Raw genomic sequence first — 57,671 nt, forward strand, 5'->3', positions numbered from 1 at the left:
AACCTTAATTTCAAAGTCCAAGAAATGGGATGCAGTTCAGAGAGGGCCTGACCCCATATCGTTGGGGCCAGGCCCGATTTTGCCTCTTGACAATGTCCTGCTCATATTAAAAGGAACGTCCCTAACTGCCGCATCCGGAGTAAGACAACGCCGCAGGTAGAGGACGGACAGCGAGCGGGCCGCATTTGAGACAAGGTGACGTGAAACGAAAGGGCGCTGACCTTCTGGTCGCGCCCTTGAAGTTGAACGTCAGATTGTCCAAATGCGGCCCGCGTAACTAAACCCGCTCTGCGATCTCGTGGATGAGGTAGTCGGTCTTTTCCCAGCCCAGACACGGGTCGGTGATCGACTTACCAAAGACACCGCCATCGACCGGCTGGTTGCCGTCCTCAAGGTAAGACTCGATCATAAAGCCCTTGACCAGCTTGGAGATGGACTCGTTGCGGCGGCAGCTGTCGAGCACCTCCTTGCAAATGCGGTACTGCTCCAGCGGGCGCTTGCCCGAGTTGTCGTGGTTGCAGTCGATGACCGCCGCCGGGTTGGCGTAACCGGCATGCTCGGTGTAGCGCTCGGCCAGGCGCTCCAGGTGCTCGTAGTGGTAATTGGGGTAGGTACGACCGTCGAGACCGATGTAGCCACGCATAACGGCGTGCGCGAGCGGGTTGCCGTCGCACTCGACCTCCCAGTTGCGGAAGATAAAGCTCTGATGTGCCTGGGCGGCGTAGATGGAGTTGAGCATAACGGTGGTGGAACCGGCGGTGGGGTTTTTCATGCCCACGGGCACCGAAATGCCGCTCGACACCAGACGATGCTCCTGGTTCTCGACCGAGCGCGCGCCCACGGCGACGTAGCTCAGCAGGTCGACGAGGTACTGGTAGTTGGACGGGTAGAGCATCTCGTCGGCGGTAAAGAAGCCAGTCTCCTCGATGACGCGCAGGTGCATGTGGCGGATGGCCTTAACGCCTTCAAGCAGGTCATCGGGCGCCTCGGGGTCGGGGTTGTGCAGCAGCCCCTTGTAGCCGGTGCCCTTGGTGCGCGGCTTGTTGGTGTAGACACGCGGAATGATGATGAGCTTGTCCTTGACCTCTTCGGCGACCTTGGCCAGTCGGTTCATGTACTCAAGCACCGAGTCCTCGCGGTCGGCAGAGCACGGGCCGATGATGAGCACCTTGCGTGCGTCCTCGCCGGTAAAGACCTTGGCGACCTCGGCGTCGAATGCCTGCTTTTTGGCGGTAAGCTCGGCGGAAAGCGGCATTTCCTCGCGGATCTCCATGGGGATCGGCAGCCTGCGCTTGAATTCCATGGCCATATGGGGCCTCCTTTATCAATTAACGGCAACAATTGGCGAATTCTCGAATGCTCGGCATTATCCGCTGTCGCACGCTAAAGTGCAAGTGAAACCTGCCGAAAAGGGACAGGTTTATTTTGGTCGGTTTTATCTGGGGAAATGTCGGCGCTCGCCGGAAGGGGAGGGCCAACGTACGGCACGCTGGAGCAAGTTGGATCTTCTGCGGCATACCCTGTGGTCAAAAAATGGCAAATATGAGTACTGTTGCTAGCGTAGTATCATATCGATCTTACAAGATAATAGACACAACAGTAAATATGTTCATTAACGTTGGCACACAGAAGCATGCTACCGGGCATTTTGATCAATTTGAAGGCATATCTAGGCCGCAATGAGGTCGTTTGGGGCAGTTTTGGCTGTTACTAAAAAGGTGACAGTACTCATATTTGCCATTTTTTGTCCACGGGGCCTTGAGAGAGGGCGTCAATCAGGTCCCAGGGGAGGCGGTTCGAGGGCCGCAGAACAAAAAACGGGGGTGCAGTTCATCCTGCGCCCCCGTTCTCGGGCGTTATTCGTTCCCTGCGGCAGAATTTACGCCGCTTCGTCGAACTGCGAATTGTACAGGTCGGCGTAGAAGCCGCCTTGGGCGAGCAGCTCGTCGTGCGTGCCCTTCTCGACGATGTCGCCGTCGCGAATCACCAAGATCACGTCGGCGTTGCGGATCGTGGACAGGCGATGCGCGATGACAAAGCTCGTGCGGCCCTGCATCAGCGCATCCATGGCGCGCTGAATAAGCTCCTCGGTACGGGTATCGACGTTGGAAGTCGCCTCGTCCAAAATCAGCGCCGGACGGTCGGCCAAAATGGCGCGGGCGATGGTCACGAGTTGGCGCTGGCCCTGTGAGAGGTTGGTGCCCTCCTCATTGATCATAAAGTCGTAGCCGCCGGCGAGCGTATGGATAAAGTGGTCGCAGCGTGCGGCGCGTGCGGCGGCCTCGACCTCGGCGTCGGTCGCATCGGGGCGTCCGTAGCGGATGTTCTCGCGGATGGTGCCGTTAAACAGCCAGGTGTCCTGCAGCACCATGGCAAACTCGCCGCGCAGCGCCGCGCGGTCCCAGTCGCGCACGTCGACGCCTTCGACGCGCAGCGAACCGCCGTCCACGTCGTAAAAGCGCTGCAGCAGCTTAATGAGCGTGGTCTTGCCGGCGCCGGTGGGGCCGACGATGGCAATGGTTTGGCCGGGCTGCGCCTCGCAGCTAAAGTCGTGGATGATGGTCTTGTCGGGCGTGTAGCCAAACTTGACATGGTCAAACTCCACGTGGCCGGGGCGCTTCTCGGGAATCTGGGCGTCGGCCTTCTGCTCCTCCTCGGGCGCGGCGAGGAACTCAAAGACGCGCTCGGTGGCAGCGGCCATCGACTGCATCGTGTTGCTCACGTTGCCCAGCTGCTGCACCGGCTGCGTAAAGTTGCGCACGTACTGGATAAAGCTCTGGATGTCGCCGGGCGTGGCGTTGCCGGTCAGCGCGAGCTGCGCACCCACCACGACGACGCCCACGTAGCCCATGTTGCCCACCAGACTCATAAGCGGCATCATCAGGCCCGACAGGAACTGCGAGCGCCAGCCGCTAATAAAGAGGCGGTCGTTTTGACGGTCGAACTCCTCGATTGAGGCCTCGGCGCGGTCGAACACCTGAATGACATTCTGGCCGGCAAAGTCCTCCTCGATAATGCCGTTGACGGCGCCCAGGACTTGCTGTTGCTCGCGGAAGTACGGCTGCGAGAAGTGAATCATCACGGTCAGGATAATCGCGGCTGCCGGCAGCGTGAGCACGGTGACGCCGGTGAGCGGCAGACTGATCGACAGCATCATGACGAGCACGCCGATAATCTGCGTGACAGACGTGATGAGCTGCGTCACGCTCTGGTTGAGCGACTGGCCGAGCGTATCGACGTCGTTGGTGATGCGACTGAGTACGTCGCCCTTGCTGTGGCCGTTGAAGTAACTCATCGGAACGACGGCGATCTTGGCGGCGATCTCCTTGCGCATGCGATAACAAATCTTTTGCGTGACGCCGGTCATGAGCCAGCCTTGGATCAGGCTGCAGGCAGAGCTCGCCAGATACAGACAGAGCAAAAAGCCGAGCGTCTTGGCGATCCAGGCAAAGTCGACATCGCCGGTACCGTTGACCTTGGCAACCAGGCCCTCGAACAGCTTGGTCGTAACCTGGCCGAGCACCTTGGGCCCCACAATGTTAAAGATGACCGAGCATACGGCAAAGGCGACGGCGGCAAACACGGCAATCTTGTGCTGGCCGATATAGCCGAGCAGCTGCCTCATGGTGCCCTTAAAGTCCTTGGCCTTTTCGCCGCGGCCCATACCACCCATGCGGCCCATGGGACCGCGCCGGCGGGTGGGCTTGGGAATCTGAGTCTTGGTCTCGTCTGCCATTAGCGCTCGCCTCCTTCCATGACGGCTTCAATCTCTTCTTGGGTAAGCCCCAACTCCTCGGCGGAAAGCTGCGACTGTGCGATCTCCAGGTATGCCGGGCAGTTGTGCAGCAGTTCCTCGTGCGTGCCGGTGCCCACTACGTGGCCGTCGTCGAGCACGATGATCTGATCGGCGTGCATGATGGTCGCGATGCGCTGGGCCACGACCACGAGCGCGGCGTCGGTAACGTTTTTGGCAAGCTCCTCGCGCAGGCGCGCGTCGGTCTTGTAGTCGAGGGCGCTAAACGAGTCATCGAACACCACGACCTCGGGCTTTTTGGCCAACGCGCGGGCGATGGCCAGGCGCTGGCGCTGACCGCCCGAGACATTGGAGCCGCCCTGGCTGATGGGGGAGTCGTAGCCGCCCTCGCGCTCGGCGATAAAGTCCTCGGCCTGTGCGATGCGTGCCGCCTGGCGCATGTCATCATCGCTCACCATGTCGCCGGCAAATTTGAGGTTGCTCTCGACAGTGCCCGAGAACAGACGCCCCTGCTGCGGGATATAGCCAATGCGGCGGCGAAGCTCGGAAAGGGTCATATCGCGCACGTCGATGCCGTCGAGCGAAATGCTGCCGCCGGTGACGTCGTACAGGCGCGGGATGAGCTGCACAAGCGTGGACTTGCCCGAACCCGTGGAGCCGATGATGCCGAGCATCTGGCCGGCGTGCGTGGTGAAGTTCACACCGCTGATGACATCGGCGTGGGCATCGGGATACTGGAAGCTCACGTCGTGGAAGGCGAGCTCACCGCGCGGCGCGTTGGCCGCGGGCAGTTTGGGCGAGACGGGGTCGTTGATGCTCGTGGGACAGGTGATGACCTCTTCCACGCGCTCGGCTGCGACCTCGGCGCGGGGCAGGATGACCGAAACCATGGTGAGGATCATAAACGCCATGACGATCTGCATGGTGTAGGAGATAAACGCCATCATGTTGCCGACCTGCATCACGCCGTCGGACACGCCCTGCGCACCAAACCAGACGATAAGCACGGTGATGCAGTTCATGACGAGCATCATGAGCGGCATCATAAAGCTCATGGCGCGGTTGGTGTAGAGCTGCGTGGTCATCAGGTCGAGGGACGCCTGGTCAAAGCGCTCGAGCTCATGCTCCTCGCGGTTAAACGAGCGGATGGGCATAAGGCCGTCGAGCAGCTCGCGGGCGGTAAGGTTCACGCGGTCCACAAAGCTCTGCATCTTTTTGAACTTGGGCATGGTGAGGCCCATAAGCACGCCGACGACGGCCGAGACCGCGATGATGGCCACGGCGATGGTCCACTCCAGGCCGGTGTGGTTGGCCAGGACGCGCATGACGGCGACGATGCCCATGACGGGCGCCATGAGGCACATGCGGATAAACAGGGTTGCGGCCATCTGAATCTGCTGAATGTCGTTGGTGCAGCGGGTGATGAGCGAGGCCTGGCTAAACTTGCCCACCTCGGCCGGCGAGAAGTGCATAACCTTGTTGAAGGTCTCGCGGCGCAGGTCGCGGGCGATGGAGCAGGCGGTGCGCGAAGCCACGGCACCGGTCAGGATGGTGGCGACCAGCGACACCAGACACAGACCAAACATCGTGGTCGCCATGCGGCCCAGGTAGGCGTTCTGCACGTCGGCGGGGTCGATACCCTGTGCCTTGTACTCGTCCTGCACATAGCTCACGGCGCGTTGGGTCACGATGGAGCCCGACATGGAGCCCATTTTGTCCGCCATACCGTTGGCGCCCTCGACGAGCTTGCCTTGGTCGATTAGGCCGCCTTCAACGCCTAGACGCAGGCTCTTCATGGTGATCTTGCCGCCGTCGGCATCAATCTGCTTTTGCATATTCTGCGCCGCTGCGGCCTTTTGCTGCATCTCGGCGAGCTGCTCGGGCGTCATCGCTGCCATCTGCTCGGGGGAGGGCATGGCCTGGGCGGCGCTGCTGTCTTGGTCGCTGGACGTGCCCATCATATCGCCCATGGAGCTGGCGTCGATGCCCTGGTTGAGAGAAAGGACGACGGTCTCGGGCAGGCTCATAATGTCGGCAATCTTGCCGCCATCGGCACGCCCTTCCTCGGTGCCCTTGTACGTTCGAATGCCGTTTTTGTCAGCCTTGCTAAACACGGCCTCCACAGCTTTGGCGTCCTTGGTGTTCATAAAGAGTTCGAGGTCGTCGAGCGATTCGGCACGAATGGTGTCGGGTACGGGCGAGGCGATGCCGCCTTGCTGCACGCCCACGTCGACGATGTCGCTCATATACGTAGGTAGCGCGAGGTCGGCATTGCAGCTGATCACGATGAGCACGATAGCTGTAAGCAGTGCCAGGATATGCTTTTTAAAGAGCTTGAGAATCCTCACTCGGCATCTCTCCTTTCTTGATTGCGATCGATAATTTCGTTGGCACGCCTTAGGAGGCGCACCATCTCTTGGGTATCTGTTTCGCCGAGCTGCTCGAGGAAGGCCGCGGTGCGTTTCTCGAATTCCCGACGTTTGATTTCGAGATCTTGTCGGCCTTTGTCGGTCACCGTGACGTGTACGCGACGACGGTCGGTCTTTGAGTGCTCGCGCTCGACCCAGCCCTTGGTTTCGAGGGCGCGTAGGATGTTGGCGATGCGGGCGCTCGAAACCCAGGCGCGATCAGCGAGTTCGCTCGGCGTGAGCGAACCGCCGGCGAGCATGAGGGCGCGCATGACGGCCATCTCACCACTGAGGGCTTTGTCCACAAAGCGCGAAATGCGCTGATGCATGCTGCCAAACTCAGTTAAGAGCTGACGTCCAAGCTCATGGAAATCGGTATCTTCCACCGAAAACCCCTAACACTAGAAACTATTTTCGGTGAAAGATGATACCCCTGTATGCACGCCTCATACAGTAGATTTTTGGGACATGCCTAGAAATCTACCTTCGTGGGCATTTCATGCCACCGCCTCCGTCGCGGCGAAAAAGTAGATTTTTAGGCAGGTCCCAAAAATCTATCGGTGGGTACTTTACCCTGCTAAAGCTGGCATAACAGCTAGAGTGAAGGACGTATAAAGGCAAGGGGAAGTATCAAATAATTCGGTGAACGGTAGCTGATGGCGGGCGCGTTTCCTGCGGATTTGTTGAAAACGCTCTAATGACACAAAAAAAGGAACATATAACAGCCCTGATGAAGGGGGTGGCTATGTTATCCTTCACTAACGGGTGAAATCTTGGGTTTAGGGTTGCAAGACCAAGGTGAATAAACGTTTTTCCCTGCGCTAACGCGCGACGGAAGGCGAATGAAGCCGGTGGTGCAAGCCGAACATTCAAGAATTCAATAAGCAGCGGTGTGAGAGAGCGCCGCATTACACGTAACTAGGAGCGTGGTTACACAATGCAGGAGGCATGGGAAGGCTTCAAGGAAGGCATCTGGACGGGAGAGGTTGACGTCCGAGACTTCATCCAGAAGAACTACACCCCCTACGAGGGCGACGAGTCGTTCCTCGCCGGCCCGACCGAGCGTACCAAGGAGCTGTGGGGCGAGGTTCTCGACCTGCTGCTTAAGGAGCGCGAGCAGGGCGGTGTCCTCGATATGGACACCAAGACCGTCACGGGTATCGTGAGCCACCCCGCTGGCTACATCGATAACGCCCACCGCGAGAAGGAGACCATCGTCGGCCTCCAGACCGACAAGCCGCTCAAGCGCGCTCTGCACGTCAACGGTGGTATCCGCATCGCTTGCCAGGCCGCCAGCCAGCACGGCTACAAGGTCGACGAGAACGTTGTCGAGCGCTACACCTTCGAGCGCAAGACCCACAACGCCGGCGTCTTCGATGTCTACACCCCCGAGATGCGCGCCTGCCGTTCGGCTCACATCATCACCGGTCTGCCCGATGGCTATGGCCGCGGCCGCATCATCGGCGACTACCGTCGTGTCGCCCTGTACGGCGTTGACTACCTGATCAAGGACAAGGAGGCCCAGAAGGCTTCCACCCCGACGGTCATGACCGCCGACAACATCCGCGACCGTGAGGAGCTGCAGGAGCAGATCCGCGCCCTCGGCGAGCTCAAGATGATGGCCGAGACCTATGGTTTCGATATTTCCAACCCTGCTACCAACACGCAGGAGGCCATCCAGTGGATGTACTTCGCCTACCTCGCTGCCGTCAAGGAGCAGAATGGCGCCGCTATGTCCATCGGCCGTACCTCTACGTTCATCGACATCTACGCTGAGCGCGACCTTGCCAACGGTACCTTCACCGAGGAGCAGATCCAGGAGTTCGTGGATCACTTCATCATGAAGCTCCGCATGGTCAAGTTTGCCCGTACCCCCGAGTACCAGGCCCTGTTCACCGGTGATCCGCAGTGGGTCACCGAGTCCATCGGCGGCATGGGTGTTGACGGCCGTACGCTCGTTACCAAGATGAGCTACCGCTACCTGCACACGCTCGAGAACATGGGCACCAGCCCCGAGCCCAACATGACCGTTCTGTGGTCGACCCGTCTGCCCGAGAACTTCAAGAAGTTCTGCGCCAAGACTTCTGTCGCCAGCTCCTCGATCCAGTACGAGAACGACGACCTCATGCGCGTTTACCATGGCGACGACTACGGCATCGCCTGCTGCGTGTCCTCCATGCGCATCGGCAAGGAGATGCAGTTCTTCGGCGCCCGCGCCAACCTGGCCAAGTGCCTGCTGTACGCACTCAACGGCGGTGTTGACGAGGTCTCCAAGAAGCAGGTCGGCCCCAAGTATCGCGCCGTCGAGGGCGATACGCTCGATTACGACGACGTTGTGGCCAAGTACAACGACATGATGAAGTGGCTCGCTGGCGTGTACGTCAACTCGCTGAACATCATTCACTACATGCACGACAAGTATTGCTACGAGCGCATCCAGATGGCTCTGCACGACAAGCACGTGCACCGCTGGTTCGCTACGGGCATCGCTGGCCTTTCCGTCGTGGCTGACTCCCTGTCCGCCATCAAGTACGCCAAGGTCCACCCCGTCCGTGATGAGAACGGCATCATCGTCGACTTCGAGACCGAGGGCGAGTTCCCCAAGTACGGTAACGACGACGACCGCGTCGACCAGATCGCTCACGACGTTGTGCACCAGTTCATGGAGTACATCCGCATGAACGACACCTACCGCAACTCCGTGCCCACGACCTCGGTTCTGACCATTACCTCCAACGTCGTGTACGGTAAGAAGACCGGTTCCACGCCCGACGGCCGCAAGGCCGGCCAGCCGTTCGCCCCGGGTGCTAACCCCATGCACAAGCGCGATAGCCACGGCGCCATCGCTTCGCTGTCTTCGGTTTCCAAGCTCCCGTTCCGCGATGCTCAGGACGGCATCTCCAACACCTTCTCCATCATCCCGGGTGCGCTCGGCAAGGAGGACCAGGTGTTCTTTGGCGATATCGACCTTGATCAGCTGGGCGAGTAACTATTGTTAGTGCTATACTAACAATAACGATTACTGATTAGCGCGCCGGTTTCGGCCGGCGCCTATCGATCGAAGGAGACACATTATGAAGGTTTCTGAAGTTTCCGAGACTCAGGCCGATAACCTGGTCCACATGCTCGACGCTTACGCCGAGAAGGGTGGCCATCACCTGAACATCAACGTCTTCAACCGTGAGACGTTGCTCGATGCTCAGGCTCACCCCGAGAAGTACCCGCAGCTGACCATCCGCGTTTCCGGCTATGCCGTGAACTTCCACACGCTCACCAAGGAGCAGCAGGACGAGGTCATTTCGCGTACCTTCCACGACAAGTTCTAAAGGGGTTTAACTCCCGCAGGATCGCCGGGCCGCTTTGGGTTACTTTCCAAAACGTCCTCGGACATGCAAAGGGCTCCGCTGCGCGCTTCGCGCGGCGGAGCCCTTTGCGTCCTGCGGAAATGTTTTGGAAAGTAACCCAAAGCGGCCCGGCGGGGGTCCTGTGTAGTCACCCTTTAGGCGGAACTCTCCTAATTATTTGGATGAGTCGTCTACTTACTTGTGCCGTTACCGTCTTCCCGCTGTTGTTGGGGTATGCTTTGTTCGTATGTAAACGTATGACATGTTGATGGGGGAGGGTGCTATGGCTCGCGAGGGCGCTCGTTCTAAGGATTCTGCTAAGCCTGGCATCAAGGAAGTTGCAGCGGTGGCGGGGGTTTCGCCTACTACGGTATCTCGCGTGCTTAATAATCGCGGCTATATTAGCCAAGAGACCCGCGATAAGGTCCATGCCGCGATGGAGCGCATCAACTATACGCCCAACGATATCGCCCGTGCCATGCTCAACGGCCGTCTGAACCTTATCGGCATGATCGTTCCCTTTGTGAGCAGCCCGTTCCATGCTCAGGTTGTGCAGGCGGTCGAGCGCACGTTAGCGGAAAACGGCTTTAAGATGTTGCTGTGCAACAGTGCCAATCGACCCGATCTTGAGCGTTCCTATATTGACATGCTCCGCCGCAATATGGTCGACGGCGTCATCGTCAACTCCCTCAATATCGGTGCCGAGGCATATGCCGAGATGGGCTTGAGCCTGGTTGGCATCGACTGCGATCTTGGCGAGGGCTCTGTCCAGATTGCAAGTGACAGCTATGGCATTGGCGAGCTCGCCACGCGCCGTCTGATTGATGACGGCTGCAGGCGTATCCTGTGCCTGCGCAGCAATAGCCGCATGCGCATGCCCGCCAATAAGCGTACCGATGCCTACCTCGATGTTGTTGAGCAGGCCGGTTTGTCCGCGCTTGTCCGTGAGGTTGAGTTCGTTAAGCCCGACGACGAAAAGGGCGCGGTCGTTGCGAAGATCCTCGATGAGAACCCCGATATTGACGGCATCTTTGCGGGAGACGATACGATGGCGGCCATCTGTCTCAACGTGATGAAGCAGCGCGGCTTGAGCGCTCCAGACGATATTAAGGTCGTGGGCGCGGATGGTGCCCGCCGAACTATGACGTTTATGCCTGACTTAACAACCGTACGTCAAGATATCGATCGCATCGGAGAGCTCGCGGCGCAATCCATCATCGCTCTTATTAACGGCGATAATCCCGAATCGAATATCAAGCTCCCCGTTGAACTCATTGAGGGCAAAACCGCGTAGTTCATCCTGTGCCAAAAGAATTCCTCAAACGCCTCCGATGACCGTTCGCCGGCATATGTCAACCGTTTACCGACGACTGGAACTGCGAAAAGACGTATTGATATGAAAACGTTTGACATATGAAAACGATTGACATATCTTGCCATTGTACCGAGTTAGTATGTCGTGGAAAGGAAGTCTCGGATGCACAAGGTGTATTACCAGCCTGAGGGAATTTGGGTAGGCGACATCATGCCGTACGGCGAGGACGGCACGTTCTATCTCTATCATCAGCGTGACACGCGTAACCCCGAACCTTTCGGAGAGCCGTTTGGCTGGGCACTCGCTACGACCAAGGATTTCGTCAACTACAAGGACTTTGGCGAGAGCCTTGAGCGCGGCGGCGACGAGGAAGTCGACCAGTACATTTATGCCGGCACGGTGTTTAAGGTGGGCGACAAGTACCATGCGCTCTACACTGGTTGCAATCGCGATAAGGTCCGCGCACGTTTGATGAAGCAGGTTCTTCTTCACGCAACGAGCGACGACGCCGTCAAGTGGGAGAAGAACATCGCCGAGACGCTGCTTCCGCCCCAGGAGGGTTACGATGACCGCAACTGGCGCGATCCCTTTGTGCTTTGGGATGAGGAGAACGAAGAGTACATGCTCATCCTCGGCACGCGTGTGGGCGAGGACAAGCGTCTGATGACCGGCCGCCTGGTCAAGTTCACCTCCAAGGATCTGACCAACTGGGAGTTCCAGGGCGACTGGTGGAACCCAGGCCTGTACACCATGTTTGAGATGCCTGATCTCTTTAAGATGGGCGACTGGTGGTACCTCGTCTTTTCCGAGTACAGCGACGGCAACAAGACCCGTTACCGCATGTCCAAGTCCATCAACGGTCCTTGGATTACCCCCGCTGACGACTCCTTCGACGGCCGCGCGTACTACGCCGCTCGCACCGCATTCGATGGCGAGCGTCGCGTTCTCTTTGGTTGGGTTCCTACGCGTGACGAGGGCGACGACCCCAGCTCTTACCTGTGGGGTGGTACCTTCATGCCCCTCGAGATCGTTCAGCGTGCCGACGGAACGCTCGGCACCAAGCTTCCCGACAGCATGCTCGGCGCCTTTGGCGAGGGCAAGGCTGTCGAAGCCTTCGAGCTCTCCTGCGAGTCGGGCAAGGTCGAGCAGGTTTTGTCTGCAGACGCCGGCTCCACCTACTTGCTCGATACCGACATTGAGCTCGGCGGTAACGCTGCCGGCTTCTCGGTCAAGTTCGCCGAGGACGCCGAGACCGGTCTTGCCTATGAGTTCCGCGCCAACCTGCGCGAGGGCAAGCTCGAGTTCACGCCGGCTCCCCAGTACCCGTGGTTCCAGGTCAACAACATGGGCCTCGAGCGTCCGTTGTTCTTTAAGGGCGAGGGCACTCATCATGTGCGCCTGGTCGTTGACGACGATATCGCGACCATCTTTGTCGATGATGTTGCGCTCAACGCTCGCTTCTGCAACAAGCAGGGCCAAGGTGTGGCGCTTACCGTCACCGACGGTGCGCTCAAGTGCGCAAACGCAACGATCGCGTCTCTGTAGCGGCAACGAACCGTTTTATGATTTAGAAAAGGAATGGAGAGGAACATGGACTACAAGGCAGTGTCCCAGCAAGTCGTCGACAACGTCGGCGGACTGGAGAACATCGAGGGCGCCACGCATTGCGTGACCCGTCTGCGTCTGGTGCTCAAGGATACGAGCAAATACAACAAGGCCGAGCTCGAGAACATCGATGGCGTCAAGGGCGTGCTGTACAACAGCGGCCAGCTCATGATCATCTTCGGTACCGGTACCGTCAACAAGGTTTACGATAAGTTTATGGCTCTGACGGGCGTTAAGGAGATCAGCGCTTCCGAGGTCAAGGGCGCCGAGGCGGACAAGAAGGGCAAGTTCTTCTCGGTCCTCAAGGTATTCTCGGACATCTTTATCCCCATCATTCCCGCCTTCGTCGGCGCTGCAATCATCATCGGCCTTAAGTCGCTGATCGTTGCCAACGGCCTCTTCGGCATGGAGGGCAGCCTCGCCGATCACAGCGAGTTCCTCAAGAACCTCGCAAGCTTCTTTGCCATTATCGCCACCACCTTTGACTACCTGCCTGTCCTGGTTATGTATAGCGCGGTCAAGCGTTTTGGCGGCAACCCGATCCTGGGCATCCTCGTCGGTATCGTCATGGTTCACCCGAGTCTTATGAACCGTAACACGTTCGTTATGGACCCGACGGGTGCTGAGTACTGGAACTTCGGTCCGCTCTCCATCCCCATGGTTGCTTTCCAGGGCGGCGTGTTCCCTGCAATCCTGACTGCCTGGTTTATGGCCAAGGTCGAAAAGATTGCCCAGAAGTACATCCCCGAGGTCGTCTCGTTTGTCTTTGTCCCGACCGTTACCCTGATTCTTGCTAACGTTGCCCTGTTCACCGTGTTCGGCCCGCTCGGCAACCTGATCGGCGACGTCCTCGCTGGCGTAATCGATGTCCTGTACAACAGGATGGGCGTCTTTGGTGCCTTTGTCTTCGCCGCGTTCCTGCAGCCGCTCGTCGTTACCGGTACGCATCAGTTCATCCAGGGTATCGAGGCAAACCTCGTTGCCACGACTGGCTTCAACTACATCCAGGCCATCTGGTCGGTCTCCATCATCGCCCAGGGCGGCGGCGCCATCGGCATGTACCTCATTCACAAGAAGCACTCCAAAGAGCGCAACATCTGCATGTCGTCCTTTATTCCGACGCTGGTCGGTATCTCCGAGCCCGCTATCTTCGCTGCAAACATGCGCTATTCGATCATTCCGTTCATCTGCGCATGCATCGGTGCAGGCTGCGGCGGTGCCTTCGTGAAGTTCTTTGAGGTGCGCGCCATCGGTCAGGGTCTGACCGGTGTGCTTGGCCTGCTCATCGTTACGCCCGAGACTCTCGTGTGGTATGTGGCTGGTAATCTCATCGCCTTTATCGTGCCGATCGTCTTGATCTTTGCCTACAACAAGGCAAAGGGCGTTCCGACCACCGATGAAGAGGGCGCTGGTGCTGGCTTCGATGTCAGCTTCTAGTTGAGCCGTTCAGCGTAATGTGCGGATAAGTCCATTTGAGGAAGGGCGCTCGGCTCGTGCGAGTCGAGCGTCCTTCCCTATAGACGAGAAAGTCAATGGCGATGTTTAATCAAAAAAATAAGGTGACACGCGCGGACTATGAGCAGTGGCGTGCCGGACAGGATGAGACGGCTGGTCGCATCGCGTCCGACCCCGATAGGCTCCTGTTCCATGTGGAGCCTGAGCTTGGCTGGCTCAACGACCCCAACGGTTTGGTTCAGATTGGTGATACGTATCACATCTATCATCAATACGATCCGTTCGATGCTGCGCATGGCGGTCCAGTGCTTTGGAACCATCTGACGACAAAGGATTTTGTGACGTACGAGAATCATGGCTCCGTGCTGTTCCCCGATTCCGATTTGGATTCGAACGGAGCGTATTCTGGTTCTGCCTTTGTACGCGATGGCAAGATTCACTACTTCTATACCGGCAACGTCAAGCATTTTGACCGCGATGATTACGACTACGTGTTGACGGGTCGTGAGCAAAACCAGATTCATATGGTTGCCGAGAATCCCGACGAATTGGGCGAGAAGTGCATAGCTGTTGGACCGGTCGATTACCCCGACGATATCGGTACGCACGTGCGCGACCCCAAGATCCTTGAGCACGACGGTATCTACTACATGGTTCTGGGCGCTCGTACGAAAGACGATCGCGGCTGCGTGCTTGTCTATACCTCGCGCGATCTAGAGGACTGGAACTATGCGACGCGTATTGAGCTGGGCGAGAAGTTTGGCTTTATGTGGGAGTGCCCCGATCTGTTCGAGCTCGATGGTGAGCTTATTCTCGTTTGCTGTCCGCAGGGTGTGCCTGCCGATGGATGGCGTTACCGCAATCCGCATCAGTGCGTGTGGTTCTCCATCGAGGCCGATTGGGAGGCGCCGAGCTTTAAAATCGTCGGGCAGGGCATGCCCCCGATGGTCGATGCCGGTTTTGATTTCTATGCTCCGCAGTCCTTTGAGGATGCTGCAGGCCGGCGTTTGATGATCGGATGGTCGGGTTGCCCCGACGCGACGGCAGAAAACCCGACGGTGGCGCGCGGGTGGCAGTGCGCGTTGACGGTGCCGCGAGAGCTGAGCATGCGCGATGGTAAGCTCTGCCAGCAGCCGGCGCACGAGATTGAGAGGATGCGCGGCGACTGCGTTCGCGCGACAGGCGGTGAAACCGTTGAGGAGCCGGGCCGCCTGTTTGATGTTGTGGTTTCCTGTGAGGGCGCCAAGATGGTCGAGCTCGAAATCCGCAAGGGTGTCTTTGTGCGCTATGCAGACGGGATGCTTACCCTCGACATGGGTGACGAAGGCTATGGGCGCGACCAGAGGTCGATCGAGCTCAGCGAGCTTCGCGACCTGCGCGTGCTTTCGGACACTACGATGGTCGAGATTTTTGCAAATGGCGGCGAGGCGGCACTTACGAGCCGTACCTATTCGCCGGCGGTTCCGGCGATGGGGTTGCATGCCGAGAGTGCGGCGTCGATGGATTTCTACCGCCTCGCGCATTAACCATGCGTGAGGCACGATTGGACTTGCTGGGCGGAATGTGTTGCAGTTGCCGCAGCGAACTACCGTTTATCGCGTATAGCTACCGTTTGCGGGATAAGTAACACTCATTTATAAACCGTGTAAAATCTCAGCCAAGCACGGAGTTTTCCAGGGAGACGCTGTCCTTTGTTATGTGCAAGGGACGGCGTCTCTTTGGCGCTTGGGCGCCGTTGTGCAACAGTGCGGCGGCGCGTGCCATGTATTGAAAAACCAATGTCGAGATGGGTCGTGATAAGAATGGGCAAGTACGTAATCGTGGTTGAATCTGGTTCGGATGTGACGCCAGAGCTCTGCGAACGCTACGGCATCGTGCGCGTGCCCATGCATGTCACGATTGGTGACGAGACCGTCGAGGACGGCTCGATCGATCCGCTCGAGATTTATTCGCGCTGCAACGAGTTTGGCGTGATGCCCAAGACCAGTGGCTGCGCACCGGCAGATTTCTCCCGTGTGTACGACCGCATTCACGCCGAGCAGCCCGACGCGACTATTCTGCATCTCGCGTATTCCGAGGCCACGACCTGCTCGCATCAGTCCTCAAAGATTGCGGCCCAGGGGCGCGACTACGTGTTCTCCATGGACACGCGCTTTGTCTCGGTGGGCCAGTCGCTCGTTGTCGTCGAGACCGCCAAATACATCGAGGCTCACCCCGATGCCACCGTCGACGAGATCTTTGCATTTACGAACTCCGTCATGGACCGCGTGCTGTTGGGCTTTGTTCCTACGGACCTTGCCTTCCTTAAGGCGGGCGGTCGCTTGTCCAACGTCGCGTTCCTAGGCGCCCATCTGCTCAAGATTAAGCCCTGCATTGAGGTGACGGGCGGCAAGTTCGTGGCGACTAAGAAGTTCCGCGGCTCTATGCTCAAGTGCGCCCGCGCCTTTATTGACCACATGGTTGCCAAGGGCGAGATCGACTACTCGCACATTGGCCTGGCGTATTCGGTGGGCCTTTCCCAGGAGCTGCGCGACGACATGGAGGTCTATGCGCATGACCTGGGCTTTAAGGATATTACCTGGACTCAGGTTGGCGGTGTCATCTCGAGCCATTGCGGCCCGACCGCCTTCGGTGCGGTGCTCACGCTTAAGGCGTAAGGCCTGGCGTCTATCGATTTCTATTGCCTCGGCGACGGGCGGGTTGTGACAACCTTCCCGCCGCTTTTGCGTGAAGTAAAATAGGACGACCTAATTGACCCCTAAACCGTTTTGCCATCATGCGTATGGGCTAGAATGGCTCTGACATTTATGTAACTAAAACCAATGAGAGGCAAGGTAGCGGGAATGGCTGAGATGACGCTCGAGGGTGTGGACGCTCGTCCCGAGGACTCTGCGTTTGCCCTGGGCCGCGTGCATTCGATTGAGACGATGGGTACGGTCGACGGTCCCGGCATCCGCTTTGTGGTGTTTGTTCAGGGCTGTCCCATGCGCTGCGCGTATTGCCACAATCCCGATACCTGGTCTGTTAACGGTGGCACGATGGTGACCGTCGAGCATCTCATGGACGAGTTCCAGAGCAACCATGAGTTCTACCGTAGCGGCGGCATTACCGTTTCGGGCGGCGAACCGCTCCTGCAGCCCGAGTTTTTGGCCGACCTGTTCCGTGTGATGCACAACAACCCCGATGGCCGCGTACACACCTGCCTAGACAGCTGTGGCTATGCATTTGATCCCAAGCATCCGGAGAAGTTCGATGCTGTTCTCAACGAGACCGATATGGTGCTGCTCGACATCAAGCATGCCGATCCGGTTGAGCATAAAAAGCTGACCGGTTGCGATCCTGCGCGCATCCTGGCGTTTGGCGATGAGCTTGCCCGTCGCAAGATTAAGGTTGTTATTCGCCATGTGGTGGTGCCGGGTATCACCGACACGGCGGAGGAATGCGAGAAGCTCGGTCGCCTGATCGCTCCATGGCACAACGTGGTGGGCCTGGAAATGCTGCCGTATCACACGATGGGTGTCGTCAAGTACGAGCAACTGGGTATTCCCTATAAGCTCGAGGGCGTGCCCCAGATGGATACCGCGCGCATGCCCGAGCTGCGCAACGCCGTCATGGCCGGCATGAAAAAGCGCCGTGCGGAACTCAAAAACGCCATCGGCTAGCAGCACTCATTGGGGACAGACTTAAATGAGTGCCCCGGGCACATAGTTGATCGCTAAAGAGCCCCGTCAAGTTGCGGTGGAATAGTTCTTGTGTATCGGCCTATGCCGTCCAAACAGGAACTATTTCACCGCAACTGCGTTTTGGGCAGAGATGCGCAACAGAATCGTGCCATTTGGATAAATACGCCTGTGGTTTCTTTAAAGACGCCTTAAACGGTGTCAAACAATTTGGGAAAGAAATGGCTGCTCAGTATTATGCTGCTCGTATATGAACGGGCACAATCAGGAGACCACGTGCGAAAGGGCAAATCGCGGGACGAGTATGTGCCGCAGCATGGCAGCAGATATGAGACGAAGGGCATGTCTTCGCGCGGCCTTGCCGACGCTCGCTTTCGCGGGGCGAAGATTGCCGCCATAGGAATGCTAGCGTTAGCGGTTTTTATCCTCGGAATTGCCGTTAAAACCCACGCCTTGGAGCGAACGGTGCGCTCAGATGCGTCAACGGTACAGCTGCAAAACGAGAAGGTTTCAAAGTCCAAAGCGTCGGCAGATCAAGCTCTGTCGACGGCAGATCTCAAGACGAGACTTTCGAAGGCGGACTTCAACGATATCCCTTCGGGTGATACCGTTCAAACCTTCTCGTTGGTGGATAACAAGACTCCTACCTTGGAGGATCAGAGCCTTACCTCGCTCCAGGATGCCCTGAGTCGGGCGCAGGAGCTGGGCGACGTAGGCGTAGTGTTCTACGACCTATCGAGCGGTAGGGGCGTGACGTATAACGCCGATGTCGCGGTGTATGGAGCGAGCAGTTACAAGGCGCTGTATGCGCTCTATATTTGCGAGACGTTGGTCGAATCGGGGCAGGTGTCGCTCGATTGGGCTTTAGCCACGTATGGTGGTTACAGCATGGGCTGGCAGACGGTACGCGACCTTATCGAGAATGCCGTCGTCAACTCGGACAACGATTCGTTTATCGCGTTACGCGCGGCGTTTGACCATGATGGCTATGAGGATTGGATTGCCAACCTGGGTGTTGATAACGAAACGGCACTGGATCCGATGAGTGATTTTCCGACCTACTGCCCGCGCACCTCGGCCAAGTTGTGGTGCGAGATGAGTGAGTATTTGAGCTGTGACACCGAGACGTCGCAATGGCTGTCGGGCCTTCTGACCTCTACGACCCGATCGTTTATTCGCGATGGCATTGCGGACGATCAGGTCTTGGTGCGCAACAAGGCGGGTTGGATCAGCGAGGACGGTTGCTATTCGACATGCGATGCCGGACTGATCGACGTCGACGGCCATAGCTATGTTATGAGCGTCATGACGTCGATGCCGTGGAGCGATCGCTCGAGCGAGGTTACGGCTGCGATTGCAAAGGCGCTCTATGATGTGCGGTCCTCGTTGGCCTAGCGACTTCGTAAAAAGTGAAAGAACCAAAATGCTGGTACCATACCGTGGATAAGCAATTTGCACGAATTTGGGGGGATGGCATGGCAACCATCGCGATCATAGGCGCACTCGAAAAAGAGGTTACGCAGATTAAAGAAGAACTGAACGGCGCTCATGTGTCGCAAGAGGCGGGCTTGACCGTTGTAAGCGGCGAGCTTGACGGTCTGACAGTAGTCGCCACGACCGCTGGCATGGGCACCGTGAATGCCGCCGCCGCAACGCAGCATCTCATCAGCAAATACGCCCCGCGGGCAGTTGTGTTTTCGGGTATCGCGGGCGGCCTAAACCCTAAGCTCCATATTAACGACGTGATTATTGGCAAGTGCCTGCGCTATCTGGATACTGACACGGCACTCATTGCCGAGTCGGCGCCGGGGCTCGAGGAGTTTGTCTCGACGCCGGCGTTGGTTGATGTTGCTGCCGCCGTGCTTGCCGAGCATGGATTTGTGGATGCCTCGACGGAGGAGACTTCTGCGGAGAAGGACCCCAAGCAGTTCCTGTGTGGCACTATCGCCACGGGTGACCGCTTTGTTACGGGTGACGCCATGCGTAACGCTGCGATTGAGGCCACGCATGCCGATTGCGTCGAGATGGAGGGCGCGGCAATTGCGCACATCGCGGCCAAGAATGGTGTCGATTGCCTGGTGCTGCGCGCTATCAGCGATAATTGTGACGAGGCATATGACGCGTTTTGTGAGCGCGAGTTCGATCTGGATGAGTACGCTCGCACCGCGAGCGGCATCACGCTTGACATCGTTCGTCGTATTGCCGCCGCGCAATAGCGCGCCCGTTTTGTAAAAACCTACGACCAAGGAGTGTCCATGGCCGATTCCATTAACTATCAGCTTGCCAAGTTCGTCGCCAGCTATGGCAAGGTTTCGCAGATTCCCGAGTCCACCTGCCCCGAGGTGAGCTTTGTCGGCCGCTCCAACGTGGGCAAGTCGTCGATTATGAACAAGCTTTTTGGCCGCAAGAACCTGGTCAAGGTTTCGAGTACGCCGGGCAAAACGAGCAACATCAACTTCTTTGAGGCCGATGACGTGCATTTTGTCGACCTGCCGGGTTACGGTTTCGCCCGTCGCTCCAAAGCTGAGCGCGATCGCTGGGCCGAGCTTATCGGCGACTTCTTTGACTCCGAGCGCAGCTTTAACCTGGTTGTATCACTGGTTGACATTCGTCACGACCCCAGCAAGCTCGATCATGACATGATCGACTACCTGCAAGGCAACGAGTTCAACTTTATCGTCTGCCTCACCAAAGCCGACAAGCTCAGCCGCACCCAGCAGGCCCGCCAGTCAGCAGCCATCAAAAAGCAGCTCAACGTCCCGGCCGAGAACGTAATCATCACAAGCTCCCAAACCGGCACCGGCATCGACGAACTCAAACGCCGCATCGCCGAGGCCTGCCTCTAGTAAGGGCTCCAGCCTAGCAAGAGCCCCTACCAATAAAAGGCCATAATTTCAGCCCGGCGCCCCTTCAAAGCGTGGGTCCCTGTAGACATCGCTAGTCACGTTACCATAGGGCCACCCAGGGGCATCCCCTTAAAAACATTCCGCAGCACGAGGCCCGCCTATCCGATGCTCCGAAGGAGCAGGATAAGCGGGCCTCAAGTGCGAGGACGTTTTTAAGGGGATGCCCCCGGGTGGCCCGGACAGACCGATCGGCGATGTCTACAGGTACTCGATTTGAGCGCCCTCGGTGTCGCACGTCAGAATATGCGTGTCACACTTGGGGAACTGCTCACGCAGCTTGACCTGCAGGAACTTTGCCACGATGGTGTCATCAGTTACGGCCATGAGGGTCGAGCCGGAGCCACTGATCCAGATGGTCTTGGCGCCGCCGTTAAGGCAGGTGTCGCGCACAGCGTTGTAGTCGGGAATCAGGCGGCGACGATAGGGCTCCTGGATGCGGTCGTCATTAGCGGCGGCAATCAGGTCCAGGTCACCAGTCTCCAAACCGCGCGTCATGCCGGCGATGCGGCCCATCTGCCACACGGCGGTGGAGAGCGGGATCTCCTGCGGCACGACCTTGCGCGCCTCACTCGTGTGTACTTCGTAGGGCGGAATCACGGTAATAAAACGCAAGCGATCGCTCACCTCGTAGCGAAGGCACTGGGGGAGCGAGTCGGTCGGCGTAAAGGAGCAGACGGCGCCGCCTAGGATAGCGGGGGCGACGTTATCGGGGTGGCCCTCGACCTCGGTGGCAATGCGGACGAGCTCGGCGCGGTCGACGGTGTGGCCCGTTAAAGCGGCGGCGGCCATGATACCAGCGACAACGCAGGTGGAGCTGGAACCCAGGCCACGAGCGACGGGAACGTCAGTCTGAATGTCGATGGCGACGGGGAAGGCCGGCTCGCCCCATGCGGCCAGCGCATCCACAAAGCTCACGTAGACTAGGTTGCTCTCGTTTTGGAACTCCTCGGGGCAGCCCGTGATGGTGAGCTTGTCGGCGCGCTCGAAGGTGAAGTGCGAGTAGAGGCTGACGGCCATGCCGAGGGTATCGTAGCCAATGCCCAAGTTGGCGCTTGTTGCTGGGACGGTGATCTTGATCATGGGAATCTCCTGGGCGGTCTGCCTGTTTAGTTCGCTGCTCGGGCAGTCCTGGCTCGCTCGGAAAGCACATTAAGTGCTTTCCGGCTCGTGCGGAACTCGCGACGAACTAAACAGGCAGACCCGCATGTCAGTTCGCCATCATCCCGAGGGTTATCTGATGAAAGAAGGTGCGCCGGCTTTCGCCGGCGCTTAATAAGGGGTTTTAGTTGGAAGTCATCTTTTTTGCTGCAGACTCTACGTAGTTGGCCATATCGGCTACGTCGCAGACGTCTTCGAAACGGACGGGTTTGGACTCGAGCTCGGCGAGCTGGGTCGGGGCGACCGTGTTGGTGGCCTGCTCGAGTACACGCATAGCCTCAAAATCATCCTCGGGAACGTTGAGGCCCAGAGCGTCGCAGCAGGCGCGCGGGAACTTGTAGGGGCTGGCGGTCGAAAGCAGCACGCGGGCCTTGGCGCCCTCGGCGGGGGCGACCTGCTCAAAGACGTGATAGCCGCAAGCGGTGTGCGGGTCGATTATGTAGCCGTTCGCACCCCAGCAGCTCTTGATGGCAGCGCGGACCTCGTCCTCGGTGGCCCAGCCGCAGCCAAACACGCTCTGGATCTTGGCCAGCAGCTCGGCGGTCACCTCGTAGCGGCCGGTCTGTGCCAGCTGCTCCATAAGGCCGGCAACAAGCTCGCAGTCGCCATTGGACAGGAAGTACAGCATGCGCTCCAGGTTAGAGCTGATGAGGATGTCCATCGACGGCGAGATGGTCGTGAAGAACGGACGGTTGCGATCGTAGACGCCGGTGGTCAGGAAGTCGGCAAGCACGTTGTTCTTGTCGCTCGCCACGACGAGCTTGGCGACGGGCAGACCCATGCGCTTGGCGTAGTAGCCGGCCAAGATATCGCCAAAGTTGCCGGTGGGCACGCAGAACTCTACGGCGTCGCCAGCCTCGATAGCGCCGGCGCGTAGCAGTTGCGCATAGGCGGCAAAGTAGTAGACGACCTGCGGCACCAAGCGGCCGACGTTGATGGAGTTGGCGCTCGAAAGCACGGTGCCGGCGGCCTTCAGGCGCTCGGCCAGTTCCTTATCGGCAAAGATACGCTTGACGGCGCTTTGGGCGTCGTCAAAGTTGCCGCGGATACCGCAGACGGCGACGTTTTCGCCCTCCTGTGTGGACATCTGCAGGTTCTGGACGCGGCTGACCTTGCCCTCGGGATAAAAGACGGTAATGCCCGTGCCCGGGGCGTCGGCAAAGCCGGCGAGTGCGGCCTTGCCGGTGTCGCCCGACGTGGCGGTGACGATCATGATGCGCTCGGCGCCGCCGTCCTTGGCGGAGGTGCGGGCCATGAGGCGGGGGAGCATCTGCAGGGCGACGTCCTTAAAGGCGCTCGTGGGGCCGCCAAAGAGCTCCATCACATAGGTTTGAGGGACGTCGGTGCCCGGCGCTGTATCGAGTTTGACGAGCGGTGTGACCTCTTCACTTGCGAACGTGCCACGATATGCCTCGTCGACACACGCCGAAATTTCTTCGTCCGTGTAATCGTTCAGTAACATTCCCAACACATTTTGAGCGATTTCAAAGTACGATTTATCTGCAAGCGAGCTGATATCGACCTGCTGGGTGCCAAGCTCGTCCGAGACAAACAAACCCCCGTCGGGAGCTATGCCGGTGCGGATTGCCACCTTACTTGAGCATGATAAAGTGCGTCCTCGTGTACTATGATAAGTTCCCATATAACAGTGCTCCTCGGATACCTTGGTCCCAATCGGTGAACCCATGGTATCAGAGCGCGCAAAATAGGTTCGCAGAGGCTTTTTAGAAAGGTAACCTCCAGCCCATGATTAAGATTGCCAAGTTTGGCGGCTCGTCGGTCGCCGACGCCGAACACTTTAAGAAAATCAAGGCCATCGTCGATGCCGACCCGGCTCGCCGTTTTGTGGTGGTTTCCGCCTGCGGTCGCCGCTTTAAGGGCGACACCAAGGTGACCGACCTGCTCTACCTGGTTAACGCGCACGTTAAGTACCACGTGTCGTGCGAGGAACTGCTCGAGGACATTGGCCAGCGCTATTTTGATATCGCTGACGAGCTGGAGCTCACCTATCCCATCCGTGAGGAGTTTGCGGCCTTTGCCGAGCGTGCTCGCTCCGGTGGCTACTCTACTGAGGAGCTCGTAAGCCGCGGCGAGTACTTTACCGCTCGCCTGATGGCTGAGTACCTGGGCCTACCGTTCCTGGACGCCGCGACGGTCGTGGCGTTCCATCACGACGGTACGCTCAGCATGAATCGCACCTCCGAGCTGGTGCAAGAGTACGGTCAGCAGGGCGGCTTCGTTATGCCCGGTTTCTATGGCGCGACGCGTGAGGGCCAGATCAAGCTGCTCGATCGTGGCGGCGGCGATATCTCGGGCTCGATCCTGGCCAAGTGCCTGGGCGCCGACCTGTACGAGAACTGGACCGACGTTTCGGGCTTCTATTCTGCCGATCCGCGTATTGTGCCCGAGGCTCAGCCCATTGCGCGCGTTACCTACGAGGAGCTGCGCGAGCTTTCGTACATGGGCGCAAGCGTCCTGCACGAGGAAGCTGTGTTCCCCGTGCGCGAGGCTGGTATTCCGCTGGTCATCAAGAACACCAATGCGCCGCAGGACCCCGGCACCATCATTAGCGAGACGGCTGATGAGGGCGAGGCGGAGCCCATCATTACCGGCGTGACCGGCAAGCGCGGCTTTGTCGCCATCAACGTTGCCCGCGACCGCACCAAGCCGCGTGTCGGCTTTATGCGCCGCGCGCTTTCGGTCTTCGAGCGCTATGACGTTTCCGTCGAGCACATGCCCACCGGTGTCGACCGCTTTGGCGCCGTGGTGCAGGAGCAGGACGTGCACGACTCGCTGTACTCGCTCGTGGGCGACATTCAGCAGGAGGTCGAGCCGCTCGAGATCGAGGTCGTTGAGGGCTTGGCGCTCATCGCGACCGTCGGCCGTAACCTGCGCGGCCGCGCAGGTATCTCGGGCCACCTGTTTGGCATGCTTGGCCAGGCCGGCGTGAGCGTGCGTATGATTTCGCAGAGCTGTGACGAGATCAACATCATTATCGGTGTCGAGGAGAAGGACTTCGACCTGGCGATTCGGACCATTTACCGCGCCTTCTCCGATGAGAACGGCATTGTGAAGGTCTCCGACCTGGAGGCTCCCGCGCCGGTCGATCCCGTCCCGGCCGCGCTCAAAAAGTAGTGACTGCTCGGTAGGTTTTTGGGTCATGTCTCAAAAATCTACCGTGGGGCGTTTCGTTTCGGTTTCGTTTCGACGGGGCGGGTTTCATATCCGTCCCGTTTTTGTATAAACTGGGCAAGACTATTCAGCCTGCTCGGCGTGCGGGCAAAAGCCACAACCTTAAAAGGGGGAAGCATGAAACAGTACACGGTTGCTATTTTGGGCGCGACGGGAGCTGTTGGCACCCAGATGCTCGAGTGCCTCAACGAGCAGGAGTTTCCGGTTGGCAAGCTCAAGCTGCTGGCGAGCGCGCGCTCTGCGGGCAAGACCGTCGAGTTCCGCGGCGAGCAGGTTGTGATTGAGGAGGCTTGCCCCGAGGCTTTTGAGGGCTGCGACATCGTACTCGGCGCTGCCGGCGACGATATCGCCAAGGAACTGCTGCCCGAGGCCGTCAAGCGCGGCGCCGTCGTGGTCGACAACAGCCATGCCTTCCGTCTGGATCCCGAGGTGCCGCTGGTCGTGCCCGAGATTAACGCCGATGACATTAAGTGGCACCACGGCTTGATCGCCAACCCCAACTGCGCGACTATCATCGGCCTGGTTCCCACGTGGCCGCTACATCAGCTCGCCGGCGTGAAGCGCATGATCGTGTCCACGTATCAGGCAGCTTCGGGTGCTGGCACTCCCGGTATGGCCGAGCTCGAGGCTCAGCTGGCCGCTCTGGGCCGTGGTGAGGAGATTCCCGAGCCGCGCGCCTTTGCCGCCCAGCTGGCGAGCAACCTGATTCCGCAGATTGGCGGCGTCAAGGAGGAGGGCTTTACCTCCGAGGAGATGAAGCTGCAAAACGAGGGCCGCAAGATCATGCACCTGCCCGAGCTGCGCGTGAACTGCACCTGCGTGCGCGTGCCCGTGCTGCGCTCGCACTCCGAGAGCATTACGCTCGAGTTCGAGCGCGACATTACGGTTGAGGAGGCCCGTGCTGCGCTGGCCGCCGCTCCGGGCGTCAAGCTGGTTGACGACATGAGTGCCGAGGATGCGCACGACCGCTTCCCCATGCCGATGGACACCTCCGACCAGGACCTGATTTGGGTCGGTCGCGTGCGCCGTGATATCTCGAACCCCGAGGCCGCACGTGGCATTACCTTCTGGTGCTGCGGCGACCAAATCCGTAAGGGCGCGGCAACCAACGCTGTCCAGATCGCTAAGCTGCTCTGCGAGTAGGTTGACCTGTCCGGCGGGGGCCGGGTTTAGTTTTCAGAACGTCCTCGACCATGTGTGGCGCCTTGTCCTGCTCCTTCGGAGCCGCGGACAAGGCGCCACACTGGTCTGCGGAGTGTTCTGAAAACTAAGCCCGGCCCCCGCTTGCGGTGACGTTGCTGCGAGCGGCTTGCGATGGGGCCGTTGTTGGTTGGGGCCGCTGGGCTGATATGGGAGCACGTGGTTGTTGCGGGGCCTAGTCCCGGCGGCGGCCTCGGCGCTTCGCGCCTGCCGCCTGGGTCTACTGCGGGGCCGTGGCGGCAGCGGCGGCGCTTCGCGCCTGCTGCTTGGGGTGACTTTGGGCTTGGTGCGAATTGAGGTCTAATACTTTCCCGAGAAGTGAAGGACCTTATTTGGACCCCCGAAGCATTGGCATATTTTGACCGCTATTTCCTGCGGTTTTGCAGCGCGAATCCTGCGGTTTTGCGGTCTAAAGGTGTGGATGCTCCGGGACTTCGTTTTTACTCGTTCACTTCTCGGGAAAAGTATTAGAGCTCAGCTGGCGGGGGTACCGCCCTGGCGTCGAAGCCCCGCGTCTTCTTCGCTTGATTGGGAAAAACAGCCTCGCTGAAGTAATTGCGAGCCCGCCCGGACGTATCTGCGGGGGTTGTCTGCACAATTCGCGGTATTATGTTGCGGAGTTTTGAAAGGAGCCGCTGGTGGTCACGACGACGTTTGCTTCGCCTTTGGGCGAAATCCTGCTTGCCGCTGATGGCCGCGGTCTGACGGGGCTTTGGTTTGAGGGGCAGGAGCACTTTGGCTCCACGCTTCTCCGTGAAGACTCCGAACATGTTGAAGGCGTCGATGCGGTTTCCGGTACTGGTGGCATGTCGTCGGTGAGTCCGGCAAATGGTGCGGCCTCTTCGGTGCTTGAGCGTTCCTGGGCTTGGCTGAATGCTTATTTTGCAGGGCAGGAACCTCGGTTTACGCCGCCGTTGCATATGATCGGCACGGCGTTTCAGCGTGAGGTTTGGTTTGAGCTGCTTTCGATCCCGCGTGGCGAGGTCGCTACGTATGGCGAGATCGCCCAGCGTGTTGCGGCTCGACATCGTGTGCCGGGAAATGAAGCGCCCGTTGTATCTCCTCGCGCGGTGGGGGCTGCGGTCGCTCGCAACCCTATTTCGATTATCGTGCCGTGCCATCGCGTGGTCGCGGCCGACGGATCGCTCAACGGATACGCCGGTGGACTGGATCGCAAGGAGTGGCTGCTGCGCCTCGAGGGTGCCTATCTATAAGCTGCAGGCGGCCGCAACGCCCATGCGGCAAGCGCGCTCGCTGTACGGGCGTTGTTTGCAGGGCGAGATGTGAAGCCGCCCGTTCCTTAAGTCCGACTAAGCTATAACCTTGCTTTTTTAAATATGCTCATCGACCTGCTAAGGCAGCACTAAGGCGAGTGCGGGTGCGCTATTATCGGCGCTCACGGAGCGCTTGGTGTTCTTGGCACGCATGGACGAGGGCTCGGCGGGCTTTACCATGGCGTCGATCGATCTTTCGGAGGCGGTGAACAAGACGGCGGCGCCGTTTAAGTCGGTGGCGGTCTCAGGCGGTAAACGCCTGTCGACGTCGATTGCGACCGGCGTGCGGACCCATGCCGATGCCGCGGCGGTGGCGCAGGTGGTTGAGTTGCTACTGGACAACGCCACGCGCTATGCGAGCGAGGGCAGCGTGATTGAGCTGAGCCTGTGCGCCGTTTCGCACGGCAAAGGCAAGGGCGCCGCCGAGCTTGTCGTATCGAACGCCGTGGACGAGCTGCCCGAGGGCGACCTGGACCGATTGTTCGATCGCTTCTATCGTGCGGATGCGTCGCGCAGCTCCAAGACGGGTGGCTCGGGCGTGGGCCTGTCCGTGGTGCGTGCCATCGCCGAGGCCCATGGAGGCGCCGCCACCGTATCCGGTCACGGCAACCAGATCACCTTCACCGTTTGCCTTTAAAACCTGCCAAAAAGGAACAGGTTTATTTTGGCAGGTTTTATCTGGGGAAACGTCCGCAGGAGAGGGCATGGGCGGTGTGAACATATGCATCTCTACCTGCTAAAATATAGGCATCGTTATTCGGCTCCTGAGTGGAAAGGAGACGGTCATGCAGTACGAGATCGGCGGAGGGGCTTTCCCGGTTGTTACGTGCAACCTTAGCGATGGCGAATCCATGATCACCGAAAGCGGCGCCATGGCTTGGATGACCCCCAACATGGAAATGTCTACCTCGGGCGGTGGCATCGGCAAGATGTTCTCCAAGGCTTTTTCGGGTGAGGCATTGTTCCAAAACATTTGGACCGCGCGTGGCGATGGCATGATCGCGTTTGGCTCCTGCTTCCCCGGCCGCATCGTGCCAATCGAGATCGGTCCGGGCAAGAGCTGGATTTTGCAGAAGCGTTCGTTCCTTGCCGCGGAAAGTGGCGTCGAGTTGAGCATTCACTTTAACAAGAAGGCAAAGGCCGGCGTCTTTGGCGGCGAGGGCTTTATCATGCAGAAGCTCACGGGCTCGGGTGTTGCTTTTGCCGAGATCGACGGCGACCTGGTTGAGTACGAGCTCGCTGCTGGCCAGCAGATGATTGTGGATACCGGCAACGTGGCCGGCTTTGAGGAGACCGTGAGCATCGACGCTCAAATGGTCAAGGGCGTCAAAAACATCATGTTTGGTGGCGAGGGCGTGTTCAACACCGTGCTCACCGGTCCCGGTCGCATCTGGTTGCAGACGATGCCCATTTCCAATCTTGCGGCAGCAGTGGCCTCGATGACCAACAACAATAACTAGTCCGCATAGGATAGCGCGCGGCGGGCTTACCCTGTCGCGCGCTTTTTTGCTGGCAAACGCCTCGCTTATAGAGTGTGGCTGCGCTGCTACAGCGAGCGTCGTCATCTCGTCACCCTGATAGCTTGCGGCAAGCGTGGCAATGAGGAGTGAGAATTTGAGTGCTCAGTCCCAAGTCATAATGGCGGCCATGCCAACAAGCAAAAACGAGTTGCCGGTGTCACGGAAAGGCGGGCGTCGGTCGATTCCACGTGAGACGGCTGTGCCGATCTGCACGGCCGCCCCTGCGCGTCCCGCGCTGCCCCCAAAGAGGTACGTTTCCCCTTATAAAACCTGCCAAAATAAACCTGTCCCTTTTTGGTCGGTGCGAAATGGGTAATACTATAGAGTTATCCGACCAGATGGGAATTAATCGATGGCCTATATCGAATTCAAAGACGTCATCAAGGCATACGGCGAGGGCGATGCCCGCATCCACGCGCTCGACGGCGCGAGCTTTACGGTCGAGCGCGGCGAGCTCGCCATCATTTTGGGTGCTTCGGGTGCCGGCAAGACCACGGCTCTCAACATTCTGGGCGGCATGGACACGGCAACTTCTGGCACCGTGACGGTGGACGGGCGTGACGTGAGCTCTGCCAACGAGGCTCAGCTTGTGGAATACCGTCGCGCCGATGTTGGCTTTGTCTTTCAGTTCTACAATCTGGTCCCTAACCTGACGGCGCTTGAGAACGTCGAACTCGCGGCGCAGATCTGCCCCGATTCGCTCGATGCCGAGCAAACGCTTCGCCAGGTTGGCCTGGGCGACCGCCTCGCTAACTTTCCGGCGCAGCTTTCGGGCGGCGAGCAGCAGCGCGTATCCATCGCCCGCGCGCTGGCTAAGAACCCCAAGCTGCTTTTGTGCGACGAGCCTACGGGTGCACTCGACTACAAAACCGGCAAGCAGATCTTGCAGCTGCTACAGGACACTTGCCGCAAGCAAGGCATTACGGTCATCATCATCACCCACAACTCTGCGCTGGCGCCCATGGCCGATCGCCTGATCCGCTTTAAGAGCGGCCGCGTGGAGAGCGAGACGATCCAGCAAAATCCTGTGCCTATCGAGACGATCGAGTGGTAGCGCCCATGAATCAGGACCGCCAAAACAGTCAACGCCGCGACGCGCAGAACACGGAGCGCGAGCAGGATTTTACGACCTACCGTACCGCCCAAAGCTCAAACGATATGGTGCCGACGGTTTTTCGCCGTGGCATCTACCGCACGATTCGCGGCAGCCTCAAACGCTTCTTGTCTATCGTTGTGATCACCGCGCTTGGCGTGAGCGTGATGTGCGGCCTTAAGGCGGGCTGCGAGGACCTGTGTGATTCGGTCGACGCCTATTTTGACCAGCAGAATGTCTATGACATCAACGTGCAGTCGACCTATGGTCTGACCGGTGACGATATTGCCGCGATCCAAGAGGTCGATGGCGTCGAGACGGCCGAGGGCATCTATACCGAGACCGCCTATACCGCCGTGGGTACGACGCGCGAGCGTGTCGTCGTACAGAGCCTCTCCAAAGAGAATATTGACCAACCGGTGCTAGTGCGCGGCGAGCTGCCCGAGACTTCGGGCGAAGTGGCAGTGACCTCACGTTTTTTGAAGGCTTCGGGCAAGAAAATCGGCGATACGGTGAGCTTTGCCGCCAACGATGCGAGCTCGTCGAACCAAAGCGCCAAGGACCAGTTTGCCGATGGGGACTACACCATCACGGCCGAGGTTCTCGATCCTACCGACGTGAGCTCCGACTCGACAGTCAACGCCTTTCGCGCTGCTTCGACTGCGGACTACAAGTTCTACGTGAGCGAGGATGCCGCGACATCTTCTTCCTACTCCGCTGTCCACGTGGTCGTCGAGGGAGCCAAGAGCCTCAACTCCTATTCGGATGCCTACTCGGCAAAGATCAATGAGGTCAAGGGCAATATCGAGAAGATCCGCGAGGAGCGTGAGAAGGCGCGCGCCCAGGAGCTGACGGTCGACACACCGGCGAGCTTGGACGCAGCTGAGCGTCAGGCGAATATGGTCTTTGGGATCGAGCAGGACAACATCAATCGCATGGCCGAGGGCAGCGACGAGCGTGCGCAGGCGCAAGCCGACCTGGACCAGCGCCGTGCCGCCGCCGACCAGCAGTTTGCCGATGCCCGCGCCGAGCTCTCTGACCTGGGCGAATGCACCTGGTACATCCAGGACCGCGGCAATATCGCAAGCTACTCGAGCGTCGAGAGCGATAGTTCTTCGATCGAGGCCATCGCCACGGTGTTCCCGTTCATCTTCTTTATCGTCGCCGTGCTTATCAGTCTCACCACCGCCACCCGCATGGTCGAGGAGGAGCGCACGCTTATTGGCCTGTACAAGGCGCTCGGCTATTCACGCGGGCGCATCCTGTCCAAATATGTGGACTACTCGCTGTGGGCGTGTCTGATCGGTGGCGTGCTCGGCAATATCATCGGATTTGTGGGTCTGCCGCTGTTCTTGTTTACGGTGTTCGACGACATGTACTCGCTGCCCCAGATGCTGCTTTCGTACGACATCGTGTCCTCGATCGTTTCGGTGGCGCTGTTTGCCGTGGGCGTGGTGGGAGCCACGATTATCGCCTGCCGCCACGAGATGGCCGAGACCCCTGCCTCGCTCATGCGCCCCAAGGCTCCGCGCGCCGGCTCGCGCATTCTGCTCGAGCGCATTGGCTTTATCTGGCACCGCATGGGCTTTTTGAACAAGGTCGCTGCACGCAACCTGTTCCGCTACAAAAAGCGCGCCTTTATGACCATCTTCGGTATCGCTGGCTGCACGGCGCTCGTGATCTGCGGTATGGGCATCCGCGATACGTCGGTGGCGCTTTCGCCCAAGCAGTACGGGCATATCACGCGCTACGACCTGCTGGCGGTCGCCAATCCCGACGATTTTTCGCAGACGTGCGCGGCGCTCGACGAGCGAAGCGCAGCCAAGGATTCCGACGTGACCGTGACTTCGACGCTGCCGATTATGACCGACAACGTCACCTTTACATTTGGCGGCAAGAGCGAGACCGTGCAACTGATCGTGGTGCCCGATGACCGCGCGAACGACCTGGACGACTACGTGTGTCTCGAGGACGAGTCCAAAGAACTGCTCGCCCTGCGTGGCGGAGATGTGTATTTGAGCAAGAGCTCTCAGCTGGTGCTGGGGATCAAGCCGGGCGATACGGCACACGTCCAGGATTCGTCGCTCAATGTTGCCAAGGTCAAGGTCAGCGACATTTCGCTCAACTATCTGGGCAACACGCTTTACATGACGCAGAGCACCTATGAGCGCGCATTCGGTCGAAGCGCGCGCCTCAACGGCATCCTTGCGCTGCTTAAGGGTTCGTCGGCCGATCAGATTGCGTTTACCAACCGTCTTAAGAGCGATGGTTGGATTACGCTGTCGAGTACCGCCGAGCATTGGGAAAACTATGAGGCAAACTTTACGATTATCAATTCGGTCGTGGTGCTTGTGACCTTTATGGCGGCGTGCCTGTCGTTTGTGGTGGTATTCACGTTGTCTAACACCAACATCTCGGAGCGCGAACGCGAGCTGGCGACTATCAAGGTGCTGGGCTTCCGTCGTGGTGAGGTACACCACTACGTTAACAAGGAGACGCTGATCCTCACGGCGATTGGCGCCGCGCTGGGCGTACCGCTGGGTGGTGCGCTGGCCGAGAGCTTTACGTACATCTTGCAGATGCCGTCATTGTACTTTGACGTCGAAGTCGAGCCGCTGAGCTACGTGCTTGCCGTGGTGCTTTCCTTCGGCTTTACGATCATCGTCAACCTCGCTACCAATCGCACCCTCAATAAGATCGACATGGTCGGCGCCCTCAAGAGCGCCGAGTAGCCTGCCAAAAAGGGACAGGTTTATTTTGGCAGGTTTTATCGGGGCAAACGCCGGACAACCATTAGGTGGCCCGGCGTTTGCCCCGTCAAACGGGCTTTCCATTTGCCTTTCATTCTATTTGGTTTTCGCTCGCAGGCGTGGATGAGAGACTCTCTTTGGCCTTCGAGATTGGGCTTGTATGGGTCGTATGCCACAAAATGGGCCTATCTACTACGTTTGCTACCACACCCTCGACCGTGACAAAGATTATGAAATTAAAACCGCAGGTAGATGGCTTGCCAGTTTTCGGAAAAGGCGGGTATGGTCGGCCCTCTCGAGTTAAACGTAGTAAATAGGCCCTTTTCTTGGCGCGCGGTCAGCTCAATGCTAATCTCCGTGCCGGAACTGACCCAGTTGTTTGTAAGTTGCGGTGATATACGGACTGTTTGGCGCTTTGGAGCTTCAAAACAGTCCCTATCTCACCGCAACTTAGGAGAAGGGCGGGGGCGGTTGGGTGCTGGTGGGTCGGAGCGTGTTAGGCCTGTTTGCGGTGCTTCCATTGTTTGCGGCACCAGCGCATGAGCGCCTTTATGACGGGAATCGTGATGAGGATGATCCATGCAGGATGGGGCTGTCCCAAACAGAGCCACATGTAGAGGAACCAAGCGATGGCGGCTGCCGGGTAGATGGCCTCGATCAGCTTAGACAGGTGGCGCCGATCGATGAAGTCACCAATCGCGTAGTAGACGGGAACCAGAAAGACGAGGAAAAGCCCCATGCCCCATGTGCCGTAGACAATGCCGAGCACCAGATAGGCGAGAGTGACAAGTGCGGGGAAGGGGAATTTGTTCCATGCACGTCCGACCTTGGTGTGGAAATGCTTGCCATGATGGTCGAGCTTGTCGTGTGCTTCCTTCCAGCTGGAAAACGTCTCGCCGTCGATGGTGACGGTGCCGTCGTCATTGGTGCGTACGCTATGTCCATCGTCCTCAAGCGTATCGATATGCACGCCGTCCGGCCCCACATGCACCTCTTCGCCCTTGCGCTCGTTGGTCACATGGATGCCGCTCCAACCAACATGGACTTCCTCGCCTTTATTGGGATCAATGACGTGGATACCGCGCGCGAGGGAAATATCGACAAGTGGCTTATCGCTGCAATCAGCGTGCTCAGTAGAAGCCTCAGCCTCTTCAGCCTTATCTGAAGCTTTGGTGCCGGCGTTGCTGTTCTGCGCCTCATCATCAGCCTGTGAGTCATCAGCGCTAGCCACCGCCTCCCCATACAGCAGCTCATCCAGCGACACGCCATACAGCGCGGCGAGCGCAATAAGGTTATCGGTATCGGGCGAGGATTCGCTGCGCTCCCATTTACTGACAGCCTGACGACTCACACCCAGCTGGGCGGCAAGCGCCTCCTGAGAAAGCCCGGCAGCCTTGCGGCGATCAACGAGCCGCTGCGCCATCGCAAGATCCATGGTGGTTCCTTTCGTTTGATGGTCGAATCGAATGAGCCGAGTATGCCGAGAACAACCGGTAGCGACCACCATTTCTAGTTAGAATCTGCCCCAACCCTACCGCAACTACCGGTAGCAATCCCTAACGACCAGCCATTTCAGGACAAATGTCAGTGCAAGTAGCAGCCAAGAGCCCCCACTCAGTAAGTTGCGGTGGAATAGTTTTTGGATTCAGCCATTTGTGGACTAAGCAGGAACTATTTCACCGCAACTCAATTCCAGCCCAGGCACCCGCAGCAAGAAGACGAATAGCCCCGGCGAGTATGTAAACGCAGGACCCTCCGACCCCGCCCGACGATTTCGATTGGCGACCTTTGACGGAGTCAAGGGAGGAGCCAAATCGAAATACGTCGGGCGGGGTCGGAGGGCCCGATGGGGTGGATTCCAGCCGAGGCTATTCGTCGCCGAAGCTGATGCCCAACGCCTTGGCCTCGCGTACCAGATCGCTCTGGGGGTCGACAAACTTGAGCTTGCCGGCGACCTCCTCGAGCGGCATGTGGCACATCTTGCCGTCACGCAGGGCAATCATGTAGCCAAACTCGCCGCGTAGGCAGCCAAGCGCTGCCTCGACGCCGCACTGGGTCGCAAAGATGCGGTCCTGGGCGTCGGGCTGGCCGCCGCGCTGCGTGTGACCGGGGATGGCGACGCGGGTCTCGCGACCGGTCTTGGCCTCGATCTCCTTGGCGATGTCGTACACGATTGACGGGCTCGTGCGCTCGGCGAGCTTCTTCTTGTACTCCTTCTTGGACAGTGCCGCGTCCTCCTTGGAGATGGCGCCCTCGGCGACGGCTACGATGGTAAAGCGGCTGCCGGTCTCCATGCGATGCTCGATGGTCTTGATGACGTTATCCATGTCGTAGGGGATCTCGGGAATCAGGATGACGTCCGCGCCGCCCGCGACGCCGGCATACAGCGGAATCCAACCGACCTTGTGGCCCATGATCTCGATGACAAACACGCGGCCGTGACTCGAGGCAGTGGTGTGGATGTCGTCGATGCACTTGGTGGCGACGTCGATGGCGCTCGTAAAGCCAAACGTCAGCTCGGTGCCCCAGGTGTCGTTATCGATGGTCTTGGGCAGGGCGATAACGTTGAGGCCCTCTTCGCGCAGGCGGTTGGCGGTCTTGGTGGAGCCGTTACCGCCCAGCATAAACAGGCAGTCGAGCTGCAGCTTATGATAGGTGTGGACCATTGCGGGCACCTTCTCGACGCCGTCGGCCTCGGGAATGTCCAGGCGCTTGAACGGCGTGCGGCTCGTGCCCAGGATGGTGCCGCCGCGGGTGAGGATGCCGCTAAAATCGGCGGGCGTCATGACGCGGAACCTGCTGTAGATAAGGCCCTGGTAGCCGTCCTCAAAACCATAGATCTCAATAGGCTCTTCGCTATTGGTCATAAGCGTTTTGACAATGCCGCGCATGGTGGCGTTGAGCGCTTGACAGTCGCCGCCACTGGTAAGAAGACCGATCCTAAGCATGATGAATCCTTCCGGGCAAGTTATAACATGCGCATAAGTTTACCCCCGCACACTGTTGATACGGGGGTAAAACGTGTTAGCTCAAGCGTATAGAAATGTAAACAACGCCAGGCGAGCGTAAAGTCGACGGGCCTGGCTCCTTACAGTGCGAATGCGTCGATGTCGCCCCAGTGGCGGCGCAGCGTGATGGCGGCAGCAGGCTCGGTGTTGTCAAAGACGACCGACCACTGCGTGTTGCTGGTGATGTCTTCCGGATTGGGCTCTTGCGCTGCAGCGCGTAGGGCCTTCCAAGCGACTGCCTCGTCTTGGGCGCCGGTATGGGCGTCGAGGACATCGGCGATTGCGGCGGCGCGCTCTTTACCATGGCCTAGCTCGCCATTCTTTTGGTTAGGCAGCACTTCGTCGCCATAGCAGGCGTAGAAGTTCGTAACCTGGGTTACAGGAGTCGCTTTGAAAGCGCGGTCCGGATCGCGCGGATCCCACTCTACTACGCGCGCGTCACCGGCGGCGTCGTTTATAAAGAAGTGGTAATCGCGTCCTGCCATGGCGTGCATGTCGTAGGCGGAAAGCAGGTCGACAGCTTCTTGCGTGGTGGCGGCACGGTCGAGCACCAGACGGATGGCGAGCGAGGTATTGATGACGGGGCGCTGCGTGTCCTGGTCACAGGGTTTGGAATCCAGGGTGAGCACGGCAATGGACACGCCACATTCGTTGACGCCGTCGAGCTGGGCAAACGGGCCCATGAGTGCGGCGGCGCGTCCGGCGACGGAGTCAAGCGGAGTGTTATCGCCCAGGTTGTTAAGGGCGGCAAACCCGATGGAGGCATAGCCGCCGCGTGGGTGATTGCGCACCAGCAGCGCCGAGGTGTCGTCCTTAAAGTCGTAATTGCGACCGGTACGCACGCGGCCTTCGGCATCTACGGCGACAAAAGCGCTGCAGGCAAACTGGGGCGCCTGGACATGTGCCGGCACACCGGGCAGCACCTGCGCCACCACGGCATCGATGTAGGCCTGGTCGTCGCGTACGCCGGCGGCGATGATGCGATCAAGATCGTAGTCGTAGGCGATGTCGATTGCGTACAGGTCATTGCCATCCGCGTAGCCGGTCAAGCGTTTGAGCGACGCGGCGGACTTGATTTGCTTGTGATAAACGATACCGGTGGCAGCGGCAAGGCCGACGGCGACACCCGCGACACCGCAGGCGATGGCAATGTTACGTGGCTTCATGACGGCTCCTCTCGTCCTGTTAGCGCAATTGTCGCAAAAGGAGCGCGGACATGATGGCTCAACTTGGTGAGCGGCGCGGAATTAAGCACGGAATGAAGAGTGCGGCGCTGGCGTGGCGGGGTATGCTGGAGGGGACCATCAACCCAGCGAAAGGGGAGAGCATGACGGATCAGGAAACGATCGAGCGCGTGCACGTGACGGCCGACGATATCGAGGCCTCCAACGACCTTATCGACTTTATCGAGGCATGCCCCAGCATGTTCCATACGGCAGCGACCATTATGGCCGAACTCGACGAGGCGGGCTTTACCTACCTGCCCGAGAACGCAGCGTGGGACATCGAGCCGGGCGGGCGTTATTACACGCAGCGCAACACCTCGAGCGTCGTTGCCTTTAAGGTGGGCGAAGACCTGGCCGCTACGTGGGGCGAGGACGGCGTTGCCGGCGACTATCATTTTCAACTCACGGCGTCACACAGCGATTCGCCGACGTTTAAGGTTAAGGCCGTGCCCGAGCTCGACGGCGCGGGCGAGACGCTGCGCCTGAACACCGAGGCCTACGGCGGCATGATCGACTACACCTGGTTCGATCGCCCGCTGGCACTTGCGGGCCGCGTGCTGGTGCGCGAGGGCGACCGTATCGAGAGCCGCTTGCTCGCTACCGAGCGCGAAGTTGCCATTATCCCGAGCCTTGCCATCCATATGAATCGTGGCGTTAACGAGGGCTTTGCGCCCAACCGAGCTGTCGACCTGTGCCCGCTCATCAGCGCCGGCGACCTTAAGCAGGGAGATTTTGACGCCCTGATCGCCGACGAACTGGACGTTGAGCCCGAGCAAATTTTGGGTCGCGACCTGTTCCTGGTCAATCGTCAGGATGCACGCATTTGGGGCTGGGCCGACGAGTTTATCTCGACGCCCAAGCTCGACGACCTGGCCTGCGCCTACACCTCGCTGCAGGCATTTTTGGGTGCCGAGAATGCGCACGACGTTTCGGTCTTTTGCTGCTTTGATAACGAGGAGGTTGGCTCCGAGACCAAGCAGGGCGCCATGTCGACGTTCTTGGCCGACGCGCTGCGCCGCATCAACGGGTCGCTGGGCTTCGATGACGAGTCGTACCACCGCGCACTTGCCGCTTCGATGCTCGTGAGCTGCGACAACGCGCATGCCGTGCACCCCAACCACGCCGAGAAGTGCGACGCCCGCAACCAGGTTGTGCTTAACGGCGGCATCGTCATCAAGGAGGCCGCCAACCAGCACTACTGCACCGACGCCTTTAGCCGCGCGGTGTTCCAGGCCATTTGCGATGACGCCGACGTGCCCACGCAGGCCTTTGCCAACAAGAGCGATATGGCCGGCGGTTCTACCCTGGGCAATCTGTCCAATATGCAGGCGAGCATGCATGCCGTGGACGTGGGCCTGCCGCAGCTTGCCATGCACTCGAGCTACGAGACCGGCGGCGTGCGCGACGTAATGTACGCCATCCGCGCCCTCACCGCCTTCTACGAGCGTGACCTGACCATCAACGGCGCCGAAAGAGTGGAGCTCTAAAACCTGCCAAAAAGGGACAGGTTTATTTTGGCAGGTTTTATCTGGGCGAATGCAAAGGGTGAAACCGAACTAGATCTGCGATACGTGGCCGCCGAGGTGCAGTGCGCCTCGGCGGCTTTTTGTGTACAGAGTACGGCTAATGCTTATAAATGCTATACATGCTTTACGTATCTACCATAGAGCTTTATGATATTTTGAAGTATTAAGGAGGGGTCATGACCACAACAGCCGCTCAGATCAACGTACGTCTCGATGCCGATCTTAAAAGGAGTGGGGACGCCGCTCTCTCCAAGGCCGGTATGACGCCGAGCCAAGCGGTGCGAGCGCTCTGGCAGCTTGCAGCATCGCTGGCCGATCGCCCCGGTGCGCTCGAGGATATCCTGCTGCCCAGTCGTGCCCGGGCGGAACAGCGCGAGCGCGAAAAGGCCGCCAAACGTAAGCTCGAGCTTATGGATCAGGGGTCGAAGCTGTTCGCTGCCGCTTGCTGTGAGTCGGGAATCGATATGGTCAAGGCTCAGCCATCGGACGACGAAGAGCTCAAACGGAATGCCTATGCGGATCGCTATGGCGAGGAGATGAGCTGGCTCTATGAGTGAGACTCCAAAGCGCATCTTGGTTGACACCAACGTGTGGCTCGATTACTTCATTCCCTCACGACGTGGTCGTTCGGTGGCGATTGAGTTTTTACGCGATGCATGCACGGCGCAGGTTGATTTGCTGTATGCGGCGACATCGTCCAAAGACCTGTTTTATTTGATTTCAAGCGAACATAAGGCATGGTATCGGCGAGAGCACGGTTCGCTTTCCCAGTATGCCGCTACGGTAGCGACTTCGCTTGCATGGGATTGTCTTAGCGTGCTGTCGCAGCTTGCCACGCCAGTGCCCTGTGACCTGAGCGACATCTGGATGGCGAGCAGACAGCGTGAGCTCCATAGCGATTACGAAGACGATTTAATCATTGCGGCAGCGATACGCGCTCAAGCAGATCTACTGGTCACCAACGATGTCAAACTCTGTTCACACGCACCCGTTGCAGCAATGAGCGTAGAAGACGCAAAGAATTACTTAGCAACGCTCTAGCAATTTGAAGACCCTGCAGGTTGAGCAAACGTCAGCGAGAGCCCGCCAGAGTGAGCAAGGTGACGTGAAAGAGGAGGGCATAGGCCTTTTGGCCATGCCCGACGATTGAACGTCAGATTGCCGCTCTGGCGGGCTCGCAGCGTCGAGGGGTTCCGGCGTTTGGCAAAACGCCGGAACAATTAGTGTTCGATCCAGCAGCGCAGGGTCTCGCCGGCCTGCAGGTGACGCAGATTCTCCGCGGCGATGTCGACGACGTTGTTGAGCGTGGCTGCCAGGTGGAACCAGCCGGAGACGTGCGGCGTGATGAGCATGTTGGGCGCATCCCACAGGGGGCTTGTCGCGGGCAGCGGTTCGGGGTCGGTGACGTCGACCGCGGCGCCGGCGAGATGTCCCGACTCCAGAACGGCAACCAAGTCATCGGTGACCACAAGGTCGCCGCGGCCGCCGTTGGCAAAGAAGGCACCTGGTTTCATCGCGGCAAAGAACTCGGCGTTCGCCAGACCGCGGGTCTCGGGCGTGCTCGGCATAAAGGATGCGACGATGTCGGCCTCTGCCAGGCGCTCAGGTAGGGCGTCCATGCCGTCCATGTCCTCAAACACAATGGGGTAGACGAGTGGATGGCGCTTGATGCCGCGGACGTGCGCGCCCATGCCGCGGCAGAGCGTGGCAAAGTGACCGCCGATATCGCCCGCGCCCAGCACCAGCACGTTGGCGTTTTTGAGCGAGGTAACTGGCCCCAAATCCTCCCAGCGATGTTCGCGCTGCAAGTCGTGATAGCCGGGCAGGCGCTTCATCATGGAAAGGACCATGGCAAACATGTGCTCGCTCACGGCCTGGCCGTAGGCGCCCACCGAGCAAGACAGTTTGGCGTCGGCTGGCACGGTGCCGGCGGCAAGGTAGTCGTCATAGCCGGCGGTCTGCAATTGCAGCAGCTGGAGATGCTCGCATGCCGTGAGCATGTCAGAGTCGATGTTGCCCAAGATCACGTCGGCGTTGGCGACTTGTTCGCGCGTGATAGCGTCGGCGCTCGTGTAGATAAAGTCCTCGCCCGGAGCGCTCGACTCAAGAATTGCGCGATGGTGGTCGTTGACGGGCAGCAAAACCAAGATGTTCACAAGTAGTCCTTTCCGCTTGACCCGCCAAAAAGGGACAGGTTTATTTTGGCGGGTTTTATCAGGCAAAACGCTATAAAAACGCCGGGCTTCGCGATGGTTAACATATCCATCGTGAAGCCCGGCGCATCCACGGCTACCAGCTCAGCAGCTCGTAGCCGTCCTCGGTCACCACGAGCTGTACCTCGCACTGGGCCGAATCGCTGCCGTCCTTGGTGCGCACGCACCAGCCGTCGCCCTTGCTGATCTTGATGTCGGGCGCTCCGGCGTTGACCATGGGCTCGATGGTAAAGACCATGCCCGGCACCATGATGGTGTCCACATCGGGCGCCTCGGTGGTAAAGCCCACAAACGGGTCCTCGTGGAACTCCTTACCGATGCCGTGTCCGCCGTACTCGCGCACCACGCTAAAGCCGGCGTCCTCGACGGTCTTTTGTACTGCCTCGGCCATAACGGAGAGCGGTAGCCATGGCTTGACGGCTGCCAGACCCGCCTCCACGCTGGCACGGGTGACGTCGACCAGGCGCTGGCGCTCGGCCGAGACCTCGCCGATGCAGAACATGCGGCTCGAATCACTAAAGTAACCGTCCAAGATCGTGGAGCAGTCTACGTTGATGATGTCGCCCTCGTGCAGCACGTCCGTATCGCAGGGAATGCCGTGGCAGACCACATCATTGATCGAGGTGCACACGCTCTTGGGGTAGCCCTCGTAGTTGAGGTCGGCCGGCGTGCCACCGTGCTCGACGGTGTAGTCGTAGATCATCTGGTCGATCTGGTTGGTGGTCATGCCTGCGGCGATATGCTCGCCCACATAATCGAGCACGCCCACGTTGATGGCTGCCGAGCGCTTGATGCCCTCGATATCGGCGGGAGTCTTGTAGAGCGTGCGAGGCAGAACCTCCCAGCCTTCTTCCCACAAGCGCTCGAGGCGCTCATCAAAGGCGCTATGGCATTTCTTGTATTTCTTGCCGCTGCCGCACCAGCAAGCGTCGTTGCGGCCGGGCACGGGTCCTTTGTCATACATGGCTAACTTCCTTTCATTCGCAGCTAGTATAGCCCACCCACGCGGCCATAAAAGTTGCGGTGATATAGTTCCGATTTAAGCGGTTTAACAGCACAAATAGGAACTATATCACCGCAACTGATGGGGCGGGATGGCGGGCACTAGCTGCTGCGTGGTTTTGCTAGTAGCTCACCTGGCAGGGAATACCGAGGGCGCGCACGCGCGCGGCAATGGCGTCGAGCACCTCGGGCGCTGCTTTGGCAAGGCCGGCGACTGGTGTCTCGCGCGCGACCGTGTAGATGGTCGCCTCCTGCGGACGAATGCGCTCAAGCGCCGCGAGCCAGGGGGCAACATACTCCTCGCCGGTATTGTCGATGAGCTTGCCCTGATACTCGCCGGTCAAAAAGATCGTCTGGATAATAACGTGACCGTCAAAGCTTGCGAACGTCTCGATCTGGTGTTCGACGTTGTAGGGGCCAACAGGCTGGTCGAGCAGCTGGATAAACGCCGGGTCGACGGTATCGAGCTTAAGAATGTTGTCGTCGACCATCATGAGCGCGTCGTGCACCTCGGGGCGGTCGGCGCGTGTGCCGTTGGAGAGCACGGCGATCTTGGAGTTTGGGGCAAGCTCGTCGCGCAGTGCGACGGCGCCGGCGATGGCCCGTGGAAACTCCGGTGCGGCGGTGGGCTCGCCGTTGCCTGCGAAGGTGATTACATCGGGGAGCTCGCCCTCGGCTGCCATCTCGCGCAGCTTTGCCTCGAGCGCTTCGAGTACCACGGCAGCCGTGTTATACGGCTCATGGCAGGGGCGCTCGGCGTTGAGGCCGTTCTCGCAGTAGATGCAGTCGAACGTGCAGATTTTGCCGCTGGCCGGCATCATGTTGACGCCGAGCGAGAGACCAAGGCGACGGCTGCGAACGGGCCCAAAGATGGGGCTGGCATTCAAAAACGTAGACATAGGCATATGCTCCTCAAGACAATTGTGCCTAAGCATAGCATCGGCTCCAAAGCAAGGTGTGGGCTCTTGCTTTACAAGTTTCGTTTTTTCACGTCGCTCATGATGCCGTGCCATGAAAAGCCTCGGGTCGGGTAAAGTTAATCTGTTAACAAGGTGTAAGGCAATGCGGGTCTATCCAACCGCACTGACGTGCAACTGGATGAGCATTGATGACGGGGGCACAACATGGATTTTACGGTCGAGAATGCGGGCACCACGATCGCCTGTCGCGAATATGTCGGCCCGGATGTGTCGCCTGATGCTCCTGCCTTGGTGTGCGTGCACGGCGCTTGTGTCGACGGCACATTTTTTGACGGTATCGCTTGTGAGCTCAGCCGCAACTACCGCGTAATTGCCTACGACCGCCGCGGCTGCGGTGGCAGCAGCGATGCGGCAGACGGCAGCTATGATCTTGCCGCTCAGGCCGCCGACCTGCAAGCCGTGATCGAACACGTTGGCGCTCCGGCAAATGTGCTTGCGCATAGCGCCGGTACGTTGGTGGCGCTGGAGCTTCTTCGCACCGAACCCCATCTCGTTGCCCGTGCGATTCTGCATGAGCCGGCTGTGTCGGACAAAGGCGTCGGTATGGGCGCAGCTCCGGTTTTGCTCGATATGATTGCGGCGGGAAAGGTTTCAAGGGCGCTCCGGCTTTTCTTGGGAGCCCTCGGCGACTTGGACCCCGAGGCTCCTGGAACGACCGAAGCGGAAGCCAAACATGCCCTGCGCAACGGCCGCAGTTTCATGGCAAACGAATACGGGATTGCTATGACCTGCGTTCCCGATTGGGATAGCGTTCGCGCGTCAAAAACGGTGGCCGCCGTGCTCCTGGGCGAGCTCTCGATTGGCACATCCCGCGAGGCTGGTACGCGAGCGGCTGCCGAATATCTCGATTGCCCCCTCGTGACAATCCCGGGCGCGCACAACGGCCTGCGCGATCGCCCGGCAGCGGCTGCCCAGACTGTCCGTAGCATCCTGGAGCTCTAGCAGCCGTAAAAATCAAAACAGTCTTCACTCGCAAACGTTTCGGCCGTGTTAACAAATGTGCTCAAAACCTCACGTCTGCGGCTTCAATCGCGCCGCCTGCCAACTCATAAAAATGTAACAGCATTCACGTGCTTACCTGCATCGGCAAGGTGTTACCCTTGTAACATTTGGAACCCACCGCTACCATGCGAAACTATCGAAAGGGCCCCATATGCTCAATAATCACGAGGTCAATCTAACCGACGAGGAGGCTGCCGCCGAGGTCGCCCGTGTCGCGAAGACCTACCCCGTGGTGCGTTTGCTGTCGGCCGATCAGATTAAGAGTGAGCCTAACTGCCTGCTCGCCGGTGATCGGTGTCCTTGTCTGCGTCAGTCAAGTCTTGAGGCTTTGGCAGACTCCGATGAGGTGTCGGAGTAACTGCTCAATGATGGCACTGAGTACCGCGCCCGTCTACGCCCTTTGAAGGTCGAGGGCGAGCCTCACGTCTTGCTGATGGTGCGTCCGATCGATGAGCAAGAGGCCGCAGAAGAGGACCTTGTCTACACCGACGTGCTGACGAATGTGCGCAATCGCCGATATTACGAGGAAAAGCTCCGTAGCACCCGCGTGAATGCCGGCGTTGCGGTGATCGACCTTGATGATTTTAGGGTCTTCAACGATACGTGTGGCCGTCATGCCGGCGACCTTGCGCTCGGTGCTGTGGCGACAGCCATGCGCAGCGGAATCCGTTCGACTGACGAGCTTGTGCGCTATGGCTGCGACAAGTTTGTGGTTGTCATGCCCAATATTCCCTCCGATGACTTCACCCGTCGCCTGCATCAGGTGTCCGATGCCGTTCGTTCTACGATTATTCCGGGCCATGAGTACGTGAGCTTGACGGCATGTGTTGGTGGCGTTCGCATTCATGGCGAGACGGTCGATGAGGGCGTTGGCCGCGCTGCCCAGTTACTGAGCCGCGCTAAGGCAAAAGCCGGTACGGTCGTGACCGATGCCGATTCCATCGAGGCCTTCCAAAGCGAAAAGCCTTTGGTGCTTATTGTCGATGACTCCGAGATGAACCGAGTCATTCTCAACGAGATGCTCAAGGACGAGTATTGTATCCTCGAGGCCGATAACGGTCGTGCGGCGCTCGACATGGTCGACCGCTATGGCGATGAGTTGTCGCTCGTGCTGCTGGACATTATCATGCCGGGCATAAGTGGCTTTGAGGTACTGGCCGATCTGTCGCGCCGATCGGGTATCGACAATCTGCCTGTCATCATGATCTCGAGCGAAGATTCCGATGATATGGTTCTGCGCGCGTACGAGCTGGGCGCCTCGGACTATATCAACCGCCCGTTTGACTCCCGTGTCGTGCGCCGCCGTGTAAGCAACACCATCCGCCTATACGCCAAACAGCGCCGCCTGACGAACCTGCTGTCCCAGCAGTACAACGAGCGCGTCAAGAACAGTCGCATGCTCATCGACATCATGGCCGGCGTCATGGAGCTTCGCAACGGCGAGAGCGGCAGACACGTTACGAACATCGAGAAGCTGACCGAGCTGCTGCTTGGCTGTCTGGTCCAGCGTAGCGGCACGGTCTCCCTCGACAATGAGGAACGCTCTACGATCGCCCTGGCTTCGGCGCTGCACGATATCGGCAAGATGTCGATTGACGATGCGATCCTCAACAAGCCCGGGCGCCTTACGCCCGAGGAGTTCGAGATCATGAAGACGCATACCACGATCGGCGCCGATATGCTGCTTAAGCTGGGTAGCCATCACGCCGGCAATGCGCTTATGGAATATGCGTACCAGATTGCGCGTTGGCATCACGAGCGCTGGGACGGCAAGGGTTATCCCGATGGCCTCAAGGGCGACGATATCCCCATCGCCGCGCAGGTGGTTTCGGTGGCTGACGTGTACGATGCTCTGACGAGTGTGCGTGTGTACAAGGACGCTATCCCGCACAAGGAGGCGATCCAGATGATCCTGGACGGTAAGTGCGGCACCTTTAACCCGCTGCTGCTCGATTGCCTGCTCGAGGTGCAAGACCAAATTGCCGAGACGTTGGCACGCCCCGCCGACGTCGTTGCGTTTCCCACGATTTAGTTTGACCAAAGGAGTTTTAATCCATGATTTCCATGCGTGAGGCGTATGAGAAGATCGGTGCCAATTATGATGACGCTTGCGCTCGGCTGATGGGCGATGAGATGCTTGCCCGCTTTGCCCTCAAGTTTTTGGATGACGAGAGCATGGGCAAGCTGGAGGCCGCCATGGCGGCAGGAGACGCCGAAGGTGCGTTTATGGCAGCGCACACGCTCAAGGGCGTGAGCCAGAACCTGGGATTCGATAATCTGTACGAGCCGGCGGTTGTGGTGACCGAAGCGCTGCGCGGCGCCGATGCCGTTGACGGCGCTCGCGAGGGAATGCATGCGCTGCAGCAGCAATATGCGGCAACGATGTCGGCCTTGCGCGAGGCGGCCGAGTAAGAGCTCGCGAGCTTTGATGACTATGAGAGTTGATAATCTCCCGTTTTAGGCCCGGTGGCGGCCTCAAAGTGGGAGATTGTCCACTCTCGTTCGATACATGTCCAAAAATCCACGCTCACCCCTTCTGATTAGTGAATGGCCCATGCGCACTGGCGGGGCTTTCCGCATGCAATCCATATCGTTGTTCGATAAACTGTTCGAATAACGATAGAGTCGATGAGGGTGAGTGTATGTCCAACAGCGTTCAGCGTATGGCCAAGGCGGGCGAAAATATCAGGAAGCTTGGTTTTTGCATGGCAGCCGTTTTTGCAGGGATGCTCGTCGCTTTTGCCGCGTTGGTTGTTTACGTGATCTGGTATGCGGTTGCAAACGTTGTTTCTGTCGATTCTTTCGGTGTCGTGACGCTTTTCGATGGCGGGAGCATCGTTATCCCAAGCGGGCTGTGCCTGGCACTCGTCGTGGGTGTTTCGCTTGTCGTTTTGTGCGGAATCAGCCATAACATCTCTCGGGGCGTCTCGCCCTTTACCAAGGCGCATGTGCGGCTTATCCGTGTTCTCGCGCTTGCCTTTGCTGTTAACGCCGCGGTTTCGCTTGTTGGTGCCTATGGATCGGTCAATCTCACCATTGGCGGACTGGAGCTTTACATTGTGCCTCATTCCTTCGTTATTGAGATTTGCCAAGGCGCTACCTTTGATGCGGGGTCGTTTATCGGCGCAGTTGTCTGTTTGTTTATCTCGGCGATCTGGAGTTATGCCTCGCTGCTCCAAGAGCAGTCTGACGAGCTTGTGTAGGAGGAAACATGAGCTATCTCATCATCGAGCTTGAGACGCAGCTGCTTAAGACCGGAAAGACCAGTGCTGATCTGATTCGAGCGACGGGGCATACTCCGGCTAATATTTCAAAGCTTAGAAACGGAAAGATAAAAGCTATTCGCCTAAAGACGCTCCTCGATATCTGTGATGAGCTTGATTGTCAACCGGGAGATATTATTCAGCGCGTGAGCGAGAAAGAGCTTGAGGAGCTTATTGTCGAGCGTGCAAAAAACGTTGTGAGGCAGATGCGGGACGGCGGAGGCAACGAGGCGTCGCTTCCGACATCAGTCTTTGCTGTCGATTTGAGCGACGAGTAGCTTAAGGCGAACAACTAAAACGAAATATCAGCGTGAAGGGACCCGTGTCTAACACGGGTTCTTTCTTTTAGATTATCTTGACAAATATGAGTTATCGAAAAACAATAACAACTATGGAAAACGATAAAGTAAAGAAGGAACGATATGAGCGGTTTTGCTATCAAGCGGAACGGGAGGCCAATGAACGCATCAACGATAAGGCTATCAAGGGTGTCAAAGCGCTACGGGAAACGGCGCGTTTTGCATGACGTTTCCTTCGAGGTGGATCAGTCTGAGCTTTGCGCCCTTGTTGGTGCAAACGGGGCGGGCAAAAGCACGCTTATTAAAATAGTGCTGGGCCTCTGTGAGCCATCGTCGGGGAGCGTGGAGCTCTTTGGAGGCAAGTCGAAAAAAGAGCTGAGCCTGATGCGGACGCGTGTCGGCTATGTGCCAGATTCTTGCGGAGCATACCAATCTCTCAGTGCGGCTGAGAATCTTCGGATCCGATGTGCGGAATGGGGGCTCGATGAGAAACGTGAGATTCCTCGCGTCTTGGGCCTGGTCGGGCTGGACGTCGATGAGAAAAAGAGCGTGAGCAGTTTTTCTCTGGGAATGAAACGGCGACTGGATATAGCTACGGCTTTATTGGGCGACACCGACGTACTAATTTTCGATGAGCCGGCAAATGGATTGGATCCGTTGGGCATCGAGAGTATATGGGCCCTTATCGGTCGATTGAATCGGGAGCAGGGCAAAACCATGCTTATCTCTAGCCACGACTTGGATGAGCTGGCATCGGTTGCAACAAGCTGCCTGTTTCTTCATGACGGTGAACTGCTAAAAAAGGAATCGATGGACGTCATAAGGGATGAGGCGCCATCCCTAAAAGAGTATTACAGGCGCTTGATGAAGGCGGTCTCGCTATGAAGCGGGCGATCCATCCCATAAAGGCAGATATGATGCGTTGGCACAGGATATTTCCGGCGAAGTTTGGTCTTGCGCTTATGTTGGCGTTCGGCCTTCTCTTCGGCATCTTTCTAAAAAACGGAACAACGTTGCTCGTCTTTGGCTATGGCGTTTGTGGGGAGGATATTGGTTTCCTCTGGAATGCAATCGATCCTTCTGCGCCTGATGAGTCCCTTGCGCGCAGCGCTTTTGCCGGTACATCCCTGTTCGTTCCACTCATCGTTTGTTTGGTGCTTTTACAGGAGCATGGCTATAAAGAGGGGCACCGAATTTCTTCGGCAAGAGGTCTCAACCGCTTTTATGGGGCTCTAGCCCATGCATTTTCGTCTGCTTTAATAATTGGCGCAGCGTATAGCGCGCTTTGCCTCCTTCTTTTTGCAATAGCCATAATACGTGGAGGGCATAACTACTCGCACAACATACTAACTGTATTTTTGCCTGCAATGATAGTCAACGCCGTATTGGTGATATCGGTTGCGCTGGAGACGGTGACCATCTATCGGATAACGGGCAGCGCTGTATTGAGCGGGGCCGTGGTGATAGTTGGATTTGTCATGAGCTTGACGCTCTACGGAGCCTTCCTTCAGGCACCTATACCATCCTTGCGATGGATCTTCTTCCTTCCGGGGCCGTACCTTGGAGTCGGATGTGCCCTTGGGTATAGCGATATGGGGCAGCTGACGCTTCTGGGATATGGCGTGGCAGCCAGCTGTCTATCGGTATTGATTTACGCTCTCTTGAGCTTTCGCGCTGGGGGTGTGCTCAATGGCTCGTCAGATTAAAAGACTTCTCCAGTCAGAATTGAAGCATGTGAGCAAATGGGCGTACGCCTTAATCCTGGTAATTTATGCGTACATGGTGATATTGCAGCTTAATTCTTTCCCGATGTGGTTCTGTAGCCTCCGTGAGAACAGTTTCTTGGGTTTTTTCCCAGACCCGACGCTTCGGCTATCGGCGGAGGATGTCCTTCTATTTGGCAATGCAGAGGTTTTTCGCGGTCTGCTGTTCAACGTAGCCCCGTTGGCCCATGCATTGTTCTTTCCGTTCATCGCGGCTTGCATTGTGCCGCGCTTTGTCAGTTCGGGCTTTGTCGAGGAACCGTGGGGGTTGTCGGAGGCTCGGGGAGGGAAGCGTGTGTGCGCTATCGTTGCGCGAGTGGTGCTATCTTCTTTTGCCCTTTTGGGCGCGTTTGTCCTGTCGAGTGTCGTTTTGTACTGTCTTAACTGCGCAATCGTTTCGGATGCTCAGCAGTATTTCAACCTGCATGTATTTTGCTATCGACTTGTTCTTGCTGCCGCTGCCTGCCTTGCATACGTGGTTTCTTGCGTAATCGTTGTTTCCTATTTTGGGTCCGGCTTCGGTCCGATTGGCATGCTGTTGCTTGTCAACGTCGTAGCGATCTACATACAGATCGGGGCCAATTCCATGCTTCCGCTTCCAGCCTCGATGCTCATGTGGATTTGCGGCGTGACCCCGTTGGGGAATGGTCAATGCATCTCGATTTTAATTGACTGCCTCATAAACGTAGCAAGCGTTTTTATCATTTGCTTTACTGTCGACCGATTGCGGTCGAGATTTCTCTGATTGTTTGTGAGGGATAATCATACCGAGCATATCAAATACAGGGGGGCGGGCACCGTAGCTGGTGTCCGCCCCCCCCGGCTTAGGAGGCTTTAACCTGAGTGGTTCGCGAGCTAGCGGGCCTGCTTTACCTTTGCCGCCGCCTCGACAAACGACTTCCACAGGTTAAAGTCGGTTTCGAGCGTCTTCCACGTGTACTCGGGATGCCATTGCACGCCTAGACAGAATGGTTGGCCTTCGACCTCGATGCACTCGGGAATACCGTCGGTTGCCTTGGCGACCAAGCGCGTGCTTTTACCCAGACGATCGACGCAGCAGTGATGTGCTGAGTTGGTCTGGATCAGTCTGTGGCCGCCAAGCGCGCGCTCCAGCAGCGAGCCCGGCATGACTTCGACAGGGTGCACGGGATCGTTGAGCACGTGGGTATGGCGCCACTGCGTGCGGCCCTCGCGCGCGCCCAGGCCCGGCACGTCCATGCACAGGGTGCCGCCGGTGGCGACGTTGAGCAGCTGCGTGCCGCGGCAGGTGGTAAAGAGCGGCTTTTTGGCGCGGAGTACCTCGTCGACCAGCTTAAACTCAAAACTATCGCGGATCTCGCAGCAGAGGGTGGGGTCGTAGGGTCGATCATCGCCCCAACGTTTGGGATTGACATCGGGGCCGCCGGGAATGGCGATACCGTCAGCGATTTCCACGTAATGACGGATAACGTCGACGTCTTCAGTAATGGACATCTGCAGCGGCAGACCGCCGGCGGCAAGAATGGCGTCGACAAAGACGCTTGCGATTTCCTCATTGGGGGAGAGCATCTCGCTTAAAAACGGCTTTGCCTCTTCCCAGCGTGGTGCGACGAGGATGAGTGGGCGGTCGGTGGGGGCGACGTCGACATGTGGGGTGTAGGACGATGAAGTGCGAGTTCCGATCATAGGTGTTGCTTTCGAATCTAAAGGTGACAGGGCGCATGAGAGACGTAGGACAACACTTTCAATGGATTTGTCCCACGGGGTGGCTGGCTAGTGGCCCTTAATGGAGTTGAGGAAGTCCTGGGCGCGCTTGGTCTGGGGGTGGTCGAAGAACCCGTCGGGCGTGCCGGTTTCCACAATCTGGCCATCGGCCATAAACACGACACGGTCGGCCACGCGGCGGGCAAAGTTCATCTCGTGCGTAATCACGATCATCGTCATGCCCTGCTGCGCCAAGCGCACCATGACCTCGAGCACCTCATTGATCATCTCGGGGTCAAGGGCACTCGTGGGCTCATCGAAGAGCATGGCCTTGGGCTGCATGGCAAGAGAACGGGCGATGGCCACGCGCTGCTGCTGGCCGCCCGAAAGCTGTGCGGGTACCTTGTCGGCCTGCTCGGCCACGCCCACGCGGCTCAGCAGGTCCATGGCGCGCTCACGAGCCTCCTCCTTGGACACGCCCAGCACATCGACCGGTCCCAGCATGACGTTCTGCAGTACCGTCATATGTGCAAACAGGTTGAACTGTTGGAACACCATGCCCAGCTCGGCACGCATGCGGGCAAGGTCTTTGCCTTCCTGCGGCAAGGGCTCGCCCTCGATGAGGATCTCGCCCGAGTCGATGGTTTCCAGGCGATTGATGGTGCGGCACATGGTCGACTTGCCCGAGCCCGAGGGGCCGATCACCACGACGACTTCGCCGCGGTCGACCGAGAGATTGATGTCGTTGAGAACGTGCAGGTCGCCGTAGTGCTTATCGACGTGCCTGAGCTCGATCAGCGGCTGATTGCCGGTGGAAGAGGTGCTCTGTGCCATGGTGCTCGGCTCCTTATGACTCGAAATGGTAAAGCGTTAGCGGATGATGGTCGCGCCGGTCTTGTGCGAAACGTAGACAGCGGCCTTGTTGATCGCGACGTTGATGAGGATGTAGATGACCGCGATCACCAGATAGACCGATACGAGCGCGTCGTAGTTGGTGATGAGCACGCGGGCATTTTGCATGAGGTCGGGGTAGCTCACCACATAGGCGACGGTGGTGTCTTTGACTACGACCACGAGCTGCGAAATCAACGACGGAATGATAAACCGAATCGCCTGGGGCAATACGATTTTAAAGGTGATTTTGGCCTTGGAGAGACCGAGCGCCTGGGCTGCCTCGACCTGACCACGCGGCACGGCGTTGACGCCTGCGCGGAAGATCTCGGCAAGTACGCCGGCTGCAGCGAGCGCGACGGGAAGCGTGAGCATCCAAAACGACGGCAGTGAAATCTTGTACTGAGGCAGCACCAAAAAGAAGAAGTAGATGAACAGCAGGCTCGGCACGCCACGGAAGAAATCGGTGAGCACGCGGCAGACCAGCTGCAGCGGCTTGATGTCGCTGGTACGGCCGAGCATGAGGGCTAAGCCCAGTACCAGCGCGATGGCGCCGGCGGTGAGCGCGACCTTTACCGTGCCCTCAAAACCGGCAAGCAGGAACTTCCAGGTGGTGAGGTGCGTAAAGAAGTACCAGTAATGGACCGAAAGCTGGCCGGTCACATAAAAGCGCTGCAGTACCAGAGCGATGAGCGCGGCCACGGCAACAAGTGAGATGGCGGTGCCGACGCGAATCTTGGCGCGCATCTTGGGGCCGGGAGCCTCGTAGAGCGCATCGCGCATGGTGAGCGCGGAGGTGGAGTGCTTGCTCATCGGAGGATCCTCACCTTCTTATCGATATAGTTGCCAATGTGGCTCACCACAAAGGCCGTGCCCAGGTAGCCGAGCGCCGAGATAAAGAACGCGGCGACGCCGCCGAGCGAGCGCGTGTTGATGTAGCTCACCACGCCGGTGAGCTCCTGCGGTTTAAGCGGCACCTGACTGCCGAGCGCGGTGGTGAGCATGACGGCGATAAAGAGGTTGGTCATGGGCAGCACGCTCGAGCGCAGCGCCTGCGGAATCACGATCTTGGCGAGGATACGGCTGAAGCTCATGCCCAGCGAGCGGGCGGCTTCCACCTGGCCGACACCGACGGTGTTGATGCCGCTCATAAAGTTCTCGGAGCCAAAGGCAGAACCCAAGAGCACTGTGGCGACGATGACGCAGGTGCGGTAGGGCAGGACGACCTTGAGCGGCGGCAGCGCGTAGACGACGATAATGAGCAGCGCGATGCCGGGGATGTTACGGAAGACCTGGACATACAGGTCGCCAAAGACGCGCAGCGGCTTGAGCGGCGACACGCGCATCACGGTGACGGCGACGGCCAGCACCATGGCGATGGCAAACGACTCAAGCGTCATGCCCCAGGTTGCTAGCAGCGCGTCAATGTAGTTCTGGCCATAGAGCGACCAGAGCTCGGAGAGACTCATGCGGACCTCCCGCCGATAAGGAAAGGGGCTCCCGTGTGTACGGAAGCCCCGACAACTCAGTGAAGAAACAGTTTAGCGCAATAAAGCGCACCGTGCGTTTCCGTATGGTTTCGTTGCGGCCGTTACTAGGCGCGTTGCCTAGGCGCCGATCTCGGGCAGCTCGGGAACATTGGTGTCACCCGTGCGGTCACCGATGCAGATCTGCCACAGCTCGGTCCAGGTGCCGTCGTCCTCAATCTTCTTAAGGAAGTCGTTGACGAAGGCGACGCCGTCGGAATCGAGCGGCAGGCCGATGCCATAGGGCTCCTTGCTGCCGAAGGGCTTGCCGGCGATCTTATACTTACCGGGCTCGCGGACTAGGGCGCTCTGCTGCATGTTGTTGTCGATGACGTAGGCGTCAACGCGACCCTGCTGGAGTGCCTGGCGGGCCTCCTCGTCGGTCTTGAACTCCTGCTGGCTGGCCTTGGGAGCGAACTCCTCCAGGATGGCGGGGCCGTTGGAGCCGGACTGGACGGCGACGTTCTTGTCGGCCAGGTCGTCGACGCTCTTGATGTCGTCGTTATCGGCGAGCACCAGGATGGCCTGCTGCGTGTAGTAATAGGGACCGGCAAAGGAGACGAGCTTCTTGCGCTCGTCAGTGATGGTGTAGGTGGCAAAGACGGCGTCGACCTGGCCGTTCTGCAGGACGGACTCGCGCGTGTCCGAGGTCACCTGCGTGATCTCGACCTTGTTCTCGCCCAGAATGTAGTTGGACAGGAGCTGTGCGATACCGGCATCGAAGCCGCGGGTCTGACCGTCTTTCTCGTTGAGGAGGGAGAAAAGTGTGGAGGTCTGAACGCCACCGATCTTAAAGACACCGGCGTCTTTGACGGCCGTGGCCCAGGTGCTGGCGGCGATGGCGTCGTCATCGGCCTTGGGGCCGTTGTCGACGAGTTTGTCGAATGCCTTGGCATCGAGTATGGTGGAAGCCTCGGTATCTTCGGAGCTCTTGGAGGAGCCAGCGGCGGAACCCTTGTCAGCCTCGGCGCTGGTGTCAGAGCAGCCGGCAAGACCAAGGCCGGCGACGGTTGCGAAGGTGGCGGCGACAAAGCCGCGGCGGTCGAGAACGACCTGCTGGGAGAGGTTCTTGCTCATGGTAGAACACCTTTCTCAATAAAATCCCTAGCGGTTGAGTAGAGTTATACCCTATCCCGCTCAGATGGGTCAACACGAAATAACTCAGAAACATACTTACCTTATGGGTAATTCTTCCTACCAAAAAGGGACAGGCACCTTTGTGGTGGTTCTTGCAGATGTGGTGGCCTGCCTCGCTGCTTTGTCTCAATCTGTAACAGGTAGACGAGGAAATGGGTTCTAGCTGTTACAGATTGAGATTATCTCCTTAATGGGATTCGAATGTCTCAATCTGTAACATCTGGACGGACAAAAGGTCTCTATCTGTTACAGATTGAGACAAACGTCAGGGACTAAGACGTCTTGTCTAGACCTGTAACAGTTAGACGGGAATTCGGGCCATAGATGTTACAGATTGAGATAATCGCGCCGCGAAAATAAAAACCTCCGCAGGGGTGCTTCCCTTGCGGAGGTTTTTTACTCGTTGAGTAGCCTTACGGCCTCGGCGGCCATGTTCTCGACCGTCATGCCGTTCTGAGCGAGCAGCTCGTTGGGGTCGTAGCGGTCGGGGAAGCCCTTGGCGATGCCGAAGGTGCGCGTGCGCACGGGCGTGCAGGCCAAGTAGCACGCGACGCGTTCGCCCCAACCGCCGTCCAAGATGCCGTCCTCGAGGGTGACGACAACGCGATGCTCGGTGGCAAGGCTGTCGAGGAACTCGCGGTCAAGCTCGGTTGCAAAGCGAGGGTTGACGAGCGTGGCCTCGATACCGTATTCGGCTGCCAAGCGGTTTGCCACACGCTTGCCCAGCTCAAAGAAATCGCCGAGCGCGAGCACGGCCACGTCGCGGCCCTGGCGCACCACGTTGTAGCGCGCGACACCGTAATCGGCGTTCTCGGCAGGCGCCAAGTCGGGGCGGCTTACCAGGCCAATGCCGGGCAGGCGAATCGCCACAGGATGCTCGCGATGGTCGAGCGACCAGCTCAGCATGGATAGATATTCCTCCATGCAGGCCGGCGCCAGGTAGCGCATGTTGGGAAGAGCGCCCAGCATGGAAATATCAAAGAACGAAAGATGCGTCTCGGATGTGGTGCCAAAGATCGACGCGCCGAATACAAGGATGGTCGCCGGGGCGTCGTTGAGGCACAGGTCGTGCCACAGCTCGTCATAGGCACGCTGCAAGAACGTACCGTACACGCCAAAGACCGGCTTGGCGCCCGAGCGCGCAAGCGCGGTGGCAAAGGTCACGGCGTGCTCCTCGGCAATGCCCACATCGACGAACTGTTTGCCGGCGGCAGCGCGAAGCTCGGGTGTAAAGCCCATGATGTAGGGCGTGGCGGCCGTGATGCCCACGACCTGCGAATCGCGCTCGATGGCGGCGCTGAGCGCCTCGCCCGTAATGTCGGCATAGGTGCGCGGCGCAGGCTCGCTCGGATGGCCCGGGCAGAGCTTGCGTCCAGTTGCCATGTCAAACGGACCCACGTGATGCCAGCGTTCGGGGTCGTTCTGGGCCGGCTCAAAGCCCTTGCCCTTGGCGGTGGAGACGTGCAGCACGATGGGATGATCGATATTGCGCAGTTCCTGCAGCGCGTCGACCAGGGCCAACACATCGTTACCGGCGTCCAGATAGCGGTAGTCGAGCCCCATCGCGCGGAAAACGTTGCGCTCACAGGTGCCGTTGCTGGCGCGCAGCTCGGCCAGATTGCGATACAGGCCGCCATGGTTCTCGGCAATGGACTGGTCGTTATCGTTGACGATGATGATCAGGTTGCTGTCGAGCTCGGCGGCATTGTTAAAGCCCTCAAACGCCAGACCGCCCGAAAGCGAACCGTCGCCAATGATGGTGATGACGTTGTACGCATCGCCCGCCAGGTCACGAGCGTGCGCCAAGCCGCAGCCCAGGCTCACCGATGTGGAGGTGTGGCCCATGGCGAACAGGTCGTGTTCGGACTCGTCGGGATTGGCAAAGCCAGAGGCCTCGCCGTAGCGTGCCGGGTCGATATAGGTGTACGCGCGCCCAGTCAGCGCCTTGTGGGCATAGGTCTGGTGCGACACGTCAAAGACAATTATGTCGGTGGGGGAGTTAAACACGCGATGGAGCGCAACCGTAAGCTCAACGACGCCCAGGTTGGGGGCAACGTGCCCGCCGACGGCGGCGGAGCTTTCGAGGATGGCGTGGCGGATCTCGCCGCAGAGCAGCGGAAGCTCGGCGCGATCGAGAGCCTTGACGTCCTCGGGCGTTGTCGTTTGCGTAAGCAGCATCGTTGTGGGTTACTCCATGCGAATCGTGCGCCGGCACTCCCTCGGCCGGCACAATTGCACAAGACAGTCTCGCACATTTTGGCGTTTGATATGTGACGGCGGCGCGGTAATTCGCCAACTGGTGGGGCAAAACGTTTTGTCCGATGCCATACTGGTAAATTCGATGATGATTTTATTCATTGCGCGCAGGCCGCGGCTTGCCGCCGAGCGCCGCCGGAAGGAGGCCGCATGTCCGATACCGTTCGTGCCGAGAAAATCGCGCGCGAGGTCGACGATGCCGCCCGTCAGCTTGCCCAGGCGGGCCGCTTGGACCTGATGCATGAGTTTATCCAACATGGCGATGTGACGGTCTATACGCATGTGACCTCGGTAGCGCGGGCAAGTCTGTCCTTTGCCGAGCGCCTGGGCCGCGTCGGTATCTCCGTCGACCGCTTATCGCTGCTGCGCGGGGCCCTGCTGCACGATTACTTTCTCTATGACTGGCACGATCCCGACCCAAGCCATCGACTGCATGGCTTTCGTCACCCGTTTTTTGCCTTGGCGCGTGCGGAGGAAGATTTTGAGCTGACGCCGCGCGAGCGGAATATTATCGTACGGCATATGTTTCCGCTGGTACCGGTGCCGCCGACGTGTCGTGAGGCATGGATTGTGTGCCTGGCGGATAAATGGTGCGCACTGCGCGAGACGATTGCCGGCCGTCTGCCGCGCAAAGGCGGCGCGAACGATTTGAACGAGGGCCCGAGTGACGGCTCGAGCAAAGAATCGAACGAAAAGAGGAGTGGGTAGACGGTGGGAACCGCGATCGACATGGCATTTGACGGCGCGACGCTTGCCGCCTGTCCGCTCTCGGCGCTGGTACTCTCGTTTGCCTTCTACGGTTTTTGCGGCTGGGTATGGGAGTCGACAGTCTGCGCCATGCTCAACCACGGACGCTTTGCCAACAGCGGCTTTTTGCTAGGGCCGTGTTGTCCCATCTACGGTGCGGGCGGCATTGCGTGCTGGTTGCTGCTGCGTGGAATCCCAGACGCCTCGAGCCAGTTTGTCGCTGCCGCGCTCGTATGCAGCGTGATCGAATATAGCGTGGGCGTGCTGTTGGAAAAAACGACGGGTGCCCGGTTTTGGGATTACTCGCATCTGCCGTTTAACCTGCACGGACGCATCTGCCTGTACTGGGCCTGCGCGTTTGGCTTGGGTGCGTTGTGTATTTGCCGTTTAGTGGAGCCGGCATTGCTGGGGCTGCTTGGCCATCTGCCGGTGCTAATCGTGCGCTTGGCCGCCTTTATCGTCGCGGTCGCGATGATGGTCGATGCGGTGTGCTCG

General features: G+C 58.7%; 50 protein-coding genes and 1 pseudogene (1 of these 51 running past the window's edge). 32 read left to right on the forward strand and 19 right to left on the reverse strand.

Translation table 11 applies throughout. The features are described from left to right. Window positions 1–277: 277 nt before the first annotated feature. The 4 genes from DW136_RS06535 to DW136_RS06550 form a co-directional block, all read right to left on the reverse strand. On the reverse strand, window positions 278–1,309 hold the full coding sequence (locus tag DW136_RS06535; RefSeq protein ID WP_118289311.1) for a 3-deoxy-7-phosphoheptulonate synthase: 1,032 nt from the start codon (window positions 1,307–1,309) through the stop codon (window positions 278–280). 570 nt (window positions 1,310–1,879) lie between these two features. Further along, window positions 1,880–3,736 carry an ABC transporter ATP-binding protein gene (locus DW136_RS06540; protein ID WP_118289312.1) on the reverse strand — a complete coding sequence of 619 codons (1,857 nt, stop codon included), beginning with the start codon at window positions 3,734–3,736 and terminating at the stop codon, window positions 1,880–1,882. Beyond that, window positions 3,736–6,102 carry an ABC transporter ATP-binding protein gene (locus tag DW136_RS06545; RefSeq protein ID WP_118289313.1) on the reverse strand — a complete coding sequence of 789 codons (2,367 nt, stop codon included), beginning with the start codon at window positions 6,100–6,102 and terminating at the stop codon, window positions 3,736–3,738. The genes DW136_RS06540 and DW136_RS06545 overlap by 1 nt, the downstream gene beginning before the upstream one ends. Further along, complete coding sequence (locus DW136_RS06550; protein ID WP_117629917.1) at window positions 6,099–6,548, reverse strand: MarR family winged helix-turn-helix transcriptional regulator; 450 nt, start codon at window positions 6,546–6,548, stop codon at window positions 6,099–6,101. Before DW136_RS06550 ends, DW136_RS06545 begins: the two co-directional genes overlap by 4 nt. Window positions 6,549–7,099: 551 nt before the next feature. Here DW136_RS06550 and pflB point away from each other — a divergent pair. The 11 genes from pflB (at window position 7,100) to yihA (ending at window position 20,407) form a co-directional block, all read left to right on the forward strand. Further along, complete coding sequence (pflB, locus tag DW136_RS06555; protein ID WP_117629918.1) at window positions 7,100–9,151, forward strand: formate C-acetyltransferase; 2,052 nt, start codon at window positions 7,100–7,102, stop codon at window positions 9,149–9,151. Between the two features lie 85 nt (window positions 9,152–9,236). Then, window positions 9,237–9,488 (forward strand): autonomous glycyl radical cofactor GrcA3, encoded by a 252-nt coding sequence (gene grcA3, locus DW136_RS06560; RefSeq protein ID WP_117583521.1) that lies wholly within the window; start codon window positions 9,237–9,239, stop codon window positions 9,486–9,488. Between the two features lie 301 nt (window positions 9,489–9,789). Then, window positions 9,790–10,800 carry a LacI family DNA-binding transcriptional regulator gene (locus DW136_RS06565; protein ID WP_022094949.1) on the forward strand — a complete coding sequence of 337 codons (1,011 nt, stop codon included), beginning with the start codon at window positions 9,790–9,792 and terminating at the stop codon, window positions 10,798–10,800. A gap of 183 nt (window positions 10,801–10,983) precedes the next feature. Continuing rightward, window positions 10,984–12,366, forward strand: a complete 1,383-nt coding sequence (locus tag DW136_RS06570; protein WP_117583519.1) for a family 43 glycosylhydrolase — start codon at window positions 10,984–10,986, stop codon at window positions 12,364–12,366. 45 nt (window positions 12,367–12,411) lie between these two features. Beyond that, window positions 12,412–13,863, forward strand: a complete 1,452-nt coding sequence (locus DW136_RS06575; RefSeq protein WP_117583518.1) for a PTS transporter subunit EIIC — start codon at window positions 12,412–12,414, stop codon at window positions 13,861–13,863. A gap of 95 nt (window positions 13,864–13,958) precedes the next feature. Further along, complete coding sequence (locus tag DW136_RS06580; RefSeq protein ID WP_117583517.1) at window positions 13,959–15,407, forward strand: glycoside hydrolase family 32 protein; 1,449 nt, start codon at window positions 13,959–13,961, stop codon at window positions 15,405–15,407. Between the two features lie 276 nt (window positions 15,408–15,683). Next, on the forward strand, window positions 15,684–16,538 hold the full coding sequence (locus tag DW136_RS06585) for a DegV family protein (protein ID WP_233503811.1): 855 nt from the start codon (window positions 15,684–15,686) through the stop codon (window positions 16,536–16,538). Window positions 16,539–16,724: 186 nt separating this feature from the next. Next, on the forward strand, window positions 16,725–17,543 hold the full coding sequence (gene pflA, locus DW136_RS06590; RefSeq protein ID WP_117583515.1) for a pyruvate formate-lyase-activating protein: 819 nt from the start codon (window positions 16,725–16,727) through the stop codon (window positions 17,541–17,543). A 483-nt stretch (window positions 17,544–18,026) separates the two neighbouring features. Continuing rightward, window positions 18,027–18,956, forward strand: a complete 930-nt coding sequence (locus DW136_RS06595; protein WP_158551689.1) for a serine hydrolase — start codon at window positions 18,027–18,029, stop codon at window positions 18,954–18,956. An 80-nt stretch (window positions 18,957–19,036) separates the two neighbouring features. Further along, complete coding sequence (mtnN, locus tag DW136_RS06600; RefSeq protein ID WP_117583513.1) at window positions 19,037–19,777, forward strand: 5'-methylthioadenosine/S-adenosylhomocysteine nucleosidase; 741 nt, start codon at window positions 19,037–19,039, stop codon at window positions 19,775–19,777. Between the two features lie 39 nt (window positions 19,778–19,816). Next, window positions 19,817–20,407, forward strand: a complete 591-nt coding sequence (gene yihA, locus DW136_RS06605) for a ribosome biogenesis GTP-binding protein YihA/YsxC (RefSeq protein ID WP_117629919.1) — start codon at window positions 19,817–19,819, stop codon at window positions 20,405–20,407. Between the two features lie 258 nt (window positions 20,408–20,665). Here the strand turns inward: yihA and thrB are convergent, their stop codons facing one another. After that, window positions 20,666–21,547, reverse strand: coding sequence for a homoserine kinase (thrB, locus tag DW136_RS06610; RefSeq protein ID WP_117584161.1), 882 nt, complete (start codon window positions 21,545–21,547; stop codon window positions 20,666–20,668). A gap of 202 nt (window positions 21,548–21,749) precedes the next feature. Further along, window positions 21,750–23,267, reverse strand: a complete 1,518-nt coding sequence (gene thrC, locus DW136_RS06615; protein WP_117584160.1) for a threonine synthase — start codon at window positions 23,265–23,267, stop codon at window positions 21,750–21,752. Between the two features lie 104 nt (window positions 23,268–23,371). On the opposite strand from thrC, the gene DW136_RS06620 reads away from it, so the two are divergent. The 5 genes from DW136_RS06620 to DW136_RS06640 all read left to right on the forward strand — a co-directional run bounded on the left by DW136_RS06620 (window position 23,372) and on the right by DW136_RS06640 (window position 28,751). Further along, a complete protein-coding gene (locus tag DW136_RS06620) occupies window positions 23,372–24,760 on the forward strand; it encodes an aspartate kinase (protein ID WP_117584159.1) in 1,389 nt (462 codons plus the stop codon). 174 nt (window positions 24,761–24,934) lie between these two features. Then, window positions 24,935–25,960 carry an aspartate-semialdehyde dehydrogenase gene (locus DW136_RS06625; RefSeq protein WP_117584158.1) on the forward strand — a complete coding sequence of 342 codons (1,026 nt, stop codon included), beginning with the start codon at window positions 24,935–24,937 and terminating at the stop codon, window positions 25,958–25,960. Window positions 25,961–26,655: 695 nt separating this feature from the next. Further along, window positions 26,656–27,231, forward strand: a complete 576-nt coding sequence (locus tag DW136_RS06630; protein ID WP_233505710.1) for a methylated-DNA--[protein]-cysteine S-methyltransferase — start codon at window positions 26,656–26,658, stop codon at window positions 27,229–27,231. 196 nt (window positions 27,232–27,427) lie between these two features. Continuing rightward, complete coding sequence (locus tag DW136_RS06635) at window positions 27,428–27,928, forward strand: ATP-binding protein (protein ID WP_117629921.1); 501 nt, start codon at window positions 27,428–27,430, stop codon at window positions 27,926–27,928. Window positions 27,929–28,076: 148 nt separating this feature from the next. Next, window positions 28,077–28,751, forward strand: coding sequence for a TIGR00266 family protein (locus tag DW136_RS06640; RefSeq protein ID WP_117629922.1), 675 nt, complete (start codon window positions 28,077–28,079; stop codon window positions 28,749–28,751). A gap of 162 nt (window positions 28,752–28,913) precedes the next feature. Here the strand turns inward: DW136_RS06640 and DW136_RS10270 are convergent. Then, window positions 28,914–29,054, reverse strand: a pseudogene (locus DW136_RS10270) (hypothetical protein); the annotation flags it as partial. 109 nt (window positions 29,055–29,163) lie between these two features. Here DW136_RS10270 and DW136_RS06650 point away from each other — a divergent pair. Next, the gene (locus tag DW136_RS06650) at window positions 29,164–29,865 is read left to right on the forward strand and encodes an ABC transporter ATP-binding protein (protein ID WP_117629924.1); all 702 of its coding nucleotides are present in this window, start codon (window positions 29,164–29,166) and stop codon (window positions 29,863–29,865) included. A gap of 5 nt (window positions 29,866–29,870) precedes the next feature. After that, window positions 29,871–32,636, forward strand: a complete 2,766-nt coding sequence (locus DW136_RS06655) for an ABC transporter permease (RefSeq protein ID WP_233505711.1) — start codon at window positions 29,871–29,873, stop codon at window positions 32,634–32,636. A 514-nt stretch (window positions 32,637–33,150) separates the two neighbouring features. On the opposite strand, the gene DW136_RS06660 is transcribed toward DW136_RS06655, so the two are convergent. The 3 genes from DW136_RS06660 to DW136_RS06670 all read right to left on the reverse strand — a co-directional run bounded on the left by DW136_RS06660 (window position 33,151) and on the right by DW136_RS06670 (window position 36,828). Next, window positions 33,151–34,089 (reverse strand): helix-turn-helix domain-containing protein, encoded by a 939-nt coding sequence (locus DW136_RS06660; RefSeq protein ID WP_117563855.1) that lies wholly within the window; start codon window positions 34,087–34,089, stop codon window positions 33,151–33,153. A gap of 433 nt (window positions 34,090–34,522) precedes the next feature. Further along, window positions 34,523–35,602 carry a 6-phosphofructokinase gene (locus DW136_RS06665; protein ID WP_117584154.1) on the reverse strand — a complete coding sequence of 360 codons (1,080 nt, stop codon included), beginning with the start codon at window positions 35,600–35,602 and terminating at the stop codon, window positions 34,523–34,525. 140 nt (window positions 35,603–35,742) lie between these two features. Next, window positions 35,743–36,828 (reverse strand): carcinine hydrolase/isopenicillin-N N-acyltransferase family protein, encoded by a 1,086-nt coding sequence (locus tag DW136_RS06670; RefSeq protein ID WP_118289314.1) that lies wholly within the window; start codon window positions 36,826–36,828, stop codon window positions 35,743–35,745. 161 nt (window positions 36,829–36,989) lie between these two features. Between DW136_RS06670 and DW136_RS06675 the strand changes: the two genes are divergently transcribed. From DW136_RS06675 to DW136_RS06685, 3 genes are all read left to right on the forward strand, one after another. Beyond that, window positions 36,990–38,375 (forward strand): M18 family aminopeptidase, encoded by a 1,386-nt coding sequence (locus DW136_RS06675; RefSeq protein WP_233503855.1) that lies wholly within the window; start codon window positions 36,990–36,992, stop codon window positions 38,373–38,375. A 215-nt stretch (window positions 38,376–38,590) separates the two neighbouring features. After that, window positions 38,591–38,971 (forward strand): translation repressor RelB, encoded by a 381-nt coding sequence (locus DW136_RS06680; protein WP_117584152.1) that lies wholly within the window; start codon window positions 38,591–38,593, stop codon window positions 38,969–38,971. Then, a complete protein-coding gene (locus DW136_RS06685; protein ID WP_117629925.1) occupies window positions 38,964–39,455 on the forward strand; it encodes a PIN domain-containing protein in 492 nt (163 codons plus the stop codon). The genes DW136_RS06680 and DW136_RS06685 overlap by 8 nt, the downstream gene beginning before the upstream one ends. 179 nt (window positions 39,456–39,634) lie before the next feature. Here DW136_RS06685 and DW136_RS06690 read toward each other — a convergent pair whose 3' ends face one another. The 3 genes from DW136_RS06690 to DW136_RS06700 all read right to left on the reverse strand — a co-directional run bounded on the left by DW136_RS06690 (window position 39,635) and on the right by DW136_RS06700 (window position 42,528). After that, a complete protein-coding gene (locus DW136_RS06690) occupies window positions 39,635–40,570 on the reverse strand; it encodes a D-2-hydroxyacid dehydrogenase (protein ID WP_117584150.1) in 936 nt (311 codons plus the stop codon). 133 nt (window positions 40,571–40,703) lie between these two features. Next, complete coding sequence (gene map, locus DW136_RS06695) at window positions 40,704–41,591, reverse strand: type I methionyl aminopeptidase (protein WP_117584149.1); 888 nt, start codon at window positions 41,589–41,591, stop codon at window positions 40,704–40,706. Window positions 41,592–41,751: 160 nt separating this feature from the next. Further along, window positions 41,752–42,528, reverse strand: coding sequence for a radical SAM protein (locus DW136_RS06700; protein ID WP_117584148.1), 777 nt, complete (start codon window positions 42,526–42,528; stop codon window positions 41,752–41,754). Between the two features lie 225 nt (window positions 42,529–42,753). On the opposite strand from DW136_RS06700, the gene DW136_RS06705 reads away from it, so the two are divergent. The 9 genes from DW136_RS06705 to DW136_RS06745 all read left to right on the forward strand — a co-directional run bounded on the left by DW136_RS06705 (window position 42,754) and on the right by DW136_RS06745 (window position 49,681). After that, window positions 42,754–43,551 carry an alpha/beta fold hydrolase gene (locus tag DW136_RS06705; RefSeq protein ID WP_117584147.1) on the forward strand — a complete coding sequence of 266 codons (798 nt, stop codon included), beginning with the start codon at window positions 42,754–42,756 and terminating at the stop codon, window positions 43,549–43,551. Window positions 43,552–43,762: 211 nt separating this feature from the next. Next, window positions 43,763–43,969, forward strand: coding sequence for a hypothetical protein (locus DW136_RS06710; protein ID WP_118289315.1), 207 nt, complete (start codon window positions 43,763–43,765; stop codon window positions 43,967–43,969). 75 nt (window positions 43,970–44,044) lie between these two features. Further along, window positions 44,045–45,643 (forward strand): diguanylate cyclase, encoded by a 1,599-nt coding sequence (locus tag DW136_RS06715; RefSeq protein WP_158571447.1) that lies wholly within the window; start codon window positions 44,045–44,047, stop codon window positions 45,641–45,643. Between the two features lie 23 nt (window positions 45,644–45,666). Next, a complete protein-coding gene (locus DW136_RS06720; protein ID WP_199408904.1) occupies window positions 45,667–46,023 on the forward strand; it encodes an Hpt domain-containing protein in 357 nt (118 codons plus the stop codon). Between the two features lie 251 nt (window positions 46,024–46,274). After that, the gene (locus tag DW136_RS06725) at window positions 46,275–46,814 is read left to right on the forward strand and encodes a hypothetical protein (protein WP_147333357.1); all 540 of its coding nucleotides are present in this window, start codon (window positions 46,275–46,277) and stop codon (window positions 46,812–46,814) included. A gap of 8 nt (window positions 46,815–46,822) precedes the next feature. Beyond that, window positions 46,823–47,152, forward strand: coding sequence for a helix-turn-helix transcriptional regulator (locus tag DW136_RS06730; protein ID WP_089572320.1), 330 nt, complete (start codon window positions 46,823–46,825; stop codon window positions 47,150–47,152). Window positions 47,153–47,296: 144 nt separating this feature from the next. Then, entirely contained in the window at window positions 47,297–48,058 is a 762-nt protein-coding gene (locus DW136_RS06735; protein ID WP_117629928.1) for an ABC transporter ATP-binding protein, read from the forward strand. After that, the gene (locus tag DW136_RS06740; RefSeq protein WP_117629929.1) at window positions 48,055–48,879 is read left to right on the forward strand and encodes a hypothetical protein; all 825 of its coding nucleotides are present in this window, start codon (window positions 48,055–48,057) and stop codon (window positions 48,877–48,879) included. Before DW136_RS06735 ends, DW136_RS06740 begins: the two co-directional genes overlap by 4 nt. Then, window positions 48,863–49,681: a hypothetical protein gene (locus DW136_RS06745; RefSeq protein WP_117629930.1), complete on the forward strand. Its 819-nt coding sequence runs from the start codon at window positions 48,863–48,865 to the stop codon at window positions 49,679–49,681. Before DW136_RS06740 ends, DW136_RS06745 begins: the two co-directional genes overlap by 17 nt. A 110-nt stretch (window positions 49,682–49,791) precedes the next feature. Here DW136_RS06745 and DW136_RS06750 read toward each other — a convergent pair whose 3' ends face one another. The 6 genes from DW136_RS06750 to DW136_RS06775 form a co-directional block, all read right to left on the reverse strand. After that, on the reverse strand, window positions 49,792–50,601 hold the full coding sequence (locus DW136_RS06750; RefSeq protein WP_118289317.1) for a gamma-glutamyl-gamma-aminobutyrate hydrolase family protein: 810 nt from the start codon (window positions 50,599–50,601) through the stop codon (window positions 49,792–49,794). A gap of 87 nt (window positions 50,602–50,688) precedes the next feature. Continuing rightward, window positions 50,689–51,453, reverse strand: a complete 765-nt coding sequence (locus tag DW136_RS06755; protein ID WP_117629932.1) for an amino acid ABC transporter ATP-binding protein — start codon at window positions 51,451–51,453, stop codon at window positions 50,689–50,691. A gap of 36 nt (window positions 51,454–51,489) precedes the next feature. Further along, window positions 51,490–52,323, reverse strand: coding sequence for an amino acid ABC transporter permease (locus DW136_RS06760; protein ID WP_117629933.1), 834 nt, complete (start codon window positions 52,321–52,323; stop codon window positions 51,490–51,492). After that, a complete protein-coding gene (locus DW136_RS06765; RefSeq protein ID WP_022094657.1) occupies window positions 52,320–52,979 on the reverse strand; it encodes an amino acid ABC transporter permease in 660 nt (219 codons plus the stop codon). Before DW136_RS06765 ends, DW136_RS06760 begins: the two co-directional genes overlap by 4 nt. A gap of 138 nt (window positions 52,980–53,117) precedes the next feature. After that, window positions 53,118–54,113, reverse strand: coding sequence for a glutamate ABC transporter substrate-binding protein (locus DW136_RS06770; RefSeq protein ID WP_055251966.1), 996 nt, complete (start codon window positions 54,111–54,113; stop codon window positions 53,118–53,120). 456 nt (window positions 54,114–54,569) lie between these two features. Continuing rightward, on the reverse strand, window positions 54,570–56,351 hold the full coding sequence (locus tag DW136_RS06775) for a 1-deoxy-D-xylulose-5-phosphate synthase (protein WP_118289318.1): 1,782 nt from the start codon (window positions 56,349–56,351) through the stop codon (window positions 54,570–54,572). A 228-nt stretch (window positions 56,352–56,579) separates the two neighbouring features. Between DW136_RS06775 and DW136_RS06780 the strand changes: the two genes are divergently transcribed. Together DW136_RS06780 and DW136_RS06785 are read left to right on the forward strand one after the other, a co-directional pair. After that, the gene (locus DW136_RS06780) at window positions 56,580–57,137 is read left to right on the forward strand and encodes an HD domain-containing protein (protein ID WP_117584135.1); all 558 of its coding nucleotides are present in this window, start codon (window positions 56,580–56,582) and stop codon (window positions 57,135–57,137) included. A gap of 3 nt (window positions 57,138–57,140) precedes the next feature. Next, window positions 57,141–57,671: the 5' portion of a putative ABC transporter permease gene (locus tag DW136_RS06785; protein WP_233505712.1), read on the forward strand. It continues 489 nt past the right edge of the window; only the first 531 of its 1,020 coding nucleotides appear in the window; it begins with the start codon at window positions 57,141–57,143; its stop codon lies off the right edge, out of view.

Source organism: Collinsella sp. AM12-1 (genome assembly GCF_003472325.1).
In the GTDB taxonomy this organism is placed as follows: Bacteria; Actinomycetota; Coriobacteriia; order Coriobacteriales; family Coriobacteriaceae; genus Collinsella.

Bases quoted from the DNA above. Each gene is read 5' to 3' on its own strand.
- grcA3 (WP_117583521.1), top strand. From the start codon at position 9,237: ATGAAGGTTTCTGAAGTTTCCGAGACTCAGGCCGATAACCTGGTCCAC.
- map (WP_117584149.1), bottom strand. From the start codon at position 41,591: ATGTATGACAAAGGACCCGTGCCCGGCCGCAACGACGCTTGCTGGTGC.
- DW136_RS06765 (WP_022094657.1), bottom strand. From the start codon at position 52,979: ATGAGTCTCTCCGAGCTCTGGTCGCTCTATGGCCAGAACTACATTGAC.
- DW136_RS06640 (WP_117629922.1), top strand. From the start codon at position 28,077: ATGCAGTACGAGATCGGCGGAGGGGCTTTCCCGGTTGTTACGTGCAAC.
- DW136_RS06745 (WP_117629930.1), top strand. From the start codon at position 48,863: ATGGCTCGTCAGATTAAAAGACTTCTCCAGTCAGAATTGAAGCATGTG.
- DW136_RS06715 (WP_158571447.1), top strand. From the start codon at position 44,045: ATGGTGCGTCCGATCGATGAGCAAGAGGCCGCAGAAGAGGACCTTGTC.
- thrB (WP_117584161.1), bottom strand. From the start codon at position 21,547: ATGATCAAGATCACCGTCCCAGCAACAAGCGCCAACTTGGGCATTGGC.
- DW136_RS06650 (WP_117629924.1), top strand. From the start codon at position 29,164: ATGGCCTATATCGAATTCAAAGACGTCATCAAGGCATACGGCGAGGGC.
- DW136_RS06730 (WP_089572320.1), top strand. From the start codon at position 46,823: ATGAGCTATCTCATCATCGAGCTTGAGACGCAGCTGCTTAAGACCGGA.
- yihA (WP_117629919.1), top strand. From the start codon at position 19,817: ATGGCCGATTCCATTAACTATCAGCTTGCCAAGTTCGTCGCCAGCTAT.
- DW136_RS06580 (WP_117583517.1), top strand. From the start codon at position 13,959: ATGGCGATGTTTAATCAAAAAAATAAGGTGACACGCGCGGACTATGAG.
- DW136_RS06775 (WP_118289318.1), bottom strand. From the start codon at position 56,351: ATGCTGCTTACGCAAACGACAACGCCCGAGGACGTCAAGGCTCTCGAT.
- DW136_RS06660 (WP_117563855.1), bottom strand. From the start codon at position 34,089: ATGGATCTTGCGATGGCGCAGCGGCTCGTTGATCGCCGCAAGGCTGCC.
- DW136_RS06710 (WP_118289315.1), top strand. From the start codon at position 43,763: ATGCTCAATAATCACGAGGTCAATCTAACCGACGAGGAGGCTGCCGCC.
- DW136_RS06755 (WP_117629932.1), bottom strand. From the start codon at position 51,453: ATGGCACAGAGCACCTCTTCCACCGGCAATCAGCCGCTGATCGAGCTC.
- DW136_RS06565 (WP_022094949.1), top strand. From the start codon at position 9,790: ATGGCTCGCGAGGGCGCTCGTTCTAAGGATTCTGCTAAGCCTGGCATC.
- DW136_RS06575 (WP_117583518.1), top strand. From the start codon at position 12,412: ATGGACTACAAGGCAGTGTCCCAGCAAGTCGTCGACAACGTCGGCGGA.
- DW136_RS06665 (WP_117584154.1), bottom strand. From the start codon at position 35,602: ATGCTTAGGATCGGTCTTCTTACCAGTGGCGGCGACTGTCAAGCGCTC.
- DW136_RS06705 (WP_117584147.1), top strand. From the start codon at position 42,754: ATGGATTTTACGGTCGAGAATGCGGGCACCACGATCGCCTGTCGCGAA.
- DW136_RS06680 (WP_117584152.1), top strand. From the start codon at position 38,591: ATGACCACAACAGCCGCTCAGATCAACGTACGTCTCGATGCCGATCTT.
- thrC (WP_117584160.1), bottom strand. From the start codon at position 23,267: ATGGGAACTTATCATAGTACACGAGGACGCACTTTATCATGCTCAAGT.
- DW136_RS06535 (WP_118289311.1), bottom strand. From the start codon at position 1,309: ATGGCCATGGAATTCAAGCGCAGGCTGCCGATCCCCATGGAGATCCGC.
- pflB (WP_117629918.1), top strand. From the start codon at position 7,100: ATGCAGGAGGCATGGGAAGGCTTCAAGGAAGGCATCTGGACGGGAGAG.
- DW136_RS06620 (WP_117584159.1), top strand. From the start codon at position 23,372: ATGATTAAGATTGCCAAGTTTGGCGGCTCGTCGGTCGCCGACGCCGAA.
- DW136_RS06670 (WP_118289314.1), bottom strand. From the start codon at position 36,828: ATGAAGCCACGTAACATTGCCATCGCCTGCGGTGTCGCGGGTGTCGCC.
- DW136_RS06770 (WP_055251966.1), bottom strand. From the start codon at position 54,113: ATGAGCAAGAACCTCTCCCAGCAGGTCGTTCTCGACCGCCGCGGCTTT.
- DW136_RS06740 (WP_117629929.1), top strand. From the start codon at position 48,055: ATGAAGCGGGCGATCCATCCCATAAAGGCAGATATGATGCGTTGGCAC.
- mtnN (WP_117583513.1), top strand. From the start codon at position 19,037: ATGGCAACCATCGCGATCATAGGCGCACTCGAAAAAGAGGTTACGCAG.
- DW136_RS06700 (WP_117584148.1), bottom strand. From the start codon at position 42,528: ATGTCTACGTTTTTGAATGCCAGCCCCATCTTTGGGCCCGTTCGCAGC.
- DW136_RS06540 (WP_118289312.1), bottom strand. From the start codon at position 3,736: ATGGCAGACGAGACCAAGACTCAGATTCCCAAGCCCACCCGCCGGCGC.
- DW136_RS06735 (WP_117629928.1), top strand. From the start codon at position 47,297: ATGAGCGGTTTTGCTATCAAGCGGAACGGGAGGCCAATGAACGCATCA.
- DW136_RS06585 (WP_233503811.1), top strand. From the start codon at position 15,684: ATGGGCAAGTACGTAATCGTGGTTGAATCTGGTTCGGATGTGACGCCA.
- DW136_RS06625 (WP_117584158.1), top strand. From the start codon at position 24,935: ATGAAACAGTACACGGTTGCTATTTTGGGCGCGACGGGAGCTGTTGGC.
- DW136_RS06750 (WP_118289317.1), bottom strand. From the start codon at position 50,601: ATGATCGGAACTCGCACTTCATCGTCCTACACCCCACATGTCGACGTC.
- DW136_RS06655 (WP_233505711.1), top strand. From the start codon at position 29,871: ATGAATCAGGACCGCCAAAACAGTCAACGCCGCGACGCGCAGAACACG.
- pflA (WP_117583515.1), top strand. From the start codon at position 16,725: ATGGCTGAGATGACGCTCGAGGGTGTGGACGCTCGTCCCGAGGACTCT.
- DW136_RS06570 (WP_117583519.1), top strand. From the start codon at position 10,984: ATGCACAAGGTGTATTACCAGCCTGAGGGAATTTGGGTAGGCGACATC.
- DW136_RS06760 (WP_117629933.1), bottom strand. From the start codon at position 52,323: ATGAGCAAGCACTCCACCTCCGCGCTCACCATGCGCGATGCGCTCTAC.
- DW136_RS06685 (WP_117629925.1), top strand. From the start codon at position 38,964: ATGAGTGAGACTCCAAAGCGCATCTTGGTTGACACCAACGTGTGGCTC.
- DW136_RS06725 (WP_147333357.1), top strand. From the start codon at position 46,275: ATGGCCAAGGCGGGCGAAAATATCAGGAAGCTTGGTTTTTGCATGGCA.
- DW136_RS06675 (WP_233503855.1), top strand. From the start codon at position 36,990: ATGACGGATCAGGAAACGATCGAGCGCGTGCACGTGACGGCCGACGAT.
- DW136_RS06720 (WP_199408904.1), top strand. From the start codon at position 45,667: ATGATTTCCATGCGTGAGGCGTATGAGAAGATCGGTGCCAATTATGAT.
- DW136_RS06780 (WP_117584135.1), top strand. From the start codon at position 56,580: ATGTCCGATACCGTTCGTGCCGAGAAAATCGCGCGCGAGGTCGACGAT.